The 40868-nt window shown below is 72.8% G+C and carries 42 protein-coding genes, 1 tRNA gene and 1 pseudogene; 18 read left to right on the top strand and 26 right to left on the bottom strand.

The features are described 5' to 3' along the window. The 5 genes from AOK22_RS32985 to AOK22_RS32965 form a co-directional block, all read right to left on the bottom strand. A partial coding sequence (locus AOK22_RS32985; protein WP_208606477.1) for a VIT1/CCC1 transporter family protein occupies positions 1–419 on the bottom strand: 419 nt, incomplete at its 3' end. Positions 420–443: 24 nt separating this feature from the next. After that, on the bottom strand, positions 444–1697 hold the full coding sequence (locus AOK22_RS32980) for an amidohydrolase family protein (RefSeq protein WP_055702387.1): 1254 nt from the start codon (positions 1695–1697) through the stop codon (positions 444–446). Then, positions 1694–2992, bottom strand: a complete 1299-nt coding sequence (locus tag AOK22_RS32975; RefSeq protein ID WP_055702386.1) for an amidohydrolase family protein — start codon at positions 2990–2992, stop codon at positions 1694–1696. The genes AOK22_RS32980 and AOK22_RS32975 overlap by 4 nt, the downstream gene beginning before the upstream one ends. 32 nt (positions 2993–3024) lie before the next feature. After that, complete coding sequence (locus tag AOK22_RS32970) at positions 3025–3909, bottom strand: SDR family NAD(P)-dependent oxidoreductase (protein WP_055702385.1); 885 nt, start codon at positions 3907–3909, stop codon at positions 3025–3027. A 1-nt stretch (position 3910) separates the two neighbouring features. After that, positions 3911–4708, bottom strand: a complete 798-nt coding sequence (locus tag AOK22_RS32965) for an acetoacetate decarboxylase family protein (protein WP_055702384.1) — start codon at positions 4706–4708, stop codon at positions 3911–3913. 83 nt (positions 4709–4791) lie between these two features. Between AOK22_RS32965 and AOK22_RS32960 the strand changes: the two genes are divergently transcribed. The 6 genes from AOK22_RS32960 to AOK22_RS32935 all read left to right on the top strand — a co-directional run bounded on the left by AOK22_RS32960 (position 4792) and on the right by AOK22_RS32935 (position 10291). Further along, entirely contained in the window at positions 4792–5427 is a 636-nt protein-coding gene (locus AOK22_RS32960; protein ID WP_055702383.1) for a TetR/AcrR family transcriptional regulator, read from the top strand. A 102-nt stretch (positions 5428–5529) separates the two neighbouring features. Continuing rightward, on the top strand, positions 5530–6540 hold the full coding sequence (locus AOK22_RS32955; protein ID WP_055702382.1) for a DEDDh family exonuclease: 1011 nt from the start codon (positions 5530–5532) through the stop codon (positions 6538–6540). Between the two features lie 63 nt (positions 6541–6603). Next, positions 6604–6837 carry a hypothetical protein gene (locus tag AOK22_RS32950; protein WP_055702389.1) on the top strand — a complete coding sequence of 78 codons (234 nt, stop codon included), beginning with the start codon at positions 6604–6606 and terminating at the stop codon, positions 6835–6837. A gap of 58 nt (positions 6838–6895) precedes the next feature. Further along, on the top strand, positions 6896–7681 hold the full coding sequence (locus tag AOK22_RS32945; RefSeq protein ID WP_055702381.1) for an SURF1 family cytochrome oxidase biogenesis protein: 786 nt from the start codon (positions 6896–6898) through the stop codon (positions 7679–7681). A gap of 64 nt (positions 7682–7745) precedes the next feature. Then, positions 7746–9530, top strand: coding sequence for a glycoside hydrolase family 15 protein (locus AOK22_RS32940; protein WP_055702380.1), 1785 nt, complete (start codon positions 7746–7748; stop codon positions 9528–9530). A 5-nt stretch (positions 9531–9535) separates the two neighbouring features. Continuing rightward, positions 9536–10291 carry an SDR family oxidoreductase gene (locus tag AOK22_RS32935; RefSeq protein WP_055702379.1) on the top strand — a complete coding sequence of 252 codons (756 nt, stop codon included), beginning with the start codon at positions 9536–9538 and terminating at the stop codon, positions 10289–10291. A 27-nt stretch (positions 10292–10318) separates the two neighbouring features. On the opposite strand, the gene amaP is transcribed toward AOK22_RS32935, so the two are convergent. The 5 genes from amaP to AOK22_RS32910 are packed head-to-tail and all read right to left on the bottom strand — an operon-like array spanning position 10319 to position 12613. Beyond that, positions 10319–10897: an alkaline shock response membrane anchor protein AmaP gene (amaP, locus tag AOK22_RS32930; RefSeq protein WP_055702378.1), complete on the bottom strand. Its 579-nt coding sequence runs from the start codon at positions 10895–10897 to the stop codon at positions 10319–10321. A gap of 5 nt (positions 10898–10902) precedes the next feature. Then, complete coding sequence (locus AOK22_RS32925; RefSeq protein WP_055702377.1) at positions 10903–11571, bottom strand: DUF6286 domain-containing protein; 669 nt, start codon at positions 11569–11571, stop codon at positions 10903–10905. Beyond that, positions 11568–11912: an Asp23/Gls24 family envelope stress response protein gene (locus AOK22_RS32920; protein WP_055702376.1), complete on the bottom strand. Its 345-nt coding sequence runs from the start codon at positions 11910–11912 to the stop codon at positions 11568–11570. The genes AOK22_RS32925 and AOK22_RS32920 overlap by 4 nt, the downstream gene beginning before the upstream one ends. 3 nt (positions 11913–11915) lie before the next feature. Beyond that, positions 11916–12101, bottom strand: a complete 186-nt coding sequence (locus AOK22_RS32915; protein ID WP_055702375.1) for a hypothetical protein — start codon at positions 12099–12101, stop codon at positions 11916–11918. A 26-nt stretch (positions 12102–12127) separates the two neighbouring features. After that, positions 12128–12613 (bottom strand): Asp23/Gls24 family envelope stress response protein, encoded by a 486-nt coding sequence (locus tag AOK22_RS32910; protein WP_055702374.1) that lies wholly within the window; start codon positions 12611–12613, stop codon positions 12128–12130. A 113-nt stretch (positions 12614–12726) separates the two neighbouring features. On the opposite strand from AOK22_RS32910, the gene AOK22_RS32905 reads away from it, so the two are divergent. Continuing rightward, positions 12727–13467, top strand: coding sequence for a hypothetical protein (locus tag AOK22_RS32905; protein ID WP_055702373.1), 741 nt, complete (start codon positions 12727–12729; stop codon positions 13465–13467). A gap of 10 nt (positions 13468–13477) precedes the next feature. On the opposite strand, the gene AOK22_RS32900 is transcribed toward AOK22_RS32905, so the two are convergent. From AOK22_RS32900 to AOK22_RS32885, 4 genes are all read right to left on the bottom strand, one after another. Further along, a complete protein-coding gene (locus tag AOK22_RS32900; RefSeq protein WP_055702372.1) occupies positions 13478–14281 on the bottom strand; it encodes an enoyl-CoA hydratase/isomerase family protein in 804 nt (267 codons plus the stop codon). Between the two features lie 135 nt (positions 14282–14416). Next, the gene (locus tag AOK22_RS32895; RefSeq protein WP_055550175.1) at positions 14417–14638 is read right to left on the bottom strand and encodes a helix-turn-helix domain-containing protein; all 222 of its coding nucleotides are present in this window, start codon (positions 14636–14638) and stop codon (positions 14417–14419) included. A gap of 396 nt (positions 14639–15034) precedes the next feature. Beyond that, a complete protein-coding gene (locus AOK22_RS32890) occupies positions 15035–16633 on the bottom strand; it encodes an ABC-F family ATP-binding cassette domain-containing protein (protein WP_055702371.1) in 1599 nt (532 codons plus the stop codon). Between the two features lie 118 nt (positions 16634–16751). Further along, positions 16752–17645 (bottom strand): PQQ-binding-like beta-propeller repeat protein, encoded by an 894-nt coding sequence (locus AOK22_RS32885; protein ID WP_244165204.1) that lies wholly within the window; start codon positions 17643–17645, stop codon positions 16752–16754. Between the two features lie 227 nt (positions 17646–17872). Between AOK22_RS32885 and ypfJ the strand changes: the two genes are divergently transcribed. Continuing rightward, on the top strand, positions 17873–18763 hold the full coding sequence (gene ypfJ / locus AOK22_RS32880; protein WP_055702370.1) for a KPN_02809 family neutral zinc metallopeptidase: 891 nt from the start codon (positions 17873–17875) through the stop codon (positions 18761–18763). Positions 18764–18789: 26 nt separating this feature from the next. After that, positions 18790–19203: a VOC family protein gene (locus tag AOK22_RS32875; RefSeq protein ID WP_055702369.1), complete on the top strand. Its 414-nt coding sequence runs from the start codon at positions 18790–18792 to the stop codon at positions 19201–19203. 646 nt (positions 19204–19849) lie between these two features. On the opposite strand, the pseudogene AOK22_RS42320 reads toward AOK22_RS32875, so the two are convergent. Then, positions 19850–20770 (bottom strand): annotated as a pseudogene (locus AOK22_RS42320) (FAD-binding oxidoreductase); the annotation flags it as partial. A 107-nt stretch (positions 20771–20877) separates the two neighbouring features. On the opposite strand from AOK22_RS42320, the gene AOK22_RS32865 reads away from it, so the two are divergent. Next, entirely contained in the window at positions 20878–22386 is a 1509-nt protein-coding gene (locus AOK22_RS32865) for a tetratricopeptide repeat protein (protein WP_055702368.1), read from the top strand. A 34-nt stretch (positions 22387–22420) separates the two neighbouring features. Here the strand turns inward: AOK22_RS32865 and hppD are convergent, their stop codons facing one another. Continuing rightward, positions 22421–23569 carry a 4-hydroxyphenylpyruvate dioxygenase gene (hppD, locus tag AOK22_RS32860; protein WP_055702367.1) on the bottom strand — a complete coding sequence of 383 codons (1149 nt, stop codon included), beginning with the start codon at positions 23567–23569 and terminating at the stop codon, positions 22421–22423. Positions 23570–23690: 121 nt separating this feature from the next. On the opposite strand from hppD, the gene AOK22_RS32855 reads away from it, so the two are divergent. The 6 genes from AOK22_RS32855 (at position 23691) to AOK22_RS32830 (ending at position 28689) form a co-directional block, all read left to right on the top strand. Further along, on the top strand, positions 23691–24161 hold the full coding sequence (locus tag AOK22_RS32855; RefSeq protein ID WP_055702366.1) for an Lrp/AsnC family transcriptional regulator: 471 nt from the start codon (positions 23691–23693) through the stop codon (positions 24159–24161). 89 nt (positions 24162–24250) lie between these two features. Continuing rightward, positions 24251–24898, top strand: coding sequence for an ABC transporter permease (locus AOK22_RS32850; protein ID WP_055702365.1), 648 nt, complete (start codon positions 24251–24253; stop codon positions 24896–24898). Beyond that, positions 24891–26177 (top strand): betaine/proline/choline family ABC transporter ATP-binding protein, encoded by a 1287-nt coding sequence (locus AOK22_RS32845; RefSeq protein ID WP_055702364.1) that lies wholly within the window; start codon positions 24891–24893, stop codon positions 26175–26177. Before AOK22_RS32850 ends, AOK22_RS32845 begins: the two co-directional genes overlap by 8 nt. Beyond that, positions 26174–27037: an ABC transporter permease gene (locus AOK22_RS32840; protein ID WP_055702363.1), complete on the top strand. Its 864-nt coding sequence runs from the start codon at positions 26174–26176 to the stop codon at positions 27035–27037. The genes AOK22_RS32845 and AOK22_RS32840 overlap by 4 nt, the downstream gene beginning before the upstream one ends. Further along, on the top strand, positions 27034–28002 hold the full coding sequence (locus AOK22_RS32835; protein ID WP_055702362.1) for a glycine betaine ABC transporter substrate-binding protein: 969 nt from the start codon (positions 27034–27036) through the stop codon (positions 28000–28002). The genes AOK22_RS32840 and AOK22_RS32835 overlap by 4 nt, the downstream gene beginning before the upstream one ends. Positions 28003–28086: 84 nt before the next feature. After that, a complete protein-coding gene (locus tag AOK22_RS32830; protein WP_055702361.1) occupies positions 28087–28689 on the top strand; it encodes an ArsR/SmtB family transcription factor in 603 nt (200 codons plus the stop codon). Positions 28690–28843: 154 nt separating this feature from the next. On the opposite strand, the gene AOK22_RS32825 is transcribed toward AOK22_RS32830, so the two are convergent. The 7 genes from AOK22_RS32825 to AOK22_RS32800 form a co-directional block, all read right to left on the bottom strand. After that, complete coding sequence (locus tag AOK22_RS32825) at positions 28844–29644, bottom strand: S16 family serine protease (RefSeq protein WP_055702360.1); 801 nt, start codon at positions 29642–29644, stop codon at positions 28844–28846. 37 nt (positions 29645–29681) lie between these two features. After that, entirely contained in the window at positions 29682–30323 is a 642-nt protein-coding gene (locus tag AOK22_RS32820) for an IclR family transcriptional regulator (protein WP_055702359.1), read from the bottom strand. A gap of 344 nt (positions 30324–30667) precedes the next feature. Continuing rightward, complete coding sequence (locus AOK22_RS32815) at positions 30668–32467, bottom strand: DEAD/DEAH box helicase (protein WP_055702358.1); 1800 nt, start codon at positions 32465–32467, stop codon at positions 30668–30670. A 124-nt stretch (positions 32468–32591) separates the two neighbouring features. Further along, on the bottom strand, positions 32592–34052 hold the full coding sequence (locus AOK22_RS32810; RefSeq protein ID WP_055702388.1) for an MFS transporter: 1461 nt from the start codon (positions 34050–34052) through the stop codon (positions 32592–32594). Positions 34053–34182: 130 nt separating this feature from the next. Further along, positions 34183–34311, bottom strand: a complete 129-nt coding sequence (locus tag AOK22_RS43790; protein WP_279617102.1) for a hypothetical protein — start codon at positions 34309–34311, stop codon at positions 34183–34185. A gap of 98 nt (positions 34312–34409) precedes the next feature. Further along, positions 34410–35006 (bottom strand): DinB family protein, encoded by a 597-nt coding sequence (locus AOK22_RS32805; protein ID WP_055702357.1) that lies wholly within the window; start codon positions 35004–35006, stop codon positions 34410–34412. Positions 35007–35108: 102 nt separating this feature from the next. Beyond that, complete coding sequence (locus AOK22_RS32800) at positions 35109–35777, bottom strand: maltokinase N-terminal cap-like domain-containing protein (protein ID WP_055702356.1); 669 nt, start codon at positions 35775–35777, stop codon at positions 35109–35111. 223 nt (positions 35778–36000) lie between these two features. Here AOK22_RS32800 and AOK22_RS32795 point away from each other — a divergent pair. Next, positions 36001–36072 (top strand) — tRNA-Cys (locus tag AOK22_RS32795). A 159-nt stretch (positions 36073–36231) separates the two neighbouring features. Continuing rightward, positions 36232–37083: a hypothetical protein gene (locus AOK22_RS32790; protein ID WP_055702355.1), complete on the top strand. Its 852-nt coding sequence runs from the start codon at positions 36232–36234 to the stop codon at positions 37081–37083. An 80-nt stretch (positions 37084–37163) separates the two neighbouring features. On the opposite strand, the gene AOK22_RS32785 is transcribed toward AOK22_RS32790, so the two are convergent. The 3 genes from AOK22_RS32785 to AOK22_RS32775 form a co-directional block, all read right to left on the bottom strand. Next, positions 37164–37721: an AAA family ATPase gene (locus tag AOK22_RS32785; protein ID WP_055702354.1), complete on the bottom strand. Its 558-nt coding sequence runs from the start codon at positions 37719–37721 to the stop codon at positions 37164–37166. A gap of 41 nt (positions 37722–37762) precedes the next feature. Beyond that, positions 37763–40060 (bottom strand): xanthine dehydrogenase family protein molybdopterin-binding subunit, encoded by a 2298-nt coding sequence (locus tag AOK22_RS32780; RefSeq protein ID WP_055702353.1) that lies wholly within the window; start codon positions 40058–40060, stop codon positions 37763–37765. After that, the coding region (locus tag AOK22_RS32775) for a (2Fe-2S)-binding protein (protein ID WP_157872345.1) at positions 40057–40868 on the bottom strand (812 nt) is incomplete at its 5' end. The genes AOK22_RS32775 and AOK22_RS32780, both read right to left, overlap by 4 nt.

Raw genomic sequence — 40868 nt, 5'->3', positions numbered from 1 at the left:
CCGAGCTCCACGCGCGCGTGGGCGCGCAGCGCGTCCCGCTCGGTGAGCTGCTCGGCGGCCTCGCGGGCCACCTCGCGGCTGAGCCCGCGCTCTTCGAGGAGGTCGGTCAGCTCGGCCAGTTCCGCCTCGGGCTGCTCGCGCAGCTCGCGCTTCTCCACGGCCAGGGCGGCCTTCTCCGAGTCGCGCTGCGTGGACACGGAGACGTATTCGCCCGCGGCCATGGACATGGACCCGGCGAGGAGCCCCGCGAGACCCGCCGTCAGCAGAGTGCTGCGGTCGCCGGTGGCGCCCGCGACGCCGACGACGAGTCCCGCGGTGGACACGATGCCGTCGTTCGCCCCCAGCACGGCGGCCCGCAGCCAGTTGAGCCGGGTGCCGAGGGCACCGCCGTGCGCTTCGTCGTGCGTTGCTTCCGTCATCCAGGGAGCATCGCACCACGGGGCTCACCAGACCCGGACCGACCCTCCCGGGGCGAACACCGGGCTGGTCGCGCCGGCGGGCGTCTCCTCGAGGGGTTCGTCCAGTTCCTGGACCGTGGGTCCCACGCGCGCGGCGATCCGCCCGAGCCGCTCCAGGTCGAAGCCGTAGACGCGGGCCGCGTTGCCGCCGACCATCGCCGCGATCTCGTCCCTGGGCAGCCCGGCGTAGGCGATGCGCAGGCCCTCGCGCGAGAAGGGGTGGGTGCCCTCGTCGTGCGGGTAGTCGCTGCCCCACATGATCTTGTCGAGGCCGATGCGGTCGCGCAGGGCCGCCTCGTGGGGGCGCATGAAGCTCGCGCCCACGAAGCAGTTGTCCCGCCACACCTCGGAGGGGCCCTTGCCCATCGACTCGGCGAGCCCGGCGCCGAACTTCGACTCGGCCGTTCCCGCCGCGTCCTTCTTCGACGCCGCCGCGACCAGCCGCCCGTGGTAGTAGTCCAGCATGCCGAGCACCCCGGGGATCCACCCCGAGCCCTGCTCGGTGAGGACCAGCTTCAGCTCCGGGTGGCGGCGGAAGGCCCCGCCGAAGACGAGGTGCCACAGCGCCCGGTGCGAGAACCACGTCGTCTCGACCATGAACACCGCGCGCGCGGCCGGCTCCTCGCCCAGCGGCGGCGAGGCCGAGCCCGCGTGGTGGTTGACCGGCACGCCCAGCTCGGCGCAGGCCGACCAGATCGGGTCGTACGCCGCCGAGTAGAGCTCCGGCAGGCCCGAGCCCGGCGGGGTGCCGGGCAGCATGAGGCCGCCGGTCAGGCCTGCCTTCGCCGCCCAGCGGATCTCCTGGACGGCCTGCTCGACGTCGTTCAGGAGGATCTGGAAGACGCCCGCCCTGCGCCCCGGGGCCGCCGCGCAGAAGTCCGCGAGCCAGCGGTTGTGGGCGCGCAGCCCGGCCCAGCGCTGCTCGAACTCCTCGCGGGTGGGGGCCGGTGCCATCAGGGAGGCCGAGGGGAAGAACGGCGGGATGGTGTTCGGGAAGACGACCTCGGCGACGATGCCGTCCTCTTCGAGCTCGGCGATGCGGCGGTCGGAGTTCCAGTTGCGGTCGGCGGTGTCCGCGAGCAGGTCCTCGTACGGATTGACGTACGTGGCCGCCCACGCGTCGAACGCGTCGTGGTGGCGGGACTCCAGGTAGTCCCGGTAGTCCAGGAGGTCGGCCCCCGCGTGGCAGTCGGCCGAGATGACGGTGTAGCGGTCCTCGGTGGTGTCCTGCGCGCTCATGCGTCCGCCCCCAGTACCGGGAAGTCGTGGTCGGTCAGCCAGTGGCGGCCCACCTCGCGCGAGCGCGCCCAGGACGCCTCGACCGCCGCCTGGCCGGTGTCGCTCGCGTCCTGGCCGAGGTCGGCGGGGGTGGGACCGATGCGGCGCGCCAGCGGCGCCAGCTTGTCGGTGTCGAAGCCGAACACCTCGGCGGCGGCCAGGCCCAGCATGCGCCGGGTCTCCGTCACCGGGATGTCGTGGAAGGTCTTCCGCAGCCACGCGCGCGTGTCGGGCCAGGTGCCCTCGGGGTGCGGGAAGTCGCTGCCCCACAGGATGTTGTCGACGCCGATCTCGTAGCGCTGGGCGAGCTCGCGGCGCTTGGTGTTGGTGGCGCAGACGAAGACCTGCCGGTCGAGGTACTCGTGCGGGGCGCGCTTCAGCTCCGCGAACGGGGAGAGCTTCTTGCCGCCGTGCGCGCCCAGGTAGAGGCGGTCCATGAACCACAGGAGGTTCGGCAGCCACCAGCAACCGGACTCCGCGACACCGAACCTGAGGCCGGGGTGGCGCTCGAAGACCCCGGACCAGAGCAGGAACCACAGCGGCCGCGCGGGCCACCAGGTCACTTCGGAGACGTAGATCCCGAGGTGGTCGCCGTACTCGTGGCGGGGCGCCGCCCCGGAGTGCGTGACCAGCGGCATCGCGCACTCGGCCGCCGCGGCCCACACGGGGTCGTAACGCCGGTCGTGGTAGGGCGCCTTGTCGACCCACATGGACGGGATCATCAGCGCGCCGAGCCCCGACTCCTTGGCGCGGTGCACCTCGGCGACGACGCGGTCCACCTCGCCGGTGACGGGCAGCAGCGCGACGCCGCAGTGCCGTTCGGGGTGCTCGGACACGAACTCGGCGAGCCAGCGGTTGTGCGCCTGCGCGCCCGCCATGCCGAGGCCGGGGTCCTGGTCGCCGGAGAGGCCGAGGCCCACCCCGAACGGCGCCGCCGTCCGGCTGTCCACGGCGTCCGCGTCGGGGAAGACGACCTCGGCGGCCACCCCGTCGCCGTCCAGTTCCTTGAGGCGCTGCGCGGTGTCCCAGCCGCCGCGCAGGCCCTCCTCGTTGTCCTGGAACCACTTGGCGGCGAACGCGTCGTTGCGGATGCCGAGCCGCGTCGCCTCCTCCCGGCGGGCGTCGCGCTCGCCGAGGAACTGGTCGAAGTCCCGGTGGAAGCGGCTGTCGAGATAGGGCCGGTACTCCTCGGTGGGGAGTCCGGCGTGGCAGTCGGAGGAGATGATCAGGTACGGGTCGTTCTGCTGAGCCGTCATCACACGTCCCTCAGTCGGTCCCGGACGAGCCGTCAGTCCAGGATGAAGCGTTCCAAGTACGCGGGGTCGGCGCGGTCGAGCATCGACCGCGACCTCGCCTCGATCTGCCGGTCGCTGTGCTCGCTCGCGGGCAGCAGCCAGAACCGGCCGGCCGCGATGCCCTCGGCCACGAAGTCCGCGACCTGCTCGACCGGCGTGAACTCCACCTCCTGGCCCGACTCCCGCATCGCGGCCTCCCACTGGTCGAGGCTGCGGTAAGGGGTCCTGCGGGGGCGGGTCTTGGCGTAGCGGTCGGGGCGGTTGCGGTGCGACTCCCACAGTCCGGTGCGCAGCATGTGGGGTCCGGGGAAGAGCACGGAGGCGCCCACGCGCGCGTGCTCGGCCTTCAGATGGGCGTACAGGGACTCGGTCATCGTCACCACGGCCGCCTTGGTGACCGCGTACACGGAGGCGGTCGGCAGCGGCGCGATGCCGCCGTCCGAGGAGGAGGTGTTGACGACGTGGCCCGGCTCGCCGCCCGCGATCATCCGGGGCACGAAGGCCTGGATGCCGTGGAAGACGCCCCAGACGTTGACCTCGAAGGCCCACTTCCAGTCGTTCGGCTCGTGCTCCCACATGCGGCCCTCGGCGCCCGAGCCGACGCCCGCGTTGTTGCACAGCACGTGGACGGCGCCGAACTTCTCGTACGCGTCGTCGGCGAGGGCGAAGACCTGCTCGCGCGAGCCGACGTCGACCACGCGCGCGTGCACCGTCGCCCCGTCCTCGCGCAGCGAGGCGGCCGCCTTCTCCAGGGCGCCCTCCTCCACGTCGGCGAGGACCACCTTCAGGCCGCCCGCCGCGAAGCGCCGCGCCATGGCGAGCCCGATGCCGCTCGCCGCGCCCGTGACGACGGCGACCCGTCCTCGGCTCAGCTCCATCTCAGACGCTCCCCTCGGGCGGCCCGTCGAGGATCTGCGCGGGGTCGTCGTAGCGCTGGTGGACGTAGGGCAGCAGCGCCTGCGCGCTGACGCGCTCGACGACGCGGCCCTGCTGGTCGGTGGTCTTCTCGCCGATGGTGATCTCGACGAGGGCGCGCACCGGGAGGTCGGCCACCGGGTCGTACATCGACTCGCGCAGCACGACGTCGCCGGTGACGGCCTCCAGCTTGCGCAGCTTCTCGTTGCGTACGCAGTGCACGAGCACCGGGTCCCCGTCGAAGCCCGAACCGTCCACCGCGGGCAGGAACTTGAAGTAGAAGTCGGTCTTCTGCGTGGGCTCGGGCAGCGGCAGCGTCCCGCTGACCGCGCCGCGCACCTCCACGAACGCGATGCCGTGCCGGGCGAGCGAGGCCCGCACGACCAGGCCGTCGCGCTCGACCTCGACCTCGCCGAGCTTCTTGGGCTCCCCGAAGACCTCGCGCCCGCCGATCAGTGCCCGCTCATGGGTCATCGGCATCACCAGCGGATACCAGCCCGCCACTCCCCCGTGCTCGGCGGCGACGGACACCGAGCCGGCCCCCAGCGGATAGCCGGGCAGGTCCACCTTGCTGATGTTCGCCCGCACCAGGGGCCGCTCGGTCGGCTTCAGCGGCGGCGGCAGGACCGCCGCGACCGCGTCCGGATCGGTCTCCCAGACGGCCACGACGCCCGTGGACCAGATGTCGGGGAGCTTGGCGCTCGCGGTGCGCGAGGCGGCGATCTCCGCCTCGGTGCGGGCCCCGTAACGTACGCGTGCCATGTCGTACCACCCTTCGTCAGCGCGGACTCGTTTCCGCGACCGGGACTTGCGGGGGGTTCTGTAACACAGTTACAACAGCAGTCGTGAAGGGTAAAGAGACGCGCACGCATCTGGACCGGGAACAGGTCCTCGACACCGCCGCGAACCTCGTCAAGCGGCACGGTCCGCAGGCCCTGACGATGCGGGGCCTCGCCGCGGAGCTCGGCACCGCCGTCACCTCGATCTACTGGCACGTCGGCAACCGCGAGTCCCTTCTGGACGCCCTGGTCGAGCGCACCCTCGACGACCTCGGCGAGATCCGCGCCACCGGCGCCACACCCGAGCGGCGCGTCGTCTCCGTGGCCCGCGCCCTGCGCCGCCGGCTGCGCGACCACCCGCACCTCATCGCGATGGTCCACGAACGCGGCCTGACCGAGCGGATGTTCCTGCCCGCGCAGCGCACCCTGGTCCACGAGGTGCACGCGGCCGGGCTGCGCGGCGCCCGCGCGGCCGAGGCCGTGCGGGCCGTCCAGGCCCACGTCGTCGGCCACGTCCTGGTCGAGCGCTACCGCGAGCGCGCGCCCGCGCAGCACCCGGACGAGGAGGAGCTGTGGACGGCGGAGACCGCGGAGGAGGACCCGGCGCTCGCCCGCGCGCTGGCCGGGCCCCACGACCCGGAGGCCCTGTTCGCCCACTCCGTCGGGGCGCTGGTGAGGGGGCTGCTGCGATCCGGGAACTGACGCGCCGTGGACCGGGCGGACGACGCCGCGCGGCGCGGGAACCGGCCGTCGGCGCGGCCCGGGGGCGCTGACTGTCGGTGGCGGCCCGTATCCTCATGGACCATGCTCGAAGACCGCACGACCGCAGCGTCCGCAGCCCCCTGGCCGGCCGCGTACCCAACGGGGTACGCGGTCGTCGACGTGGAGACCACCGGCCTGGCCCGCGACGACCGCATAGTGTCGGCCGCCGTCTACCGCGTGGACGCCCGGGGCGAGATCGAGGACCACTGGTACACGCTGGTCAACCCCCAGCGCGATCCCGGCCCGGTCTGGATCCACGGCCTCACCAGCGACATGCTCGCGGACGCGCCGCTCTTCAAGGACGTCGCCGAGGAGTTCTCCAGCCGCCTCGACGGCCGCGTCCTCGTCGCGCACAACGCCGTCTTCGACTGGTCGATGATCGCGAGGGAGTACGCACGCGCGGAGCGCACCGCGCCCGTGCGCCAGCGCCTGTGCACCATCGCGCTCTCCAAGGAGCTCGCCCTTCCGCTGCCCAACCACAAGCTGGAGTCCCTGGCCGCGCACTTCGGCGTCGAGCAGCGCCACGCGCACAACGCCCTGGACGACGCGCGCGTGCTCGCCGAGGCGTTCCGCCCCAGCCTGCACGCGGCGGCCGGCGGCAACGTCCGCCTGCCGCTGCTGGAGTGCCGCCCCCTCACCGAGTGGACCGACGGCGCGCCACGCATCGTCCGCCAGCCGACGGGCCCGTCGCCGGCGTCCTCGTACCGGCCCGGCAGTTGGCGCCCCTCGCGCAAGCGCCCGGCGTGCCCGTATCCGAACCCGGGGCGCTACGAAGCGGGCAAACCGCTCAAGCAGGGCATGCGGGTGGCGTTCTCCGGGGACACCTCCGTGGAGCGCGAGCTCCTGGAGGACCGCGCCATCGACGCCGGGCTGCACATCGCGACGAGTGTGTCCCGCCTCACCAGCCTCCTCGTCACCAACGACCCGGACTCGGGCACCTCCAAGACGACGAAGGCGCGGTCGTTCGGCACCCCGGTCATCGACGAGGCGGCCTTCGGCCAGCTGTTGCAGGACGTGGCACCCGCCGGGGAGACCCCGCCGTCAGACGGGTGATTGCCGCACGACTCGCCCGCCGCCCGCTCGCACCGCACCGCCGTGGCGCCCACCCTGTGGCGCATGGCACGTTGCGAGGTCTGCGGAAACGACTACGGCATGTCCTTCGAGGTGCACGCGCAGGGCGCGGTGCACGTCTTCGACTGCTTCTCCTGCGCCATCCACCGCATGGCGCCGATCTGCGAGCACTGCCGGTGCCGCATCATCGGGCAGGGCGTCGAGGTGGAGGGCCACTGGTACTGCGGCGCCCACTGTTCACGGGCGGAGGGTCGGGTGGGCATCGTCGACAAGGTCTGACCGGCTCACCCCGACCCCACCCTCAAACGCCCCACGGCCCTGGTTGTACGGTCGTGGGGTGTACCGCTTCCTGTTGACTCGGCAGTGGGTGATCCTCACCCTCATCGGCCTCGTGCTCATCCCCGTGATGGTCGAGCTGGGTTTCTGGCAGCTGCACCGCCACGAGCACCGCGTCGCGCAGAACCAGCGGATCTCCGACGCGCTGGCCGCCGCCCCGGTCCCGGCCGAGAAGCTCACCTCGCCCGGCCACGAGGTGCCCGACAAGGATCTCTACCGCCGGGTGAGCGCCAAGGGGACGTACGACCCGACGCACGAGGTCGTCGTGCGGCGCCGCACCAACTCCGACGACGAGGTCGGCTTCCACGTCCTGACCCCCTTCGTCCTGGACGACGGCAAGGTCCTGCTCGTCAACCGCGGCTGGATCCCCGCCGACGGCCCGCAGACGGCCTTCCCGAAGATCCCCGCACCCGCGAAGGGCGAGATCACCGTCACCGGCCGCCTGATGGCCGACGAGACGTCCGCGGCCAGCGGCATCAAGGACGTCCGCGGTCTGCCGGACCGTCAGATCATGCTGATCAGCAGCGGCCAGCAGGCCGACGCCCTCGGCAAGCAGGTCCTCGGCGGCTACATCGAGCTGACGTCGCCCGAGGCGCGCGACGGCTCGCCCCAGCTGATCGGCGAGCCCGACCACAGCGGCATCGGCGCGCACATGGCGTACGCGGTCCAGTGGTGGCTGTTCGCCGCGGGCGTCCCCATCGGCTGGGTCGTCCTGGTCCGCAGGGAGGTCCGCGACCGCGCGGCCGAGGAGGCCGCCGCCAAGGAGTCGGAGCCCGTGGCGGTCTGAGGCGCGGTCCCACCCGTCACTGCCGGGCCGATTGACACGGGCCCTCGCCGGGAAGCCGTCCACCGTGCCCCACCCCATCGAAGATCACGCCCTCATCGGCGACCACCAGACCGCCGCCCTGGTCGACAGGCACGGCTCCATGGACTGGCTCTGTCTGCCCCGGTTCGACTCCGCCGCCTGCTTCGCCGCGCTGCTCGGCGACGAGGAGAACGGCCACTGGCGCATCGCCCCCAAGGGCGCGGGCCCCTGCACCCGCCGTGCCTACCGCGCCGACTCCCTCGTCCTGGACACCGAGTGGGACACCGAGGACGGCTCCGTCCGCGTCACCGACTTCATGCCGCAGCGCGACCACGCCCCCGACGTCGTCCGCGTCGTCGAGGGCCTCAAGGGCTCCGTCACCGTCCGCGGCACGCTCCGGATCCGCTTCGACTACGGCTCGGTCGTGCCGTGGGTGCGCAACGAGGACGGCCACCGCGTCGCGGTCGCGGGCCCCGACTCCGTGTGGCTGCGCAGCGAGCCGTCCGTGCGCACCTGGGGCCACGCCTTCGCCACCCACTCCGAGTTCACCGTCAAGGAGGGCGAGAAGGTCGCGTTCGTCCTCACCTGGCATCCCTCGCACGAGCCGCGCCCGCCCCTCGTCGACCCCCACGAAGCGCTGCGCGCCAGCCTGGAGGACTGGCGCGCCTGGGTGGCCCGCTGCCACTACGACGGCACGCACCGCGACGCCGTCGTCCGCTCCCTCATCACCCTCAAGGCCCTGACCTACGCACCCACCGGCGGCATCGTGGCCGCCCCCACCACCTCCCTGCCGGAGGAGATCGGCGGCGTACGCAACTGGGACTACCGCTACTGCTGGCTGCGCGACGCCACCCTCACCCTGCGGGCGCTGATCACGGCCGGCTATCTGGAGGAGGCGCAGGCCTGGCGGGACTGGCTGCTGCGCGCGGTCGCGGGCGACCCGGCCGACCTGCAGATCGTGTACGGCCTCTCCGGGGAGCGGCGCCTTCCCGAGCACGAGCTGCCCTGGCTGTCCGGCCACGCGGACTCGGCCCCGGTCCGCATCGGCAACGCGGCCGAGAAACAGCTCCAGCTCGACGTGTACGGCGAGGTCGTCGACTCCCTCGCCCTGGCGCACCGTTCGGGCCTGGCGACCCGCCCGCACGGCTGGAACCTCCAGCTGTGCCTGCTGGAGTTCCTGCGCGAGAAGTGGCGGGAGCCGGACCAGGGCCTGTGGGAGGTGCGGGGCCCGCGCCGCCACTTCGTGTACTCGAAGGTCATGGTCTGGGTCGCCGCGGACCGCACGGTGCGTTCCCTGGAGGCGGACCCGCGGCTGCGCGGCGACGCCGACCGCTGGCGCAAGCTGCGCGACGAGGTCCACCGCGAGGTGTGCGAGCGCGGCTACGACGCGGAGCGCAACACCTTCACGCAGTCCTACGGCTCCGCCGGACTGGACGCGTCGCTGCTGCTCATCCCGCGCCTCGGCTTCCTGCCGCCGGACGACCCGCGCGTCATCGGCACGATCGAGGCGGTCCGCGCCGAACTGGGCCACGACGGCCTGCTGCGCCGCTACAGCACGGAGGAGGCGGCCGACGACGGGCTGCCCGGCGGGGAGGGCGCCTTCGTCGTCTGCTCGTTCTGGCTGGCGGACGCCCTGCACCTGGCGGGGCGCACGAAGGAGGCGCGCGAGCTGTTCGAGCGGCTGCTCGCACTCCGCAACGACGTGGGGCTGCTCGCGGAGGAGTACGACCCCGTGGCCGGCCGGCAGCTGGGGAACTTTCCGCAGGCATTCAGCCATATCGGACTGGTGAGTACCGCCCTCGCGCTCTTCGGCGGGGACGCGGGAGGATAGGAGCCATGGATCTTGGACTGAAAGACCGTGTCTACGTAGTCACCGGCGCCACCCGCGGCCTCGGCAACGCCACCGCGCGTGAGCTGGTCGCCGACGGCGCGAAGGTCGTCCTCACCGGCCGCGACGAGAAGACCGCCGCGGAGGCCGCCGCCGAACTGGGCCCGAACGCGGTGGGCGTCGCCGCCGACAACGCCGACCCGGCCGCCGCCGAGCGGCTGGTCGCCGCGGCGCGCGAGCACTTCGGCGGCTTCGACGGCGTCCTGGTGAGCGTCGGCGGACCCGCGCCGGGCTTCGTCGCGGACAACACCGACGAGCAGTGGCAGGCGGCCTTCGAGTCGGTCTTCCTCGGCGCCGTGCGGCTCGCCCGCGGCGCGGCCGCCGAGCTCGGCGAGGGCGGCGTCATCGCCTTCGTGCTCTCCGGTTCGGTGTACGAGCCGATCGCGGGCCTGACGATCTCGAACGGCCTGCGCCCCGGGCTCGCCGGGTTCGCCAAGTCCCTCGCGGACGAGCTGGGCCCGCGCGGCATCCGCGTCCTCGGGGTGCTCCCCGGCCGCATCGCCACCGACCGCATGCGCCAGCTGGACGGCCTCTCCCCCGACCCGGAGGCCACCCGCGCCGCCAACGAGTCGGGCATCCCGCTGCGCCGCTACGGCACGCCCGAGGAGTTCGGCCGCACCGCCGCGTTCCTGCTCTCGCCGGCGGCGTCGTACCTCACGGGCATCATGGTGCCGGTGGACGGCGGGGCGCGCGCCGGCTTCTGACGGCGCCCGCGCGAAGGCCCGCGGGGCTCAACTCACGCGTTCGGCACGGTGTTTGACGCCGCGCAGCCGGACCGTGGCGGGCAGGCTCGCCAGGCCCGCCGAGTCGCGGGCGTGCGCGAGGGCCTGCGCGGAGAGCAGGTGCAGCGCGTCGGACGGCGTGGCGTGGGGTTCGAGCACGAGCTCCACGCGCGCCTGCGGCGTGCTGCGCCGTCCGGTCAGCATGACCTGGGCGCGCTCGACGCCGTCGAGGGTCTCGGCCTCGCCGGTCAGGACGCTCTCCATGGCGCGGCCGCGCAGCAGCGCGCCCTCGCCGTCGCCGGTCTCCACCAGGACCTCGCCGAGGCGGTGTCTGCGCAGCTGGGCCGAGAGCCACCACAGCGCGAGCAGCACGAGGACCGCGAGGACGGCGATGACCGTGGGCCAGAACCATCCGTCGCCGCGCCAGCGGGCCCGGTCCGCCGCGCTGACCAGCACGTCGCGGCGCCCGTCGTGGATCCACCACGAGGGCGGGTCCGCCCCGAGTCCGACGGCGAGCACGGAGCCGCCGAGGACGAGCAGGACGAGCCCGGCCAGGGCCAGGACCACACGGTTGACGGTGCTCAGCATCGCGCTCACCCCTTCCGGCCGGGCCGGGCCACATGCACGGAGAGACCGGGCGCCCGTGCGAGGCCCAGGTCACGGATGCCGTCGGCGAGTGTCGCGTCCAGGTCGCCGCGTACGTCGTCGAGTTCACGGAAGTGCGAGACGGCGCGCACGTCCACCTTGGAGCGCGTCATGCGCACCCGCACGGACTGCACGCCGGACACGTCCATGGCCCGGTCGCGCAGCACCATGGCGGCGGCGCCCCGGTGCAGCCCGGCGCGTACGTCGGAGTGGGTGCGGCGCATCGGCAGGAGCGCGCGCAGCCCGGGGGTCGCGGCGAGCACGATGAGCCACACCCCGGCGAGCGCCGCGACGGCGGCCCCGGCGAGCACCGCGGTGTCCTCCAGGGGCCGTTCACCCAGCTGGTGGGCCAGTTCGCGCCGCCACCACATCGCGGGGTGGTCGGCGCGCACGGCCACGACGTCGTACAGGAGCAGTCCCGCGCCGCCGAGGAGCAGCAGCGCGAGGACGGCCGCGGGCACCCGGCGGGGCGACCAGAAGCGGGGTGCCTTCTCGTCGCTCTCCGAGAGGGTGGGCAGCGGCTGGTAGGCCGCCGCGGACGCCGACTGGCCGAACTCGCTCTCCGCCTGCTCGATGACCGGCAGCGGCTGGGTGCCGCCCCCTTGGGGTTCGCTCACCGTGTCCTCCCCTGTGCCGCGGCGCGTACCTGCGCCGAGTGCAGCCGCTCCACCTGGACGGCCACCTCGGGCACATCCATTCCCGCCAACGCCTTTACCCGCTGGGCGACATGGCGACGCACGGCACCGCACTGACCGCCGATGTCGCAGGGGTAGTCGAGCTCCAGGCTGATGCGGACGCGGGCGGTGTCGTGCCGCACGGACACCGTGGCGTGCGGGGCTGCGCCGTCGGCGGGCACCGACGCGACGGCCTCGCGCGCCGCCCGTGCGGCGATCTTGGCGACGACCCGGTCGGCGATCCGGGTCGCACCGCGCTCACCGGGCGCGACCTGTGCCGCCACCGCTCACCGCCGCCGGTCGCCGCGGGCGCGGAAGAAGTCGCCGGGTTCGAGGTCCCCCTCCAGGAACCGGCCGGCCACGAAGCCGATGGCGCCCAGGGCTGCCACCAGCAGGAACGCCCCGAATCCGCCGAAGTATCCGGCGAAGCCCAGTGCCATTCCGGCCACCATGCCGATCACGGCCATGCTCATCGTGCGCTCCTTTGTGAGGCGTCCCGCTACTGCAGGCGTCCCTGCGGCTCGTCGTCGTCCTCATCGGGCAGTTTCACGTCGCTCACGGCGAGGTTGACCTCGACGACCTCGAGCCCGGTCATGCGCTCGACGGCCGCGATCACGTTCTCCCGCACGTCGTGCGCGACATCCGCGATCGACACGCCGTACTCGACGACGATCTCCAGGTCGAGCGCGGTCTGCACCTCGCCGACCTCGGCCTTCACGCCGCGCGTCACGGACTTCGAACCGCCGGGGACCCGGTCCCGCACCGCTCCGAAGGTCCGGGCGAGGCCGCCGCCCATCGCGTGGACGCCGGCCACGTCGCGCGCGGCGAGCCCGGCGATCTTCTCGACGACGCCGTCCGCGATGGTGGTGCGGCCCCGGGTCGCCGGGTCACCGCCGCCCCGCCTGGTCGTGGACGTCGCCGCGGTCTCGTCCGGGGACTCCTTCTCCGGAGTCCGAGACGTCTTCCGCTGTTCGGTGTCGGTCATCGTCGGTCCCGTCCCTTTCGACAGGGGATCTTCTCGTTCGAGAGGATCTGCTCCTTTGCCCACACTAAGTGCGATGGCGCGGCAACGCGCCAGGGATGCGGCAGTCTGGACCCATGACAGGTGAGAGTTGGACCCGGGCGGTGCGCCGACAGCTCGGCCTGGGACGCGTGCTGCCCCTGGGCGGCACGGGAGACGGCATTTGGGTGACGGAATCGGCGGTGGACGGCGCGTTGCGCCAGGCGGCCCAGTCGGTCGCGGGCGTGCGTCTGGGGGCGGTGCGCGTCGCCCTGGCCGATCCGGAGGAGGCGTCGGTCGCGGCGGTGCCTGCACCGCCGAGCGCGCTGCCGCCGGGACCGCTGCGCATCACCGCGGAGTTCGCGGCCGCCACGGCCGGACCGCTGCCCGAGGCGGCGGACCGGCTGCGCGGCGCGCTCACCGGGGCGGCGGAGCGGCTCGGCCTGGCGGCCGACGAGGTGGACCTGCGGGTGACGGGGCTGCTCGACGGGGACGACGGCGGCGGGGACGGCCTCCCCGAGGCGCGCCGGGTGCCCGCGGCGGCCCAGCAGCCCGGGGGTGACGACGACGAAGCGCGCGCCGCGCGGGCCGCCCTGGCGGTGCCGGGGGTGGCCCGGCTGACCGGGGCGCTCGGGCGGGCCGTGCACATCGAGCGGCAGCCGGCCGCGGACACGCTGCCGCGCCGCCATGTGCGGGTGGAGCTCGCGACGGACCGCGGGCACCGCGCCCTGGACGTGGCGCTCGCGGTCCGTGCGGCGGTCGGTGCCGCCCTGGCGGACCACCCTTCGGTGGCCGTGCTGATCACCGGGGTGGGCCTGGAGCCGACCGGGAAGGATTGACGGGCGCGCGTCAGTCGCCGAGGCCCGCCAGGTCGCGCAGCCGGCGGCCCTGGGCGGCGCGCTCGGCGACGCGCTGCTCCTCGTACGTACGGTCCGCGGCGCCCTGGAGCAGCGCCTTGGTCTCGATGACCGCGTCGCGCGGCGCGGCGATGAGCGCGGCGGCGAGGTCCTTGGCCGCCGCGTCGAGCTGGTCCGCGGGCACGACGAGGTTGGCGAGGCCCACGCGCTCGGCCTCGTCCGCGTGCACGAACCGTCCGGTCGCGCAGATCTCCAGGGCGCGGGCATAGCCGACGAGCCCCACGAGCGGATGCGTGCCGGTGAGGTCGGGGACCAGGCCCAGGCTGGTCTCGCGCATGGCGAACTGCACGTCGTCCGCCGCGATCCGCAGATCGCAGGCGAGCGCGAGCTGGAAACCCGCACCGATGGCATGCCCCTGGACGGCGGCGATGGACACGATGTCGCTGCGCCGCCACCAGGTGAACGCCTCTTGGTACTCGGCGATGGTCGCGTCGAGAACGGAGTCCTCGCCGCGTGCCATGTCGAGGAACGACGGCTCGCCGTCGAAGCCCTCGGGCGTGAACGCCTGCCGGTCCAGGCCCGCGGAGAAGGACTTGCCCTCCCCGCGCAGCACCACGACGCGGACGCTGCCCGGCAGCAGCCGACCTGCCTCGCTCAACGCCCTCCACAGCGCGGGAGATTGGGCGTTGCGCTTGGCCGGATTGGTCAGCGTCACCGTGGCGACGGCCTCGTCGATGGTGAGGCGTACGCCGTCCTTGTCGAGAACCGGTGCGAGCTCGCTGTCGGACGAAGCCATGGGGTGCCTCCGATGGGATGCAGTCGGACCGGACGCATGGAAGCGCCCGTAAGTGACTGCACAGTAACCACCCGGCCGAACAGCCGGCCGACCGGGTGGTCACCATCGGACCATGGGACAGCGTGCCGCCTGCCGTCAGCCGGCGGCGGCCTTCTTGCCACGCGTCGCCCCGCCGCGTCCCCGCAGCGTGACGCCGGACTCGCTGAGCATCCGGTGCACAAAGCCGTACGAACGGCCGGTCTCCTCGGCCAACGCCCGGATGCTCGCACCGCCGTCGTACTTCTTCTTCAGGTCTGCCGCGAGCTTGTCGCGCGCGGCGCCGGTAACCCGGCTGCCCTTCTTCAGAGTCTCGGCCACCCGTGCCTCCTCATGGGAAGTGCGCTCTGGACTTCTCATGATCACCCCTCCTGGGCTTCCTGGCCACCCATTCGGCAAGGTCCGTACGACGAGGTTTGCCGCTCCTGGAGCGGCCACCACGAGCGGAATTAACGATTCCGCACGTCGGATTCCGTACGGCCGAACGGGTTGCGGGACGAACCGCCAGGTCAGCGCGGTGCGGGCTGGAGGGGCGGGCCGCATGCCCGTCCACCGGCAAAATCCGTGTATGCCACACCTCGGTACGAGGACAGCTCACACAGATGGGGGATCACGGATCGGCCGAATGATCCATACGCAGTGGATCAATGGTTCGATCAAGCGGTGTGGACGCCCGGCGCCGGTGCGGCGGGCGCCGCCGCACCGGGTCCCGGCGGCTCAGGCGAGCGCGACGAGGTCGGCGTAGTCCTGGCCCCACAGGTCCTCGACACCGTCCGGCAGCAGGATGATCCGCTCCGGCTGGAGAGCCTCGACCGCGCCCTCGTCGTGCGTGACGAGGACGACCGCGCCCTTGTAGGTGCGCAGCGCGCCGAGGATCTCCTCGCGGCTGGCCGGGTCGAGGTTGTTGGTGGGCTCGTCGAGCAGCAGGACGTTGGCCGAGGAGACGACCAGGGTCGCGAGCGCGAGCCGGGTCTTCTCACCGCCGGAGAGCACGCCGGCCGGCTTGTCGACGTCGTCTCCGGAGAAGAGGAACGAGCCGAGCGTCTTGCGCACCTCGACCAGGTCCAGGTCGGGGGCGGCCGAGCGCATGTTCTCCAGGACCGTGCGCTCCGGGTCGAGGGTCTCGTGCTCCTGGGCGTAGTAGCCGAGCTTGAGGCCGTGGCCCTCGATGACCTGCCCGGTGTCGGGCTTCTCGGCGCCGCCGAGGAGGCGGAGCAGGGTGGTCTTGCCCGCGCCGTTGAGACCGAGGATGACGACGCGCGAGCCCTTGTCGATGGCCAGGTCGACGTCGGTGAAGATCTCCAGGGATCCGTACGACTTCGACAGGCCCTCGGCCATGAGCGGCGTCTTGCCGCACGGCGAGGGCTCGGGGAAGCGCAGCTTGGCGACCTTGTCGGACTGGCGCACCTCCTCCAGGCCGGCGAGGAGCTTGTCGGCGCGCTTGGCCATGTTCTGCGCGGCGACCGTCTTGGTGGCCTTGGCGCGCATCTTGTCGGCCTGCGCGTTCAGCGCGGCGGCCTTCTTCTCGGCGTTCTGCCGCTCGCGCTTGCGGCGCTTCTCGTCGGCCTCGCGCTGCTGCTGGTAGAGCTTCCAGCCCATGTTGTAGACGTCGATCTGGGAGCGGTTCGCGTCCAGGTAGAAGACCTTGTTGACGACCGTCTCCACCAGGTCGACATCGTGGGAGATCACGATGAAGCCGCCGCTGTACGTCTTGAGGTAGTCGCGCAGCCAGACGATCGAGTCCGCGTCGAGGTGGTTCGTCGGCTCGTCGAGCAGGAGCGTGTCCGCGTCCGAGAAGAGGATGCGGGCCAGCTCGATGCGGCGGCGCTGACCGCCGGAGAGCGTGTGCAGGGGCTGGCCGAGCACGCGGTCCGGCAGGTTGAGCGCGGCGGCGATGGTGGCGGCCTCGGCCTCGGCGGCGTACCCGCCCTTGGTGAGGAACTCCGTCTCCTGGCGCTCGTACTGACGCAGGGCCTTGGCCTGCGTGGCGCCCGTGCCGGTCGCGATGCGCTGTTCGTTCTCCCGCATCTTGCGCATCAGGACGTCGAGGCCGCGCGCGGAGAGGATGCGGTCGCGGGCGAGCACGTCGAGGTCGCCGGTGCGGGGGTCCTGCGGGAGGTAGCCCACCTCTCCGGAGCGGGCGATCGTGCCGCCTGCGGGGATGCCCTCACCCGCGAGGCACTTGGTGAGGGTGGTCTTGCCCGCTCCATTGCGGCCGACGAGGCCGATGCGGTCGCCCTTCGCGATACGGAAGGTGGCGTTCTCGATGAGGATGCGGGCGCCGGCGCGCAGCTCGATGCCGGAAGCGGTGATCACGGGTTACTCCAGAAGCAGAGTGGACGGCGAGGGACGACTGGGTGCTCGGGAGCGGGGGCTATGCCGTCCAACTGAGGAGAGGAGCTGCCATGGCAGCCAGTCTAACGGGCCACCGCAACTAGTTTTCCGGGCGACTGTCGCCGCGGAAGGGCCGCTCGCCGTCGCCGTTGCCCAGCGGAGTGCGGCCGGGAACGATTCTTCCGTAGTCGTCCACCGCCACGACCTGGGCGGTCCAGGGGGTGTTCGGGCCCGCGCACGGCTGGGCGATCAGGAGGGCGTCGCCGCGGCGCACCGAGCGCGCGGGCTCGAAGGCGCAGCCGGGGCGGGCGGGCAGCACCCAGCGCAGGTCGCCGTCGGCGGTGCGGTAGGCGGCGATGCGGTGCGGGGTGACGACGGCCAGCATGCGGGCGTCCGGGGTGAGCGGCTGCAGGACACCGGCGCCGCCGCGCGCGGCCGGGGTGCGCAGCCAGTCGGCGCCGCCGGGGACGGCCCGGTGCCAGCGCACGGAGCCGCCGTCGGCGCGCGCGGTGTCGGTGACCAGGCCGTCGCTCCAGAGCGCGAAGGCGTGGCCCGGGGCGGCGAGGACCGTGGCGGGCCGGCGGCCCTCGCGCGTGTACGTCCAGCGCGGGGCGCCGCTCCTGGTGTCGTACGCCTCCACGGCGGCGCCCCGCGTGCGCAGCCCGGGGTCCGCGGCGCCGTTCTCACCGTCCACGCGCGCGTGGACGGTGAGGTGGTCTCCGTAGGGGGCGGGTCGCGCGTGGTGGGCGGCGGTGACGAGGGGGACCGCGAGCAGGGCGAGGGCCACGGGGAGCACGATCCGGGTGCCGCGGCGGACGGCCGGGGCCGTGGTCGTCCCGTGCGGCAGGCCGGTCGTCCGGGGCGCCGGGTCGGCCGCTGGAAGCGGGTGGGCGGTTCCGGTCGCGGAGGCCGGGCTGCCGCTTCCGGTCGCCGGAAGCGGCAGGTCGGCCGGCGGGCGCGGGCGCGTGGGCGTCCGGAGCGGGTGAGTGGACATGACGCCCCCCTTCGGTACCACTGCCCATGGATCAGGCGCAGAGCGTAGCCGCGAGGGCCGGGGCGGCCGCCGCATCGCCGGGCGACACGGCGCGGGGAGCGGTCTGCGTCCCCCGTTCGGACCTCCGTCCGGCGCCCGGCAGGAGCGGGCATATCAGGATGAAGTGGCCGATGGTTCGGTGCGGGGCGACGGGTGTCGTCCCCGGTGCGAGGCAGAGGGGTGCGCCCATGCAGTTCGACGACGACGCCGATCTGGACACCTCCGAGGTCCAGGATGTGCGCGGCAGTCGGATCCCCGGCGGCCGGGCCACCGTGGGCGGCGGCATCGCCGGGCTCATCGCGCTGGTCCTCGGCCTGTTCTTCGGAGTGGGGCCCGAGCAGCTCGGGCTGTCCTCCGGCAACGACGAGCCCGCCGCGTCCTCCTCGTCGCTCGCGCAGGTGCAGCAGGGCTGCCGCACCGGCCAGGACGCGAACACCAAGGACGACTGCCGCATCGTGGCGGTGGTCAACAGCGTCCAGGACTTCTGGCGCCCCGAGTTCCGGCGCAGAGGCGCCTCGTACTCCCCCGCGCAGACCGTCCTGTTCAGCAACCGCGTGGGCACGGCCTGCGGCACCGCGTCGTCGGCGGTCGGGCCGTTCTACTGCCCCGGCGACCGGAAGGTCTATCTGGACCTCGGGTTCTTCGACGAGCTGCGGACGAAGTTCGGCTCCACCGGCGGCCCCTTCGCCCAGGCGTACGTCGTGGCCCACGAGTACGGGCACCACGTGCAGAACCTGATGGGGACCCTGCAGCGCTCCCAGGACGGGCGCACCGGACGCGACAGCAACGCGGTCAAGGTCGAGCTGCAGGCCGACTGCTACGCCGGCGTCTGGGCGCGGCACGCGACCCGCACCCCGGACGACCGCACGGGCAAGCCGCTGCTCAGCAGCCTGGACGACGCCGACATCCGGGACGGCCTGGACGCGGCGGCCGCGGTGGGCGACGACCGCATCCAGGAGAAGTTCCAGGGCAGGGTCACCCCCGAGTCCTGGACGCACGGCTCGGCCGAGCAGCGCCAGCAGTGGTTCTACCAGGGCTACCGCACCGGCGACATGGGCCAGTGCAACACCTTCCGCTGAGACACGGATCCGATCGGAGCGAGGGCATGGCAGGCGACGACGGCGGGCGGCCGAGCATCTTCCCGACCCTCCTGTACGCGGACGCGAAGGCCGCGATCGCGCAGCTGACGGAGGCCTTCGGCTTCACCGAGGTGAGTGTGTACGAGGGCGAGGACGGCCGCGTCGTGCACGCCGAACTGGCCCAGGGCAACGGCGCGGTGATGCTCGGCTCCCGGGGCACGGGCAGCGTCTACGACCGGGCGATGGCGGGCGCAGGGCCGTGCGGCGTGTACGTCGTCGTGGACGACGTCGACGCCCACCACCGGCACGCCAAGGAGCACGGCGCGGAGATCCTGATGCCCCCGACCGACCAGGACTACGGCTCGCGGGACTACCTGGCCCGGGACGCCGAGGGCAACGTATGGAGTTTCGGCACGTACGCCCCCGGGATCAGGGCCTGACCCCCGGGGCGCCCGGTCACTCGCCGCCGGTGTGCACCTGGAAGGCGGCGCGGCGCATGGCCTTGGCGAGCGCCGGGTCCGGGTGGGCCGCGGCGAGGGCGACCAGGACCTGGACGGTGCGGGGGTGCCCGGCGCGGCGCACCTCGTCGAGCAGCGCGGGAACGGTCGGCTGGACCGCCGACTCCAGGTGCCGCACGAGGATCTGGGCCTCGCCGTGGTCCGCGACGGCCGCCGCGGTGTCGATCCACAGCCAGGTGGACTCCTCGCGGGTCAGCACGAAGTGGACGTCCTCGGGGTCGGTGCCCTCCTGCTCGGCGAGCCACAGCAAGGCGTAGGGGCGCAGCGGGACCTCGTCGACGACGGCCCTGACCTCGGCCTCGGCCGGCGCGCCGACCACCCGCAGCGCCTCGAAGGCGAGGCCGCGCAGCAGGGCGTCCTCGCCCCGGGCGGCGGCGAGGAGGTCGGTGACGGCGCTGGTGACGGTGCGGGCGGCGAGCCAGGCGCGGTACTCGGCACGCGCCGCGTTCGGCCGCAGGCGGGCGCAGCCGCGCAGCATGTCCTCGGCGGACTGCTCGATGTGCCCGGCGGGGCTCTGCGCGGCGACGCAGATCTGCTCCAGCTTGACCCAGACCGCCCAGCTGCCCAGCGGGGTGAGCGTGGCCTGGCCGTCGGCGCAGGTGAGCGCGCCGACGGCGGCGAGGTCGGCCGCGGGGTCCGCGGTGTCGAAGGCCGCGAGCAGCAGCCCCTCGGTGGACTCGGGCAGCCCCATGTTCGCGAGCGCGTTCACGGCCTTCACGGTCGTACGGTCCATCAGTTCGAGCAGCGAGGGGACGTGGCCGCCCTCCATGATCGCGCACACCGCGTCGCAGGCCGCCTTCGTCGAGGCGAATTCGGCCGCCAGGACCAGCTGCCGGGGCGGCTGCGGCTTGAGCGCGAGGACGGCGCGCACGACGATGCCGAGGCTGCCCTCGGAGCCCACGAACAGCCGCGTGAGGTCGTATCCGGCGACGCCCTTGGCGGTGCGGCGTCCCGTGCTCATGAGGCGCCCGTCGGCGAGGACGACGTCGAGCCCGAGGACGTACTCCGCCGTGACCCCGTACTTCACGCAGCACAGGCCCCCGGAGGCGGTGCCGATGTTCCCGCCGATGGTGCACGTCTCCCAACTGGAGGGATCCGGCGGGTAGTACAGGCCGTGCTCGCCCACCGCGCGCGACAGCGTGGCGTTGACGACGCCCGGTTCGACGACGGCGATCCGGTCGACGGGGCTGATCTCCAGGATGCGGTCCATCTTGACGAGGGACAGGACGATGCACCCCTCGCTCGCGTTCGCGGCGCCGGACAGGCCGGTGCGGGCGCCCTGCGGGACGACGGGGATGCGCAGCTCGGTGGCCGTGCGCATCACGTGCTGGACCTGTTCGACGGTGCGCGGCAGGACCACGACGGCGGGGGTGCCCGCCTCACAGAAGCTGGCCATGTCGTGGGCGTACGAGGAGGTGACGTCCGGGTCGGTGAGGACCGCCTCGGCCGGGAGGCCCTCCTGAAGGCGTTCGATGAGGGTGCGGCTCATGATCACAGCCTCGCACCCGGGGCCATCGGTGTGAACCCGTGTGCGACGCCCTTCCACATGCCGGGATGTGCTCTTCGTATTGAAGTGTTTGACGCACAGTGAGGCCCATGAAGCCTTCGGTGAAGCGTGTGCTGATCGGCTCCGTCGCGGGGAGCGTGGTGCTCGGCGGCCTCCTCGTGCTGCTGCCGTCGGACGACGGGGACGCGGCGCCGCCCGTGCTCGGGCCCGCCGGGCGGGCGATGGCGGCCGTGGGTGCGGGCGCCCCCGCCGCCCTGCCGGACCTGGCCGCGCTCATCGGGGAGCGCGAGGCGCATCTGCGGGCGCACCCCGGCGACGACCAGTCCTGGGCGGTGCTCGGTTCGGCGTACGTCGCACGGGGCGTACGGACCGCGGACGCCGCCGCCTATCCGAAGGCGGAGAACGCCCTGCGCGCCTCGCTGAAGGCGCGGCCCGAGGGCAACGCGGAGGCGTTCGCGGGGCTCGCGGCGCTGGCGAACGCCCGGCACGACTTCCGTGCCGGGAAGATGTGGGGCGAGCGCGCGGCCAGGTCCGCGCCGAAGCGCTGGACCTCCTATCCCGCGCTGATCGACGCCTACAGCGGGCTCGGCGACGCGAAGGGCGTCGGCAGGGCCCTGGAGTCCTTGCAGGAACTCGGCTCGGGTCCTTCGGTGATGGCGCGGGCCGGGCAGGTCTACCGGGACCGCGGCTGGCGCGAGGACGCGAACGCCGCGCTCACCGACGCCGCGGCGCTCGCCGAGGCCCCGGCGGAGAAGGCGGCGTGCCTGTACCGGGTCGGGGAGCTGGCGTGGGAGCGGGGCGAGCCGACGGAGGCGCTGCGCTACTACGACGCGGCGCTGGCCGCCGACGCCGAGCACCATCCCGCGCTCGCGGGCCGGGGCCGCGCCCTGGCCGCGCTGGGCCGCTCGTCGGAGGCGCTGCAGGCCTACCGCTCGGCGCTCGCCCGGCAGCCGCTCCCCCAGTACGCCCTGGAACTGGGCGAGTTGTACGAGTCGCTGCGGCTGGGTCCGGCGGCACGGGCCCAGTACGACCTGCTGCGCACGCGCGTGACGCAGGAGGGCGCGGGCGGCGTCAACAACGAACGGATCCTCGGGCTCTTCGAGGCCGACCACGGGGACCCGGACGCGGCGGTGGAGCGGCTCACCGCGGAGTACGAGCGGCACGGCAGCCCGGAGACGGCGGACGCGCTGGGCTGGGCGCTGCACCGGGCCGGGGACGGGGAGGGCGGCCTCAAGCTCGTCACGAAGGCGATGGACAAGGGGCCGCGCAGCGCGCTGTTCGCCTTCCACCGGGGGCAGATCGAGCGGGAGTTGGGCTACTACGGCGCCGCGCGGCGCCACCTGGGCGAGGCCCTGCGCATCAACCCCTACTTCTCGCCGCTGGGCGTTCCCGTCGCGAAGGCGGCGCTGGAGGCGCTGGGGGACCCACCCGAGGGTGGGCCCGCCCAGATGTACGCGCCTCGGCCGGTGACACCGCGCAAGGCGGCGCCCCGTCAGGGGCGCGGGGAACTGCGCGACCAGCCCCCACCGGCCCGCGGCCGGGCCGGGACGCCGAATCGCCGGACGGGTCCGGGGAATCCGAGCCTGTCCGGCGACTGAGGACGAGCTGGGCGCAGCCCGCGATCGACGGTGCCTAGAGGTTGCCGCGCTTCTCCTGCTCGCGCTCGATCGCCTCGAACAGGGCCTTGAAGTTGCCCTTGCCGAAGCCCATCGAGCCGTGGCGCTCGATCATCTCGAAGAAGACCGTCGGGCGGTCCTGGACCGGCTTGGTGAAGATCTGCAGGAGGTAGCCGTCCTCGTCGCGGTCGACGAGGATCTTCAGCTCGCGCAGGGTCTCGACGGGCACGCGGGTCTCACCGGCCCACTCGCCGAGGGTGTCGTAGTACGAGTCGGGGGTGTCCAGGAACTGCACGCCCGCCGCGCGCATGGTGCGCACGGACTCGACGATGTCGTTCGTGGCGAGCGCGATGTGCTGGACGCCCGCGCCGCCGTAGAACTCCAGGTACTCGTCGATCTGCGACTTCTTCTTGGCGATGGCCGGCTCGTTGATCGGGAACTTCACCTTGAGGGTGCCGTCCGCGACCACCTTGGACATCAGCGCCGAGTACTCGGTCGCGATGTCGTCGCCCACGAACTCCTTCATGTTCGTGAAGCCCATGACCTTGTTGTAGAAGCCGACCCACTCGTTCATCTTGCCGAGCTCGACGTTGCCGACGCAGTGGTCGATCGCCTGGAAGGTGCGCTTGGCGGGCGGGTCGACGATCGGGTTCGCGGCCACGAAACCGGGCAGGTAAGGGCCGTCGTAGTCGGTGCGCTCGACCAGGGTGTGGCGGGTCTTGCCGTACGTGGCGATCGCGGCGAGGACGACCGTGCCGTTCTCGTCCTTCTCCTCGTACGGCTCCGTGATCCCGCGGGCGCCGTGCTCGACGGCGTAGGCGTACGCGGCGCGCGCGTCCGGCACCTCGATGGCGAGGTCGACCACGCCGTCGCCGTGCTCGGCGACGTGGGAGGCGAGGAAGGTGCCCCACTCGGTGGAGGCCTTGATGACGGAGGTGAAGACGAAGCGGGCGGCGCCGTTCGTGAGCACGTAACTCGCGGTCTCGCGGCTGCCGTTCTCCGGTCCGGAGTAGGCGACCAGCTTCATGCCGAACGCGGTGCAGTAGTAGTGCGCCGCCTGCTTGGCGTTGCCCACGGCGAAGACGACCGCGTCCATTCCCTTGACCGGGAAGGGGTCGGCCTCGCGCGCGGTGTCGGGGGTGGTGTGAGTGGTGGTCTCAGTCATGGTCCGAGGCTCCCGCCGATCCACAAGGTGCGCAATAGTTCGCGTTTTCAGTGGTCAATCTGTCCAGGCAGTGGCCAGGATGGGCGGGCTATCTGTACATCATGACCATCACGGAGGCGTCATGGCGATCGATCATCTGGACGGGAGACTCATCGTGCTCCTGGCGCGGGAGCCGCGTATCGGGGTTCTTGAGGCGTCCCGCAGGCTCGGCGTCGCGCGCGGCACGGTGCAGGCGCGCATGGACCGGCTTCAGTCCAATGGAGTCATCCGGGGCTTCGGGCCCGAGGTCGATCCGGCGGCGCTCGGCTACCCCGTGACGGCCTTCGCGACCCTGGAGATCAAACAGGGCCAGGGGGCGGACGTGCGCGCCCATTTGGCGTCGGTCGCCGAGGTCCTCGAACTGCACACCATCACGGGCCACGGCGACATGCTCTGCCGTCTGGTGGCCCGGTCCAACGCCGATCTCCAACGTGTGATCGACCGGGTGGTGGGTTTTGATGGCATCGTCCGGGCCTCCACGGCGATCGTCATGGAGAACCCCGTACCGCTGCGGATCATCCCGCTGGTGGAGCAGGCGTCCGAGGACCCCTGAGGCAGGAGCGCCGACGACCCCGGCCACGGGAGCCGGGGCCCGAGTCCAAGACCGCTGAGACCCTTCGGAAAGACGAGGTGAGCACTTCAGTGAACTTCTGGGACTACCTCGGCAACCGTCACCAACAGTTGCTGACGGACGCGTACCAGCACGCGAGCGCCGTCTTCCAGTGCATGGTCGTCGCGACCGTCATCGGCGTCCTGATCGGCGTCCTCACGTACCGCAGCGAGTGGGCGGGCAACCTCGCCACGACCGCGACCTCCACCATCCTCACCATCCCCTCGCTCGCCATGATCGGTCTGCTGATCCCGGTCGTGGGCCTGGGCGTGGCGCCGACCGTCATCGCGCTGACGCTGTACGGGCTGCTGCCGATCGTGCGCAACGCCATCGTCGGGCTGCGGGGGGTCGACCCCTCGCTCGTCGACGCGGCGAAGGGCATCGGGATGTCCCGGCTCGCCCGGCTCTTCAAGGTGGAGCTGCCGATCGCCTGGCCGCCGATCCTCACCGGCATCCGCGTCTCCACGCAGATGCTGATGGGCATCGCGGCCATCGCCGCGTACGCGTCGGGGCCCGGCCTCGGCAACGAGATCTTCCGCGGCATCGGCTCGCTCGGCAGCAAGAACGCGCTCAACCAGGTGCTCGCGGGCACGCTCGGGATCATCGTCCTGGCGCTGCTCTTCGACGCCGCGTACGTCCTGATCGGCCGGCTGACGATTCCGAGGGGTATCCGTGTCTGAGACCACCGCCACCGACGCGAGCACGGACGGGGCCGCCGGGCAGGCCCCCGCCGCCACCTCCGGAGCGACGATCGAGCTGGAGAACCTCACCAAGCGCTATCCGGGCAGCGGCGACCCGGCCGTGGACAGCGTGAACATGGAGATCAAGGCCGGCGAGATCGTCATCTTCGTGGGCCCCTCGGGGTGCGGCAAGTCCACCACCCTGAAGATGATCAACCGGCTGATCGAGCCGACCAGCGGCCGCATCCGCATCAACGGCGAGGACGTCACCGACATCGACCCGGTGAAGCTGCGCCGCAAGGTCGGCTACGCGATCCAGTCCTCCGGCCTCTTCCCGCACATGACCGTCGCCCAGAACATCGCGCTCGTACCGAAGATGGTGGGCTGGTCGAAGTCCCGCATCGCGTCGCGGGTCGAGGAGATGCTGGACCTGGTGGGCCTCGACCCGGGCGAGTTCCACGGGCGCTATCCCCGCCAGCTCTCCGGCGGCCAGCAGCAACGCGTGGGCGTGGCGCGGGCGCTGGCGGCCGATCCGCCCGTGCTGCTGATGGACGAGCCGTTCGGCGCCGTCGACCCCATCACCCGCGACCACCTCCAGGACGAGCTGATCCGGCTCCAGCACGAGCTGCACAAGACGATCGTCTTCGTCACGCACGACTTCGACGAGGCCATCAAGCTCGGCGACCGGATCGCGGTGCTGCGGGAGCGCTCGCACATCGCGCAGTTCGACACCCCGGAGGCGATCCTCACCAACCCCGCCGACGACTTCGTCTCGGGCTTCGTGGGCGCGGGCGCGGCGCTCAAGCGCCTGAACCTCACGCGCGTACGCGACGTGGAGATCGCCGACGTGCCGACGGTGACCATCGACGACCCGTTGCAGGACATCTTCGACAAGCTCCGCGCCGGCGGTACGAACGAACTGCTCCTGCTCGACAAGCGCGGCCGCCCCTACAAGTGGCTGCGGCGCGGTGACCTGATGCGCGCGAAGGGCTCGCTGGCCCGCGCGGGCACCCTGGTCCACGACACGGTGACCCGCGACGCCACCCTGCGCGACGCCCTGGAGGCGGTCCTCACGGACAACGCGGGGCGGGTCGCGGTGACGGGCCGGCGCGGCGAGTACACCGGCGTCGTCGACATGGAGACGCTGATGAACTCCGTCCACGAGATGCTGGAGGCCGACCGGCTCGAAGCGGTGGAGCACCAGCACGAACTGGAGGAGCAGCGCCGGCGGTTGACCCACCAGGAGCAGGAGGGCGACGGCGGGGAGGCGAAGGCATGAGCCCGTCCCCGCGCGAGGACACGCGCCCCGAGGGCGAGCACGAGGTCAAGGGACTCGCCTTCCGCGACGTGGGCGAGGGCGAGCAGGAGGCCCCTCCCCCGGGCCCGCCGGACCGCAAGGAGCGCCGGGTCACCTGGCAGCGCCTCACGTTCCTGCCGGCCGTGCTCGCGGTGATCCTGCTCCTGACCTGGTGGTGGTTCCACCAGGCCGACCTGGACTCGATCTCCAGGAACGCGCTGGCGAACGGCAACGTGTGGCTGCGGCTTCGCCAGCACATCCAGCTGACCGCGATCTCCACCTTCTTCGTGCTGATCATCGCGATCCCGCTGGGGATCCTGCTGACCCGCGGGCGGGTGCGCAGGGCCGCGCCGGTCGCGATGGCGCTGGCCAACATCGGCCAGGCGACGCCCGCGATCGGCCTCCTGGCACTCCTGGTGATCTGGCTCGGCATCGGCGAGAAGGCGGCCCTGATCGGCATCATCATCTACGCCGTGCTGCCGGTCCTGTCCAACACGATCGCGGGCCTGAAGGCGAACGACCCGACGCTCCTGGAGGCGGCGCGCGGCATCGGCATGTCGCCCCTGGGAGTGCTGACGCGGGTCGAACTCCCGCTGGCCGTACCGCTGATCCTCGCGGGCGTGCGCACGGCGCTCGTCCTGAACGTCGGCACGGCGACCCTCGCCACCTTCGGCGGGGGCGGCGGCCTCGGCGACCTGATCACCACGGGCATGACGAACCAGCGGATGCCCGTCCTCATGCTCGGTTCGATCCTGACGATCGCGCTCGCGCTCCTGGTGGACTGGCTGGCCTCGCTGGCCGAACTGGTCCTGCGCCCGCGCGGGCTGGAGGTGCGGTCATGAGGGTCTCGTTGCGCACGTCGGTCGTCGGCGTCCTGGGGGCCGCGCTGGTCGCCGGGTGCGGCCTCACCAGCGGCAGCCCGATGGTGGACGACGTCAAGCCCGGCTCGATCGGCCAGGGCCTGCCCCTCAAGGGCGCCGATCTCACCGTCACGTCCAAGGAGTTCACCGAGCAGCTGATCCTCGGCGCGATCATGGGCATCGCCTTCGAGGCGGCCGGCGCGGACGTGCTCGACCGCACGGGCATCCAGGGGTCGATCGGCGCGCGCGAGGCCGTCAAGGGCGGTGACGCGGACGCCATGTACGAGTACACGGGCACCGCCTGGATCACGTACCAGGGCAACTCCGAACCCATCGACGACCCGAAGAAGCAGTGGCAGGCGGTGCGCGAGGCGGACCTGAGGAACGGCATCACCTGGCTGCCGCCGGCCGCGCTCAACAACACGTACGCGCTGGCGATGAACGGGAAGAACGCGGCGAAGTACAGGACCAGGACGCTCTCGGACGTCGCGGCCCTGTCCACGTCCGATCCGAAGGCGGTCACGCTCTGCGTGGAGAGCGAGTTCTCCTCCCGAGAGGACGGGCTGCCCGGCATGCAGAAGGCGTACGGGATGAGCATCCCGTCCTCCAACATCACCAAGATGGACACCGGCATCATCTACACGCAGGCGTCCAAGGGCTCGTGCACCTACGGCGAGGTCTTCACGACCGACGGCCGCATCAAGGCGATGGACCTGACGGTCATGGAGGACGACAAGCACTTCTTCCCCAACTACAACGCCGCGCCGGAGATCAACAGCAAGTCCCTGGAGAAGTACCCGGAGATGGCGGAGGTCCTGGATCCCATCACGAAGAAGCTGAACAACACGGTGGCGCAGGACCTCAACTCCAAGGTGGACGTGGAGGGCCAGGACCCCCACGAGGTGGCGAAGGACTGGCTGATCCAGGAGGGGTTCGTCAAGGAGTGACGCGGCGGCCGGTTCCGCCGGTTACAAAGACTCCGTTGCAAAGAAAGCATTGCAACGGAGTCTTTGCATGGTTACGGTGAGGACATGACGGAAGAAGCGCAGCCGCCCCGGAAGGTCCACCGGCTCAACCCGCGCTCGCTGCGCGGACTCGCGCATCCGCTGCGGATGCGCCTGCTCACCTCGCTGCGGCTCGACGGCCCGGCGACCGCATCCCAACTCGCCGCGCGCCTGGGCGAGTCCAGCGGCGCCACCAGCTATCACCTGCGCCAGCTCGCGGAGTACGGATTCGTCGAGGACGATCCGGAGCGCGGCAAGGGGCGGGAGCGGTGGTGGCGCTCCGCGCACCAGGGGACCCGGACCGACGAGGACCTCATCCGCGACCGGGACCCGGAGGTGCAGGGCGCGCTCAGCACCCTTCTGTACGAGTACGCCGCCCAGCGCTCACAGGAAGTGACCACCTGGATCGCCACCCGGCACGAGTGGCCGCAGGAGTGGGACGAGGCGGCGGACACGAGCGACTTCACCCTGACGCTGACGCCCGCCCTCGCCTCCGAACTGAGCCACAAGGTCATCGAACTCATCGAGAGCTACCGGGCGTTGGCCCCGGACGAAGGCACCCCGAACGCGGCCAGGGTGCGCGTCCACTCCCACGTCTTCCCGACCCGGCCGGCGGCCGAGGACGCCTGAGAGGAGCACGGCATGCACACCGACGTACACCTGATGCTGCATCACGACCGCGCCGAGGAGTTACGACGGGCGGCGCCCGCGCGAGGCCCCCGTACTCATCTGCGCACTCAACTCGGCTGGACCCTCGTAGAGTTGGGCCTGCGACTCGTCAGTGTCAGCAGCCCGGGACCTTCTCGCCCTTCTCCAGGGCCCGCAGCGAGTCGACCGTGCCCTTCAGGGTGGTGACGGGGATCAGTTGAAGCCCCTTGGGCAGCTCGGCGGACGCGTCCGAGCACTCCGCCTTCGGGACCAGGAAGACCGTCGCGCCGTCGCGCCGCGCGGCCTTCGTCTTCAGGGCGACACCGCCGACCGGGCCGATCCTGCCGTCGGCCTTGATCGTGCCGGTGCCGGCGATGGTGCGGCCGCCCGTGAGGTCGCCGCCGCTGCCGTTCCCGTCCAGCTTGTCGATGATCCCGAGCGAGAGGAACAGGCCCGCGCTCGGGCCGCCGATGTCGCCGAGGTCGGCCTTGACGTCCACCTTGTCGGTGCCGTCGACGCCGTTCTCCTTCAGATAGGCCAGCGCCGCCTTCGTGGCGTCGTCCTGCGACTTCTTCATGTCGCCGAGATTGTGCTTCTCGACTTCCTTCTCGTTGTCGCCGACCGGGTAGACCGAGTCCTTCGGCATCACCGCGCGGTCCGTGCGGAACCAGCCGTCGATCACGTCGCCCAGGCGCACGTCCACGGTCGGCCCCGTGGCGACGATCGTCGTCATGCGCAGCTCGCCCTTGGTCGGCCGGGTGGGCGCGCCGGTGATCGTGAGCACCGGCTTGCCCTCGTGCTTCCCGAGGACGTTCGTCGTGCCGCCGGGCTGGGCCACGGCGAACGGCAGCGGCGCGAGCCCCGCGACGGCGAGCAGGGTCACCACGGGGAGCGCGCAGACGGCGAGGGCCTGGAGGCGCGTGAGACGAGAGAACACAGGATCAATCTAACGTGACTCGATCGGCGGCCTCGCCTCAGCGCAGGGCGTCGGCCACTTCCCGTGCCGCGTCCACCACCCGCGGTCCCACCCGCTCCGGTACCGAGTCCGCGAGCATGACCACGCCGACGCTGCCCTCTATGCCGGTGACGCCCACCAGGGGGGCCGCCGCCCCGCTGGCGCCCGCCTCCAGCTCGCCGTGCGTGAGCGCGTACCCGGGGTCGGTCACCAGGCCCTGGCGCGCGGCGAGGATCGCGCGGCCCGCGGCGCCGCGGTCCAGGGGGTGGCGGAAGCCCGTGCGGTAGGCGACGTGGTAGTCCGTCCACGTGGGCTCCACCACCGCCACCGCGAGGGCCTCGGTGCCGTCCACGAGGGTCAGGTGCGCCGTCGCGCCTATGTCCTCGGCGAGCGAGCGCAGCGCCGGCAGCGCGGCCTCCCGCACCAGCGGGTGCACCTGGCGGCCGAGCCGCAGCACCCCGAGGCCCACGCGGGCCCGGCCGCCCAGGTCGCGGCGGACCAGGGCGTGCTGCTCCAGCGTGGCGAGCAGGCGGTAGACCACGGTGCGGTTCACGCCGAGCTTGTTGGAGAGCTCGGTGACCGTCAGGCCATGGTCGGTGTCGGCCAGCAGCTTGAGGACGCGCAGTCCTCGGTCGAGCGTCTGGGAAGTCTCCGCGGTCACGACGCCCACTCCTTAGGTGAGGGTCGGCGGCCCCCTTACGCGGCGGTTGCGCCGCCGGTCCCGTGGGCGACGCGCGTCAGAGGCCGCCGGTCGGAACACCGGCTGCGCTCCGCGGCGGCGCTGCCACGGGGCGTGTGCGTTGCGGGGACAGTAGCGAGGCCGTCCCGCTCAGCGGAAGACTTCGTCCAGAATCCGGGCACGCCGACGCCCCTAGCGCCCCCCATTGCCCCGTTACGCGGCGGGCGCCCGTGTGGGGGCGTGCACGACCTGTGCACACCACCTCCGCACACGGAACGCCCCGCTCATCGCGGACCCGGACCCGCTCGCGCCGGACGGCGGCCCGCTCACTTCATGCGGGTCGCCCACTCCTGGACCTTCGCGATCCGCTGCCGCAGCTGACCGGCGGTGGCCTCCGCGCTCGGCGGTCCGCCGCAGGTGCGCCGCAGCTCGGTGTGGATCACGCCGTGCGGCTTGCCGCTCTGGTGGACGTACGCGCCGACCATCGTGTTCAGCTGCTTGCGCAGCCCGAGGAGCTCCTTGTGGGAGACCACCGGGCGCCGCTCGGCGGGCAGTTCGAGGAGATCGGCCTCCTCGTCCGGCTTCTTCTTGCTGTGGGCGATCTGCCGGGCCTGCCGCTTCTGGAGCAGCATCTGCACCTGGTCCGGTTCGAGGAGGCCCGGGATGCCGAGGTAGTCCTGCTCCTCCTCGCTGCCCGGGTGGGCCTGCATGCCGAACTCGGCGCCGTCGAAGAGGACGCGGTCGAAGACGGCCTCGGACTCCAGCGCCTCGAAGGAGAACTGTTCCTGCTCGCCGGTGTCCTCGTCCTGCTCCTTGTTGGCCTCGTCCATCTCGGCCTCGGACTCGGCGTAGGGGTCCTCCTCCCCCTCCTTCTTCGGCTTGTCGAGCACGTGGTCGCGCTCGACCTCCATCTCGTTGGCGAAGCCGAGCAGGTCGGGGACGGTGGGCAGGAAGACGGACGCGGTCTCGCCCCGGCGCCGCGACCGCACGAAGCGCCCGACGGCCTGCGCGAAGAAGAGCGGCGTGGAGATGGTGGTGGCGTACACGCCGACCGCCAGGCGCGGCACGTCGACGCCCTCGGACACCATGCGGACCGCGACCATCCACCGGTCGGTGCTGCCGCTGAAGTCGTCGATGCGCTGGGAGGCGCCGGTGTCGTCGGAGAGGACGACGGTGGCCTTGGTGCCGGTGATCTCGCGGATCAGCTTGGCGTAGGCGCGCGCGGAGTCCTGGTCGGAGGCGATGACGAGGCCGCCCGCGTCGGGGATGGCCTTCCTGACCTCGGTGAGCCGCTTGTCGGCGGCCTTGAGGACGTTGGGCATCCACTCGCCGCGCGCGTCCAGGGCGGTGCGCCAGGCCTGCGAGACGGCGTCCTTGGTCATCGGCTCGCCGAGCCGGGCCGCGATCTCGTCGCCGGCCTTGGTGCGCCAGCGCATGTTGCCCGAGTACGAGAGGAAGATGACGGGCCGCACGACGCCGTCGCCGAGCGCGCTGCCATAGCCGTAGGTGTAGTCGGCGGAGGAGCGCCGGATGCCGTCGTTGCCCTCCTCGTAGGTGACGAAGGGGATCGGGTTGGTGTCGGACCGGAAGGGCGTGCCGGTGAGCGCGAGGCGGCGCGTGGCGGGCTCGAAGGCCTCCAGGCACGCCTCGCCCCAGGACTTGCTGTCTCCCGCGTGGTGGATCTCGTCGAGGATGACGAGGGTCTTGCGCTGCTCGGAGCGGTTGCGGTGCAGCATCGGGCGTACGCCGACACCGGCGTAGGTCACGGCGACGCCCTGGTACTCCTTGCTCAGGGGTCCCGCGCTGTACTCGGGGTCGAGCTTGATGCCTATACGGGCGGCCGCCTCGGCCCACTGCTTCTTCAGGTGCTCGGTCGGCGCGACCACGGTGACCTGCTGCACGACGTGGTGGTGCAGCAGCCACGAGGCGAGCGTGAGCGCGAAGGTCGTCTTGCCGGCGCCGGGGGTGGCGACGGCGAGGAAGTCCCGCGGCTGCTCCTGGATGTACTTCTCCATCGCGCCCTGCTGCCAGGCACGCAGCTTGTTGGCGGTGCCCCAGGGGGCACGGCCGGGGAAGGCGGGCGAGAGGTGGTGGGAGGAGGTGGCGGCGGCGCTGGTGGTAGTCACGGTCTCCGGGTTTTTACTTCTCGGGTACGTACGACAACCGGGCCACCTTACCGGTGACCGGTTGACGTACCGGTGAGATCGAGGCGGTGCCGGAGGCGGGTGCGACAGGTCTCACACCGTCGCCTCAGCGCGCCCGTTCCTTGAGCCGCGTGCCCACCCAGGCCCCGGCCAGGGCGACCGCCGCCATGGGCAGGAAGACGGCGACGAAGGCGCCCGGATGGGATCCGGCGGCCCCGCCCGCCCCGTGTGCCGCGCCCACCGCGCCGCCGCCCAGCGCGGCGAAGGCGGCGCCGCCCGCGGCGAGGAGGATGACGTTCGAAAGACCGTCCGAAATCTGCAGGGCGGCGGAGTTGGACCCGGCGTCCGCGGGCGGCGAGAGGCGCAGCAGCAGCACGCTCGTCGAGGCGATGACCATGCCCATGCCGAAGCAGCCGAAGGCCCAGGCGACCGCGACGATCCACACGGGCACGGCCTCGATCAGGACGGTGGGCGCGGTGGCGATGGCCGCCGCGACGAGCACCATGCCGAAGGCCACGAGCCGGCCGCGGTGGGGCTCCATGCGGGGCCGCGACTGGAGGTAGGAGCCGAGCGCCCAGGTCGCGCCGCCCACGGCCAGCGAGAGCCCGGCCATGGTCGGGCTCAGGCCCCGCTGGGTGACGAGCATCAGCGGCACGAAGGACTCGGCGGCGATGAACGACCCGGCGGCCACGCCGCGCAGCAGGACGACGGAGGGCAGCCCGCGGGCGGCGCGGTAGGTGCCGCGGGGCAGCAGGCCGAGGGCGGAGGGCACGAGGAGCGCCCCGCCCGCCACGGCGGGCAGCAGCGAGAGCCAGCGCAGGTCCTGCCCCGCGTACTGCAGGAGCCCGGCGCCCAGCGAGATGCCGAGCGCGAGGCGGATGCGGCGGCGGTCGAGGGCGGCGGCGGGCGCGGTGGGGTCCACGGGGCCCGTGGCGGTCCGCCGGATCGCGGGCAGCGCGAGGACGAGCGGCGCGACGACCAGGGCGGGGATGCCGACGAACACCCAGCGCCAGCCGAGGTGCTCGGTGACGGCCCCGGAGACCAGGGGGCCCACCACCGAGGGCACGACCCAGCTCGCCGCGAAGGCCGCGAGGATCGACGCGCGGAGGTGTTCCGGGTAGGCGCGGCTGACGACGACGTACAGCGCGACGATCACCAGACCGCCGCCGAGGCCCTGCACGGCCCGTCCCAGGATGAACAGCCACATCGCGCCCGCGGTGCCGCTCAGCAGCAGCCCCGCCGCGAAGAGGGAGATGCCCGCGGCGAGCGGCCCGAGCGGACCGCGCCGGTCCGCCCACTGCCCGCTGAGCACCATTCCGAAGAGGCTGGTCGTGAAGTACCCGGAGAAGGCGAAGGCGTACAGCGAGACGCCGTCCAGTTCGCGGGCGGCGACGGGCATCGCGGTCCCGACGGCCGTCGTCTCGAAGGCGATGAGCAGGACCACGGAGACGATGCCGATGCTGAGGGCGCGGTGGGGCCTGCTCAGGACTCCGCCCTGGGGAGCCTCGGGCGGTGCTGTCGGTGCGGCGGGAGTGACGTCGGTGTCACCGGGTTCCAGGGCGGTCATGTCGGCCAGCGTAAGGGGCATCACGCCCGGTGGCCCCTGTCCGTGGGCGGTGACCTTCTGGTCCCTTGGTCGTACGACTCACCGGGCCGTACGGCTCATGGGGCCGTACGACGCACCGGGCGGCCCGGCGTCAGCAGGTGCCGTCCTCGACCTCGGCGGCGTCCCGCAGTTCGCCCTCGCTCCAGCGCGAGCTGGAGTACGTGGAGAACAGCATGCCGCCCGCGAAGGCGACGGCGGCGAGGATCAGGACGAATCCCACGGGGCTGGCGGCGTTGTAGACATAGCGGCTGGTCCCCCACCGGCTGCGCTTGAAGACGAATGACGTCGGTCGAGGCCGGCGGGTTCCCCGGCCGTCCGTCAGCCCATGCTGCGGCCGCCGTCCAGCGACTCCCGGATGATGTCGGCGTGGCCCGCGTGCTGGGCGGTCTCACCGATGATGTGCAGCAGCGTCCTGCGGGCCGACCACCGGCCGCCCGGCTCGGACCACGGGGCCTCCGGCAGCGGGTGGGTGACGTCGAGGTCCGGCAGGGCGCCCACCACCTCGTCGGTGCGGCGGGCGGCCTCGGCGTAGGCCTCCAGCACGCCCGCCAGCGTCTCGCCGGGCAGCATCCGGAACTCCTCGGCGCGGCGGGCCCAGTCCTCCTCGGTCATGTCGGTCACGGCGCCGAGGGCCGGCAGGCCGTCCTGGATGAACGCCGTCCACACCCGCTCGACCGACGTGACGTGCTTGATCAGGCCGCCCAGGCACAGCTCGCTCACCGTGGTGCGCAGCCCGGCCTGCTCGTCGGTGAGGTCGCGGACGGTGTGGCGGAGCATGGTCCGGTGGCCGGCGAGGGCGTCCAGCAGGTCACCGCGCCCGTCGTCGACGGTCGCGCCGACCGCCTCTTCGGTGGCCGCCGCCTCGGTGGCCGTCTCTCCGGTGACCGTCTCTTCGATGCTCCTGGTCTCGGGCATGGTGTCCGCCTTTCCTGCGTGCCGCTCGGCCGGTGGAGCACCACGCTAGGACCCGACTAGGCCAGCTCCTGGCCTAGTTGGGTCCTCCTCGCGTCCCGCGCGTCAGGCGCCCGCGCGCAGCACGACGAACGTCCCCCTGACCCGCGTGCCGTCGGGCAGCCCCCACGCCCCCGCGACATGGCCGGCCGCGCCCTCGGGAGCGGGCACGGACGCGCCGTCCGCGGCGGGGCACAGGACCCGCTGGAGGCGGAAGGCCGCGCCGCCCGGCGCGGTCAGCTCGGTGCCCTCCTCGTCGTCGGCGGCGGTGGCGCCGGTGACGAGGGCGGCGAAGGCGGCGCCCTCGCCGCTCCAGGAGACGGTGACGTCCTCGTCGACGGCGTCCGTCACGTTCTGGTCCTGGGCCCGCGTGCGGCCCTCGGCCAGGGCGAGGAACCGGTCGACCAGCGCGGGGTCGTGGCAGCCGTCGTAGGCCCAGCGCCGCCCCAGCACCCCGTGTTCCATGGTGCCGACGAGGGCGTGCTCCGCGCCGTCGAGCGGGGCGCCGCGGTAGGTGAGGGGCACGAGGTAGGTGACCGGTTCGGCGCCGGAGGTGTCGGTGACCGCCATGACCTCGATGCCGACCTCGCCCGCCGGGTCGTCGAGACGGAAGCCGCCCGCCTTCGCCAGCCGCGGCCCGTCCGGGCCGCCCCGGTACCAGGGGCGCGTGGGAAGCCAGGCGTCGAGCAGCTCCAGCTTGGTCGGTTTGAGGGTGGTCTGGTGGATGACGGCCATGCCGGAGGTCTCTCCTCTTTCGTGGGTCCCGCTCGACTTCTCGACTGCCCGGCGGATCCCGTCCGCCGGTCGCGCCACGCGCCGCGGGAACCGGCCGGATCCGCCGCTTCATGAACGCCACATGGCAGTCCCATTGCACCACCCCGTGATCCCTTGAGGCCCCGGCCGGGGCCCGGATACGTTCAAGGAGTCAGGTCGGCGGTCGGCGAACCGGCGACGACTTGGCCGTGTGCCCGAATGGCTCAGGGGCTGGACTGCAAATCCAGTTACGCGGGTTCGATTCCCGCCACGGCCTCCGGCGGCGCGACGGCGCCGTTCCGTGATCAAGGGGTGGCCCCACAAGGGCCACCCCTTTCGCATGCCTCTTTCGCGTTGCCCCACTCGCCCCTCCCCGCCGTCGGTAGGGTGACCGCGCCGACGACGCGCGGGGGCCGCGGGGCAAGGGGTGTGCCGGGTGGAGGCAGGGGACTACATCACGGCGGCGAACTCCGCCGTCGCCGGCGGCGCGGTCGCCGTCGCGTGGTGGCAGGCCCGGGTGGCCAAGCAGGCGACCGACGCCCAACTGGCGGCGCAGCGCGCACAGCAGGACCTGGCCAGGGACGAGCGGGACAAGGCGGACTGCCCTCGGTTCATCGTCCACGAGACCGACGTCCGCGAGGGCGAGGGCGACGCCCCCGAAGTGATCGCCGTCATCAAGCAGACCGCGGGCGCCGACCTGGACGAGGCCAGGGTCACCGTCCATCTGAACGAGGAACCGGCCCATGTCATCGGCGGCCGTGAGGACGGCACCTTCCTCTGGCTGCACACGGGGCCGACCGCGATGCGGCACCTGAGGCTCATGGCTCCGGTCGGCCACAGCGGGCTGCTGGAGATCCGCGCCGACCTCGTGTGCCGCGAGGCGGGCGGCACGCGGACGTGGACGTGCCGTGTGTTCGGCTACCCGCAGGGCGAGTGGGAGCAGATCGTCCGGAACACGGCGTCCCCGCCCCTTCCGCCGCCACCTCCGCTGAGCGCGAGCGCGCCCGCCTCCCGGGACGCCGCCGGCACGGCCGCCCCGGACGACACCGGGGAACTCCTGGGCGCCACACGCCACTTGGCGGCGCCCGGCCGCCGGAGCCAGGGTCTCCAGTTCATGATGCACTGGCAGACGGCCCTGCGCCGCTCCGCCGACGACGCCCACCGGCTGCCGGTCCCCCGGGTCGTGTACCCGACCCTGGTCCACCCCGAGGACGCCGGCCTGCTGGCCGTCACCCCCGTCCTGACGAGCTCCGCGGGCCGCAGCGACCCGGAGGACGGCATCTGGTGACCTCTCGGGGGCTGCTCAGAAGAACCTCTCAGGAGGCCCTCGCAGAAGGGCATCGCAGAAGGCCCCCTCAGAAGGCCCTCTCAGGAGGACACGTCCACCCGCGCCTCCCCCAGCCTCTCCAGGATCGCGTCCACCGTCTCGTCGACCGTCAACTCCGAGCTGTCCAGCCAGAGTCCGATCCTCGGGGTCTGCTCGCGCAGGGCCGCGTCCAGGTCCTCGACCGTCCACGCGCCGTACCCCGTCTTGCCGCGGCCCTCCTCGCGGGCGGCGACCGCCGCGGGGCGCGGGGCGAGCACGACGACGTACAGGGGGCGGGTGCGCACGAGTTCCACGTACGACTTCAACTCCTCGCCCAGGATCACGTCCTGGACGATCGCGGTGAAGCCCGCCGCGGCGTACGCGTCGGCGGTCGACGCCGACAGGCCGTAGCGCAGCCGGAGTTGGGCCTCGGCCTCGCCGCCGGCCCCCGGCTCGTACGGCACCGCGCCGGAGACGACCATGCGGCGGAACACGTCGCCCCGCACGTGCGCGGCCTTCGTCAGCCGCTCGGCGAGCGCCTGCGCGACCGTGGACTTGCCGGAGGCCATGATGCCGGTGATGACGACGACACCGGCGGGTTCAGAGGTACCTGTGGTCATGACCTCATCGTGCCAGCGCCGTCGTCCCGGGCGCTCCTGGATTACTGGGCCACCGCGGCCTGCGGGCGGATCGGGAGGCGGTTGACCGGGCGGCCGGTCGCCGCGCGGACGGCGGAGGCGACGGCCGCCGGGGACGTCACGACCGGGACCGCGCTGGCCGCCTTCGCGCCGAACGGCGCGACGACGTCCCGCTCCTCGACCAGCTTCACGATGCGGATGTCGGGGGTGTCCAGGGCGGTGGGCAGGGCGTAGCCCGTGAGGTCCGGGTGGCGGACCAGGCCGCGCGGCGTGCGGAGGTTCTCCGTGAGGGCCGCGCCCACACCCTGGGTGACGCCCGCCTCGATGCGGGACCGCAGCTGCGCGGGGTTGAGGATGCGGCCGACGTCCTGGGCGACGGCCAGCTCGACGACCCGGACCGAACCGATCTCGATGTCGACGTCGACCACCGCGCGGATCGCGCAGAACGCCATGCCGACGAAGGCGTCGCCCTGCCCGGCCTCGTCCAGCGGCTCGGTCGGGTGGGGGCGGCACTGGGCCGTGGCCCACAGCTCCTTGCCGTCCATCGCCTCGGTGACGGTCGTGGAGAGGACCCCGTCGTACGAGGTGATCTTGCCGTCGGTGATCTGGAGCAGCTCGGTGGACATGCCGAACTTGTGGGCCAGCGGCTGGAGCAGCTGGGTGCGGACCATCTTCGCCGCGCGCTCCACCGCGCCGCCCGACACCCAGGTGTGGCGGCCCCGGCAGCTCGGCCCCGCGGGCGGCTGGTCGGTGTCGACCGGCGCGACCCGCACGTCGTCGATGCCGAGCGTCTCCTGGACGATCTGGCGGGCAAGCGTGGTGAAGCCCTGGCCGGTCTCGACGGCCGCGCAGATCACCGTCGCCACGCCGTCCTGGACCCGCACCGTGGCCGTGGAGACCTCGTCCGTGCCCTCGGCGCCCAGGAGCTGGACCATGCCGAGGCCGTAGCCGACGCCCCGGCGCACCGCGGCGGGCTCGCCCGCGCCCTCGGGGCCGCCGGGCAGCAGCCAGTCCTCCTCGGGGGTGTCCTTGGGCAGCTCGGGCAGCGGGAAGTCCCGTACGGCGGCGAGGAGTTCGGCCACCGGGGCGGGGCACGTCACGGTCTGTCCGGTGGGCAGGATGTCGCCCGTCGCCATGGCGTTGCGCAGCCGCACCTCGGCCGGGTCGATCCCCAACTTCTTGGCGATCTTGTCCATTTGGGCCTCGTACGCGGCGCACACCTGCATGGCGCCCTCGCCCCGTACGTGCCCGGAGGGCGGGTTGTTGGTGCGCACCGCCCAGCCCTCGATGAAGGCGTTCGGCACGACGTAGGGGCCGCAGGCGAAGGAGACGGCCGCGGCGAGCGCCTCGGAGGAGGTGTCCGCGTACGCGCCCGCGTCCAGCAGGATCTGCGCCTCCACCTTGACCAGGCGGCCCTCGGCGTCCGCGTGGTGGCGGTAGCGGAGCAGCGTGGGGTGGCGGTGGGCGTGGCCGAGGAAGGACTCCTCGCGGGTCGCGGTGAGCTTGACCGGGCAGCCGGTCCGCAACGCCAGGAGTCCGAGCGGGAGTTGGAAGCTGGCGTCCTCGCGGTCCGCGGTCGCGCCGGGCACGCCGGTGACGACGACCTTCACCTGGTCGCGCGACAGGCCGTAGCAGGCGGCGGCCCGGTCGCGGTCGGCGTGCGGGTCGGTGGAGGCGACATAGAGCTCCACTCCCCCGTCCGGGCGGGGCACAGCGAGGCCGGCCTCCGCGCCGATCGGCGCCGGGTCCTGGCGGCCGATGCGGTACAGCCCCTCGACGACGAGTTCGCCCGCCGCCTCCGGGTCGCCGTGCCGCAGCGGGATGTGGCGGATCAGGTTGCCGTCGGGGTGGAGCGGCTCGGCCTCGAAGGTCTTCTCCGGGTCGGTGACCGGTTCGAGCACCTCGTACTCGACGATGACGGCGGCGGCCGCCATGCGCGCGGTGTCGGGGTGGTCGGCGGCGACGGCGGCGATGGGCTCGCCGTGGTGGCGCACGACGTCGGAGGCGAAGACCGGCCGGTCCGGCGCGCCGCGGCCGTGCAGCACCTCGCCCGGGACGTCCTGGTGGGTGACGACCGCGCGGACGCCCGGCATCTCCAGCGCGTGCGTGGTGTCGACCGAGACGATGCGCGCGTGGGCGTGCGGGGAGCGCAGCACCGCCGCCCACAGCAGGCCCTCGGCCCACAGGTCGGAGGCGTACGGGAAGGTGCCCTCGGTCTTGGCGCGGCACTCGGCCGACGGCAGCGAGGAGCCGATGCCGTGCGGCAGTTGCTCGGGGCCCTGCGGGTCGGACGCGGTCGCGGTGGTGGCCTCGCTGCTCACGCCTGGGCTCCGTCCTGGCCGTAGGGGCCCTGCGGCCCTTCGGGTGCGTCGTATCCACCGCCGTGTCCCGCGTCGTACGTCCCGTCGGGCGCGCCCTGGTGGACGCCGCCGGCGCCCGGTCCCGCCTGGTGCGGGATGCGCGCCTCGTCGGCGTGGCCGTCCTGCGCGGCGGGCTCGGCGGTGGCGGACGCCTCGCGCTCGGCCACGACCTCGCGCACGGCGTCGAGCACGCCGCGGTAGCCGGAGCAGCGGCAGAGGTTGCCGCACAGGGCGCGGCGGGTCTCCAGGTCGCTGGGGGCGGGGTTGCCCTCCAGGAGGTCGTGCACCGTCATGGCCATGCCGGGCACGCAGAAACCGCACTGCACCGCGCCGCACGCGGCGAGCGCGCGCTGGACGTCGGAGGGCTGCCCGTCGACGGCCAGGCCCTCGACGGTACGGATCTCGCTGCCCGCGGTGGTGGCCGCGGGGACCAGGCAGGAGGCGACGAGCCGGCCGTCCACCTGGACGTTGCAGGCCCCGCACTCGCCCTGCGAGCAGCCGTCCTTGGCCCCGGCGAGACCGAGGCGCTCGCGCAGGACGTAGAGCAGGGACTCGCCGATCCAGGCGTCGGTGACGGGACGGTCGGTGCCGTTGACCCGCAGGACGTAGGAGACGAGGGGGTGGTCGTCGTGGAGAGGGGTGGGGGCGGCGGCCTCGGCGGGGGCGCCGGGCTCGCCCGGTTCACCCGGGTCGCCGGGTTCGGCCGGTTCAGCGGATACGTCGGGTTCGCCCGGCTCGGCGGGTACGCCGGACACGAGGGCTTCCCCGG

The organism is Streptomyces silaceus (genome assembly GCF_001419745.1).
In the GTDB taxonomy this organism is placed as follows: domain Bacteria; phylum Actinomycetota; class Actinomycetes; order Streptomycetales; family Streptomycetaceae; genus Streptomyces; species Streptomyces silaceus.
The sequence above is the reverse complement of the archived record's forward strand: the minus strand, read 5'-3'. Positions and strand labels throughout refer to the sequence as shown.

Excerpts from the sequence above, each read along its gene's own strand:
- AOK22_RS32980 (WP_055702387.1), bottom strand. The coding sequence starts at position 1,697 with ATGAGCGCGCAGGACACCACCGAGGACCGCTACACCGTCATCTCGGCC.
- AOK22_RS32975 (WP_055702386.1), bottom strand. The coding sequence starts at position 2,992 with ATGACGGCTCAGCAGAACGACCCGTACCTGATCATCTCCTCCGACTGC.
- AOK22_RS32970 (WP_055702385.1), bottom strand. The coding sequence starts at position 3,909 with ATGGAGCTGAGCCGAGGACGGGTCGCCGTCGTCACGGGCGCGGCGAGC.
- AOK22_RS32965 (WP_055702384.1), bottom strand. The coding sequence starts at position 4,708 with ATGGCACGCGTACGTTACGGGGCCCGCACCGAGGCGGAGATCGCCGCC.
- AOK22_RS32955 (WP_055702382.1), top strand. The coding sequence starts at position 5,530 with ATGCTCGAAGACCGCACGACCGCAGCGTCCGCAGCCCCCTGGCCGGCC.
- AOK22_RS32950 (WP_055702389.1), top strand. The coding sequence starts at position 6,604 with ATGGCACGTTGCGAGGTCTGCGGAAACGACTACGGCATGTCCTTCGAG.
- AOK22_RS32935 (WP_055702379.1), top strand. The coding sequence starts at position 9,536 with ATGGATCTTGGACTGAAAGACCGTGTCTACGTAGTCACCGGCGCCACC.
- amaP (WP_055702378.1), bottom strand. The coding sequence starts at position 10,897 with ATGCTGAGCACCGTCAACCGTGTGGTCCTGGCCCTGGCCGGGCTCGTC.
- AOK22_RS32915 (WP_055702375.1), bottom strand. The coding sequence starts at position 12,101 with ATGAGCATGGCCGTGATCGGCATGGTGGCCGGAATGGCACTGGGCTTC.
- AOK22_RS32910 (WP_055702374.1), bottom strand. The coding sequence starts at position 12,613 with ATGACCGACACCGAACAGCGGAAGACGTCTCGGACTCCGGAGAAGGAG.
- AOK22_RS32905 (WP_055702373.1), top strand. The coding sequence starts at position 12,727 with ATGACAGGTGAGAGTTGGACCCGGGCGGTGCGCCGACAGCTCGGCCTG.
- AOK22_RS32900 (WP_055702372.1), bottom strand. The coding sequence starts at position 14,281 with ATGGCTTCGTCCGACAGCGAGCTCGCACCGGTTCTCGACAAGGACGGC.
- AOK22_RS32885 (WP_244165204.1), bottom strand. The coding sequence starts at position 17,645 with ATGTCCACTCACCCGCTCCGGACGCCCACGCGCCCGCGCCCGCCGGCC.
- ypfJ (WP_055702370.1), top strand. The coding sequence starts at position 17,873 with ATGCAGTTCGACGACGACGCCGATCTGGACACCTCCGAGGTCCAGGAT.
- AOK22_RS32875 (WP_055702369.1), top strand. The coding sequence starts at position 18,790 with ATGGCAGGCGACGACGGCGGGCGGCCGAGCATCTTCCCGACCCTCCTG.
- AOK22_RS32865 (WP_055702368.1), top strand. The coding sequence starts at position 20,878 with ATGAAGCCTTCGGTGAAGCGTGTGCTGATCGGCTCCGTCGCGGGGAGC.
- hppD (WP_055702367.1), bottom strand. The coding sequence starts at position 23,569 with ATGACTGAGACCACCACTCACACCACCCCCGACACCGCGCGCGAGGCC.
- AOK22_RS32855 (WP_055702366.1), top strand. The coding sequence starts at position 23,691 with ATGGCGATCGATCATCTGGACGGGAGACTCATCGTGCTCCTGGCGCGG.
- AOK22_RS32840 (WP_055702363.1), top strand. The coding sequence starts at position 26,174 with ATGAGCCCGTCCCCGCGCGAGGACACGCGCCCCGAGGGCGAGCACGAG.
- AOK22_RS32835 (WP_055702362.1), top strand. The coding sequence starts at position 27,034 with ATGAGGGTCTCGTTGCGCACGTCGGTCGTCGGCGTCCTGGGGGCCGCG.
- AOK22_RS32830 (WP_055702361.1), top strand. The coding sequence starts at position 28,087 with ATGACGGAAGAAGCGCAGCCGCCCCGGAAGGTCCACCGGCTCAACCCG.
- AOK22_RS32810 (WP_055702388.1), bottom strand. The coding sequence starts at position 34,052 with ATGACCGCCCTGGAACCCGGTGACACCGACGTCACTCCCGCCGCACCG.
- AOK22_RS32805 (WP_055702357.1), bottom strand. The coding sequence starts at position 35,006 with ATGCCCGAGACCAGGAGCATCGAAGAGACGGTCACCGGAGAGACGGCC.
- AOK22_RS32800 (WP_055702356.1), bottom strand. The coding sequence starts at position 35,777 with ATGGCCGTCATCCACCAGACCACCCTCAAACCGACCAAGCTGGAGCTG.
- AOK22_RS32785 (WP_055702354.1), bottom strand. The coding sequence starts at position 37,721 with ATGACCACAGGTACCTCTGAACCCGCCGGTGTCGTCGTCATCACCGGC.